Raw genomic sequence first — 56101 nt, 5'->3', positions numbered from 1 at the left:
GGACGGGGGAGCCCGGTTCACCGTACGGCTGCCGGTGCGCGGGGAGGTGGACGCATGAGCACGCCCGAGGTGCGGGTCCTCGTCGTCGAGGACGATCCCGTGGCCGCCGACGCGCACGCGCTGTACGTCGGGCGCGTGCCGGGCTTCACCGCCGTCGCGGTCGAACACTCCCTCGCCGGGGCCACCCGCGTCCTGGAGCGGACCCGGATCGACCTGCTGCTGCTCGACCTGACCCTGCCCGACGGCCACGGGCTGCGGTTCGCCCGCGGCCTGCGGGCGGCCGGCCACCCCGCCGACGTGATCGTGGTGACCTCGGCCCGGGACCTGGGGGTCGTCCGCGAGAGCGTCTCGCTCGGGGTGGTGCAGTACGTACTGAAGCCCTTCGCCTTCCCCACCCTGCGCGAACGGCTCCTGCGCTACGCCGAGTTCCGCGCGACGGCGGCGGGCGAGGCGGCCGGCCAGGACGACGTGGACCGTGCCATGGCGGCCCTGCGCTCACCCCGGCCGGCCGAACTCCCCAAGGGGATCGGCGGCCCGACCCTGGACCGGGTCGCCGCGCTGCTGCGGGCCGCCCCCGACGGGCTGACCGCGGGCGGGACGGCCGAGGCGGCCGGGATCTCCCGGATCACCGCCCGCCGGTACCTGGAGCACCTGGTGGACACGGGCCGCGCGGACCGCACCCCCCGGTACGGCCAGGTCGGCCGCCCCGAACTGCACTACCGCTGGCTGGCGGCGGCCCCGGCCGGTGCCGGTGCCGGCTCGGTGTCGAAGGTGTAGAACTTCCGGTGGTCCAGCATGTCGGCCGGGGTCACGTCGTTCCACGGCCGCATCGTGTCGTTCAGGTCCACGACGTTGGGCGTGCCGGCGGCGGGCAGGTACGGCGACTGCGGGTGCAGCGCCTGCCAGTCGGCCCACAGCTTGTCGATGAAGGCGTGGTGCATCCAGAACACCGGGTCGTTGGGGGAGACTCCGGTGGCCATCTGGCCGCCCACCCACACGTGCACCCGGTTGTGCAGGTTGGCCCCGCGCCAGCCCTCCAGGTTGTTGCGGAAACCGCCGGAGGAGCTGTTCCAGGGCGCCGCGTCGTAGACCGGCATCGCGAGGACGGAGTCGACCTCGGCCCTGGTGGGCAGCTGGGCCACGCCGGTGCCGAGCGCGCGCCGCAGGTAGGAGCGCCCGTCCACCCGTACGGCTATCTCCCACTTGCCCGTCGCGTACGCGAACGGTCCGTCGAGCACCTGCCCGTCCCGGGCCCGTCCGGTGCCGCCGAGGAAGTCGGCGGCCCAGAGCGAGGAGCGTGCGGTCCGGTCGGCCGTCCAGTCCCAGTACGGAAGGGCCACTGCCGGATCAACCGCCTGCAGCGCCGCCTCGAACTCCAGCAGAAACCGGCGGTGCCAGGGGAGGAAGGAGGGGGAGCGGTGGCCGACGCGGTCGCCCGAGTCGGTGTCGCTCATGATGAAGCCGTTGTGGGTGGTGACGAAGCGGTCGTAGCGGCCGGTGCGCTTCAGTTCGAGGAGCGCCGCGACGAAGGCGCGCTTCTCCTCGGAGGTGAGCGAGGCCTGGTTCTTGCGGATGGTCATCGCATGCCGCCCATCGGGACGAGGGAGGCGCCCTGGAGTTCGCGCACGGCGGCGCGGGCGAGCGGGAGCGGTCCGGAGAAGGTCTCGTAGTGGTTGACGACGCTGATCCAGCTGCCGTCGGCGTTGCGCATCACGTGCAGTTCGCGGCCGTCTATGAGGACGGTCGGCTGACCGGGGGACTGGTGGCCGCCGTGGTGGCCGCCGTGGTCGTCTCCGCCGCCGGAGGCGGGGACTATGCGGATGCGGCGGCCCTGGTAGACCTCGTCGACGGTGCCCGCGGGGGTGGCGGGTGCGGCGGGGGTGGCCGGGGTGGCGGGCCGGGACCGGGTGACGGCCGCGTGCGCGGTGGCGCCGGCGAGGCCGAGGACGCTGAGTGCGCCGGCAGTGGTGCCTAAGGCCTGACGGCGGGTGATCTTGTTCATGGCCCGAGAGGTATCAGGGCGCGGAGAACAGGAGGCCGCTATCCGGACATGCGCGGATAAGTTGCCCGTCGAACCACTTGGATGATCTTCCCGTCCGGACCGGCTCCAGCGGCCCGGACGGGAAGACCTGCGCGAAAAAGCTTAACCGACGGGAAATCCTACGGTCGCATGAAGGGCGTATGGAAGGGATCACACCGCAGAGTAGGCCGGAAGCCGCAGCTGGAACCGGCCCTTCTTGCCCCCTCCCTGAAGCAACCTGAAGGCCGGTTCAGGGCGATCTGTCAGGTTCCGTCCCGTTATAGTCCCGATATGGCTCTCCACGAGACGAAGGACCTGCGTGCCCGCGACGCCGAGACGGACGTGTTCGCGTCCGCCCTCAGCGGCGAGATCCTCCCCAAGTACCGGATGCCCGAAGACCACTCGCCCTCCGAGGTGGTCTACGAGCTCCTCCACAACGAGCTGCTCCTCGACGGCAACGCCGCCCAGAACCTGGCCACCTTCTGCACCACCTGGTCGGACGACGGGGTCCACCGGCTGATGAACGAGTGCCTCGACAAGAACATGATCGACAAGGACGAGTACCCGCAGACGGCCGAGATCGAGGCCCGCTGCGTCAACATCCTGGCCGATCTGTGGAACGCCCCCGCAGGCACCACCGGCACCGGCTGCTCCACCACCGGATCCAGCGAGGCGGCCATGCTCGGCGGCCTCGCCCTCAAGTGGCGCTGGCGCGAGCGCCGCCGCGCCGCCGGACTGCCCACCGACAGGCCGAACCTGGTGTGCGGGCCGGTGCAGGTCTGCTGGGAGAAGTTCGCCCGGTACTTCGACGTCGAGCTCCGCCAGGTCCCGCTGGAGCCCGGTGCCACCGGCCTGCGCCCCGGGCAGCTCGCCGCCCACGTCGACGAGAACACCATCGGCGTCGTCGCCATCCTCGGCGTCACCTACACCTGCGTCTACGAGCCCGTCGCCGAGATCGCCGCCGAACTCGACCGGATCCAGGCCGAGCACGGCTGGGACGTGCCGATCCACGTGGACGCCGCCAGCGGCGGCTTCGTGGCCCCCTTCCTCCACCCCGACGTGGTCTGGGACTTCCGGCTGCCGCGCGTGGCCTCCGTCAACACCTCCGGCCACAAGTACGGCCTCGCCCCCCTCGGCGTCGGCTGGATCGTCTGGCGCACCGCCGATCTGCTCCCGGCCGACCTCGTCTTCTCCGTGGACTACCTCGGCGGGGACATGCCCACCTTCGCCCTCAACTTCTCCCGGCCGGGCGGCGAGATCATCGCCCAGTACTACCTGTTCCTGCGCCTGGGACGGGGCGGCTACCGCCGGGTCCAGCAGGCCTGCGCCGACACCGCCCAGTACCTGGCCCGCGAGATCGAGACCGTCGGCCCCTTCACCCTGCTCTACGACGGCCAGGGCGCGCTGCCCGCCGTCTCCTACCGGCTCACCGATCCGCAGGGCGCCGGCTTCACCCTCTACGACCTCTCCGACCGGCTGCGGATGCGCGGCTGGCAGGTGCCCTCGTACCCGCTGCCCGCCGAGCGCGACGACACCGTCATCCAACGGGTCCTGATCCGGCACGGGGTGACCCGTGACCAGATCGCGCTGCTCGTCTCCGACCTGCGCAGCGCCGTGGAACACCTGATCGCGCACCCCCAGCCCGTGCCCGCGGCCCCGCCCCGGTCCGGCTTCCACCACTGACCGCGCGGCCGGGCCCGCACCGCCCAGGGGCGGGCCCGGCGCTCAGGACGCCGGCCAGCGCATCCCCAGCTCCGTCAGCGCGGCCGTCCGCTCGGGGGTGAGGGACGCGGCGCGGGAGCGCTGGTTGGCGATCCAGGAACCGAGGCGCACGTCCCGGTCGCCGACCCGCTCCACGTGCGTACGGGGCACCCGCAGGTGCCGCTCGCGGTCGTGGAACCGCCGGGCCGCCTCCAAGTGCGCCGCCCACGCGTCCGCGTGGGCGACCCGGGGCCTCGGCCGGTCCGCTCCCTCGGCCGGGGTCACCCCGAGGGTGTGCTCCAGCAGCCAGCGCTGGGCCCACGCGAGGCGCTCCCACGAGGCGCGCTGGCCGCGCAGCCACACACCGAGGTCCTCGCCCTGGACGACGGCCTCCCCGGGGCGGGCCGGGAGCCGGCCGCCCGCGTCCAGATGGACCCTGGTCAGGTGGAAGGCCCGCTGCCAGGAGATGTCCCAGGCCGGACACCAGGACGCGTCGACGGCCTCCAGGGCCTCCCGGCGCTCCTCGGACAGGGCTCCGGGACCCTCCCGGCGGGCCGCCGCCCGCTGGTTCTTGACCCAGACCCCGACCGGAGCGCCGCGCCAGGTGGCATCCACCGGAGGCAGCAGGTGGCCGTGCTCGGCCGCCCAGCCGCTCGCCGCCGCGAGCCCCTCCTCGAAGGCCACGTCGAAGTGGCTCCACACCATGCCCAGTTCGTCGAGCTGCGCCACCCGCAGGCGGCCGAGCGCCCCGCGCCGGTACGTGCGCCGGGCATCCGCGATCCACTGGCCGAGCGGGAACCGGGCCAGCCCCGGCGGCCACGCGGCCCCGGAGTCGAGGGCCGCACCGGCCGCACCCGCCTCGGGGGCGCCACCGGCCCCGGGGGCGCCACCGGCCCCGCCGTTCCCGGGGACCTTGAACGCGAACGGCACCTTGAGGTCCCCGGCGAGCCCGGCGTAGATCCGGGCCGCCTCCACCCCGCGCCGCCAGTGCTCGTGCTCCGGGTGCAGGACGCGCAGCCGGACGAAGGCAGCCAGCAGCGCCGGGTCGCGGGGGGTGGAGAAGCTCAGCAGGGACTCGGCGCCACCGCGCAGCCCGGAGCCGCTCACGGACTCCGCGCCGCCCGCGCCCCGCGCTCCGCTCCGGCTCGGCGCCTGCGGCTGCGCCAGGGACTCCACGAGCCGGGTGTCGTGGGCCCGTAGCGCCTCCAGCAGCCGCGCGAGGTCCCCGTACGCCCGTGAGGTCAGCATCGTCTCGGGGGACTCGCCGGGGCCCAGCAGCACCGGCACCACGAGGGAGGCGACCTTGCCCTCCCCGGGCCGGATGCGCAGCGCCCGGCCGACGGCCTGCACCAGGTCGGGCATGGAACCCCGTACGTCGGCCCAGAAGACCGAGTCGCACTCCTTGGTGTCGACGCCCTCGCCCAGCACGCGCACACTGCCCAGGAAGGCCTTGTCCGCGACCCGGTCGTCCGCGAAGGCGCCCAGCACCCGCCGCCGGTGCGCGACCGTGTGCTGTCCGCACAGCCAGTCCGCCCAGACGGTACGGGGGTACACCGGCCGGGGGGCCCAGCTCGTGGCGCGCAGCCGGGCGGCCACCGCGGGCAGCCCGGCCGCGAAGGCCTCGGCCTCCCTGGTCAGGTGGTGGAAGACGAGGGTGCGCCGGAACCCCTGCCGCACGGCGGCCGTCACCAGCGCCGTCTGGAGCGCCGCGAGCCGTACGCCGCGCACGGCGTCGGAGCGCCCGTCCGGCCCGAGCAGCACGGCCGCCTGGAACTCCGGATCGCTGACGTCCACGCAGACCACCCGGTAGGGCGCGCAGATGCCCCGGTCGACGGCCTCGGAGAGGGTGAGGGTGTAGCAGCGCGCGCCGAACGGGCCGTCCGGATCGTCCTCCATGGAGGCCACCAGGTCGCTCCGGCCGCGCACCCCCTCCGGCCGGCCGGACCCCTCGGCGGATCCCTCGGCCGGTTCCTCGCCCTCGGTGGACGCGGACCCCTCGGCGGACTGCCAGACCCGGGGCGTGGCCGTCATGTACAAGCGGCGGACCGAGGGGATCCGCAGGTTGTCGTGCACCACCGCCCAGGGCTTGCCGATGCGCCCCGAGGTCCGGTGCGCCTCGTCGACCACGATCAGGTCCCAGCCCGGCAGCCCCTCGCGGTGCGCGCTTTCGATGGTGCCCAGACCGAGCGAGGCGTACGTGGCGTACACCGTGACCCGGTCGACGGGCGGGCCCGCCCAGTCGGCCAGTTCGGCCGGGTCGGTGGTGGTGGGCATCCCCGCGTCTTCGCCGCGCAGCGAGCACACCGCGAAGGCGCGGCCGGTCCGGCCGCCGTCCCGCCAGGACGCCGCGGTCTGCACGAGGAGGTCCAGGGAGGGGACGAGCACCAGGACCCGGCCGGCCCGCAGTTCCTCGGCCGCGTGCACGGCGACCAGCGACTTGCCGGAGCCCGTTGCCATGATCACCTGCGTACGGAGCCCGGTCCGTGGGACCCTGCGCCCTGCGGGCAGTTCCAGCGCCCGCACGGCGGCGTCCACGGCCTCGCGCTGGTGCGGGCGGAGTTTCTGCCTGCTGATGCGTCCCACCTCCACCGTGATCTGCCCGTTTGCTTCCAGCTCCTATCTTGCCCCCATTTTGAATCATTGCGGGGAGATCGCAGGGACGGGGTGCGGCAAGAGCCGGCAGGGGGAGCGCAGGGCCGGGCCGCGGCGGGGCGCCGGGCCGGGAGGGTCACATCCGGGCACCGAAGTTCTGCGTCCACCACGGGCCGCCGGAGCCCTGGTGGATGCCCACGCCGATGTCCTTGAACGAGCAGTTGAGGATGTTCTCGCGGTGGCCCTGGCTCTTCATCCAGGAATCCATGACCTGAGCGGCGGTCCGCTGTCCCTTCGCGATGTTCTCCCCGTACGTGGACCAGCGGTACCCGGCGGCGGTGGTCCGCTCGCCCGGGTCCGCGCCGTCCGGGTTGGTGTGCGAGAAGAAGTCCCGCCGCGCCATGTCGTCGGAGTGGCCCTGGGCGGCCGTACGCAGCTGCGCGTTGTCCTTGAGCGGCCCGCAGCCGGCCTTCGAGCGCTCGGAGTTGACCAGAGCTATCACCTGGGCGGCGGTGCTGCCGCCCGGCGGGGCGGGAGCGGGGCTCTTCGGCGGCGTGGACTTGGGGCTCGGCTTCGGGGTGGGCGTGGGGGTCCGCGTGGGAGTGGCGCTGGGGCTCGGGCTGGGGCTCGGCGAGGCACTCGCGGAGACGGACACCGAGGGGCTCGGGGTGGGGGAGGCCGGCTCCGGGGCCGACGCGGTCCCCGAATCCGGAGCCACGAGCGCGGCCGCGGGCGCCTCGGGGGAGGCGGTGCCGGGCCGCGTGCCGAGGTAGGTCAGCCCGCCTCCCACGACACAGGCGGCGAGCACCGCGCCGCCGATCACCCGGCGCCGGCCGCGAGTGCGCCGCTGCTTGCGCAGCGAGGCACGCCCGTCGCCCGGGCCGGCCACCGCGGCGAGATGCTCCTCGCTGCCGCTGCCGCTGCCGCTGCCGCTGCCGCTGCCGCTGCCGCTGCCGGCGGCGGGGCCGGCGCCCGGGGTGGAGAGCCCCTCCGGGGCGTACGCCGAAGCGGTGGTGGACAGGCCCGCGGACGTGAAGGCGGACGGGAAGCCGGAGGCCGCGGCGGCCCGTACGCCCGCGAGCAGCGCCGCCGAGACCGGCACCAGCGCCAGCCCGGCCAGCAGTCCTTCGGCCGGGAGCAGGCCGTTCCACAGTCCGCCGCACCGCATGCACGCGCGGGCGTGCCGGGCTATTCGCTTGCGCCACAGTGCCGAGGGCAGGCCGTCCCAGCTCGCCACCACCGCCCGCAGGTCCTCGCAGGGCGGCTGGGCATCCAGTGCCCGCTCCACCACCCGGGCCGCCTCCAGCTGGGCCTTCATCCGCTGGACCCGTACCGCCGTGTGCTGCGCGGACAGCTCCAGCGCCTGCGCCATCTCGGTGCGCGTCAGCTCCCCGGCGCACTCGAGCCACCACAGGGACAGCAGGGCACGGTCGTCGGGCTCCAGCCAGCGCGTGGCACGGGCCGTCTCGCGGCGCTGGCCCTCCAGCTGGAGCCGTACGACGGTCAGGTCCGCGAAGTCGGCGCCGGGATCGGCGAGATCCCAGGCCGCCTCCAGGCCGCTCTCGCCGGGGGCGCTCCGGCGGGCCTGCCAGTGGGCGCGTACCCGGTTCATGGCGATCGCCACCAGCCAGGACCGGAAGCTGTGGTCGTCGCGCAGGCCGCCCAGCCCGTCGAGTGCCCGCAGCATCGTGTCCTGGACCACGTCGTCCACGTCGACGGATCCGTTCAGGGCCCGTCCGACGATGTTGTAGACCAGCGGCAGATAGGCGCTGACCAGGTCGTCCTGTGCGCGGGGATCGCCCGCGCGGGCCGCGGCGACCAGCGCTGCCGTGTGCGATGTGCTCATAGAAAAGTCCCTGTCCGTACCGGCGCTCGATGATGCCCAATACATGGGAGACCGTCGAGGGGGACTTTGATAACGCTTATCCGCCGAACGGTTTCGCCGATGCGGAATCCGGAGCGCCGGGCCCCGGTTCCGGCCTTGTTTCCGACCTGGTTTCCGGTTCTGCTTCCGGTTCTGCTTCCGGCCCCGTTTCCCGGGCCGGGGCGAGCCGGGCGGCCAGGGCATCGAGATCGGGCAGGAACCAGATGTGGCGACCCTCGTTCGATTCCCGTACGAGATCGCGCAGGGCCGAACTCGCCTCCAGGTGGTGCGAGAGGTCGCCCAGGACCACCAGGCGGACCCGGTAGTTCACGAACTTCTGCATGATCGCCCCGGCGAGTCCGCTGCGCAGGTCGAAGAAGCCGGCGTCCAGGCGTTCCACCGGGACGGCGACGATGTCGGTCCGGTAGAAGGCGCCGCCGATCAGCTGGTCGAGCGCGTCCTGCTCGGTGGCGACCGGTGGACCGTCGGCGGCGCAGACCAGGACCGGTACGCCGTGGTGTTCCATCAGGAGGTCAGCCACGGTGCACCTGCCCGGCGTCGTGGTCCAGGTCGTTCTCCATGCCGTTGCCCGGTCCGAGCACCCCGTCGACCAGCTGCAGCAGATCGGCGGTGGTGGCGGCGTCGCCGAGGACCACGATCTTCATGCGGGCCCGCTCCTTGTCGTAGACCGTCTGGACGCGCAGCGCGGCCGGGGTGGCCCGGGGGGACTGCGCGCTCGCCGTGACGAGGTTCGCGAGCCGGTTCGCCGCGTCGGGGCCGATCGCGTCGATCTGCACGATGCTCGACACCTCCAGGTGCCGCCGCGGTGCCTCCGAGGCGGCGGGAGGATCCCCGGCGGCCGGGACGGGGAGGCTGGTCAGGGCCTCGAAGTCCGCCCGGCTGATCCGGTACTGCTTGCCGATCCGGACGGCTTTCAGCCGGCCGTCGCGCACGTAGTTCCGGACGGTGCGCACGTGCAGCCCGAGCAGCTCGGCGACCTCGCCGACCGAATAGAGCTCGCGTCCTTCATCACTCATGCTTCCGCATCCTACCCTAGGAGGGACTAATGCAGCCTGATAGGGAAGGTTTGGGAAGACTGAGGTCCGAAAACCCCTTCGGTGGCGGCCGGGTCCGCTCCTAAGATCACCGGATGACGGATCCTCGCTACCCCGCCAAGCCCCGCCCCGGAGACCGCGTCGCGGTGCTCTCCCCTTCGGCCGGTCTGCCCGCGCTCTTCCCGCAGCCCTACGAATTGGGGCTGCGCCGGCTCCGGGAGGATTTCGGGCTGGTACCGGTGGAGTATCCGACCACCCGGAAGATGGGCGCGACCCCGCAGGAGCGGGCCGCCGACCTCCACGCGGCCTTCGCCGACCCCGGGATCAAGGCGGTGATCGCCAGCATCGGCGGCGACGACCAGATCACGGTGCTCCCGCACCTCGACTCCGATCTCCTGCGCGCCCACCCCAAGCCCTTCTTCGGCTACAGCGACAACACCAACCTGCTCCTGCACCTGAGGGACCTGGGGCTGGTCGGCTATCACGGGAGCTCGGTGATGGTCGAGCTCGGACGGCCCGGCGCCATGCATCCGCTGACGGCCGGGTCCCTGCGGGCGGCGCTGTTCACGTCCGGCGAGTACGAGTTGACCGCCGCCGACGCCAGCGGGGACGTCAACGGCCCCTGGGACGACCCCCGCACCTTCGACGCCGAACCGGAACTGGACCCGGCCGAGGGCTGGACCTGGCACAACGCCGACCGGGTGGTCGAGGGCACCGGCTGGGGCGGCAACCTGGAGATCATCTCCTGGCTGCTGATGGCCGACCGCGCCGTGCGGCCCGCGGAGGAGTACGCCGGCGGGGTGCTCTTCCTGGAGACCTCGGAGGACATGCCGCGCGCCCAGGAGGTCTACTGGATCCTGCGCGGCATGGGGGAGCGCGGACTGCTGCGGCAGTTCCCCGCCCTCCTGATGGGCCGGGCGAAGAGCTGGTCCTTCGAGAAGCGCCTCGACGCCCAGGAGCGGGAGCGCTACCGCCACGAGCAGCGCCAGGCGGTCCTGCGGGCCCTCGGCGAGTACGCCCCCGACACCATGGCCGTCTTCGACGTGGACCTCGGACACACCGACCCGCAGATCGTGATCCCCGTCGGGGGCCGCATCAGGGTGGACGGGCCGGCCCGCCGCCTCTTCGTGACGTACTGACGGTCGACATCCCTTGCACGTGCGCCCGTTGGGGTTCCCCCGGCCGGGTCCGGGGTGACAATGGGGCTCCCACGGGACGTGTTGGGGGCGGCATGTCGACGTTGCTCTTCAGGGGATCCGGCCGGGCACGGGGCTGGGCCGGATACCTCGGTTCGGTAGGGCTCGGAGCAGGTGCGGTGGCGTTGGCGACGGTGTGGACCTCGGGGCCCTGGGCCGCCGGGATCGGCGCGGCCGTCACCACGCTGTCCGGACTGGCCGCCGAGCGGATGCGGCCTCCCGGGGAGGCCGCCGACCCCCGGGCCGCCGGGGAGCTCCTGCGTACGGCGGCGGGCCGGATCCCGCTGCTGCGCCAGGTGGACCGCCCCGAACTGGCCGGAGCCCACCCGGCCGAGGCCCCCGCGGCCCCGCCCGCTTACATCCGGCGCGACGCCGAACCGGGGCTGTGCGCCGCCCTGGAGCGGACCCGCTTCGTCCTCGTGGTGGGGGAGTCCACGGCGGGCAAGACCCGGCTCGCCTACGAAGTGGCCCGCACCCGGTACCCCCGGCACGCCTTCGTCCGCCCGCTCTCCCGCGCCGCACTGCCCGAGGCGCTGCGCATCGCCGGGCGGCGGCGCCGCGCCGTGCTCTGGCTGGACGACCTGGAGGACTACCTGGGCGCGGGCGGCCTCGGCGCCGGCCAACTGGCCTCCCTGGACAGGGCCGTGGTCATCGCGACGATGCGGGTGCAGGAATACCGGCGCTACGACGCCCGCGAGGAGAGCCGGCTCACCGGCTCCGACCGGGACGCCTGGCGGGCCCAGCGCGACCTGCTCCACCGGGCGGCCGTCATCAGGCTGCCCCGGCACTGGTCCAGGGCGGAGCGCGGCCGGGCCGCCGCCCACCAGGGCGATCCGCGCATCGGGGCCGCGCTGCGCGCGGGCGAGCGGTTCGGGGTGGCCGAGGTGCTGGCGGCAGGTCCGGAGCTCCTGGCGGCCTGGGAGAACGCCTGGGCCCCGGGCGCCAATCCGCGCGGCGCCGCCGTGGTCGCGGCGGCGGTGGACTGCCGCCGGGCCGGACTGCGCCGCCCGGTGGGCCGGGCCTGGCTGCGCGAGCTGCACGCCCCCTACCTGGCGGCCCGGGGCGGCGGAGACCTCCAGCCCGAACCGTTCGCGGAGGCGATGGACTGGGCCTGCGCCGCCGCCTACGCCACGAGCGGGCTGCTCATCGGCAACTTCGGGGCCGGATTCACAGCATTCGACTACCTGTTGAACGCGCCGGGCAACGGTCCGGTGCCCGACCACCTGTGGCGCGGACTGCTGCCCCTGGTGGAGCCCGCCGACGCCTACGACATGGGACTCGTCGCCCATCAGGAAGGCCGTCTCGCGCGGGCCGTCGAAGCCCTCGCACTCGCCTCCCGCGGCGGCGTTCCCGGCGCCGAACTGCCACTGGCCATCGCCATCGGGGACTCCGGGAAACCGCGCCGGGCCGCCGCCGATCTCGCCGGGATCGCCCACAGGCGCGCCGGCCGGCTCGGGCCCAGGCACCCCGACACCCTGGCGGCGCGGCATCAACTGGCCTTCTTCGTAGGAGAGTCCGGGAACCCCCTGGCCGCCGCATCCCAGTTCGCGGAGCTGCTCGCGGAGGTGGCGGAGATACTGGGGCCCGACCACCCCGACACCCTGGCGGCCCGCCACCAGCTGGCCTACTTCACTGGAGAGGGCGGTGATCCCCGCTCGGCGGCACACCAGTTGGAAGTGCTGCTGGCCGACCGCTTACGGGTCCACGGCGCCGGCCATCCGCAGGTGCTGGCGACCCGGCGCAGCCTGATCTGGTTTCGGCCGGGTGAACCAGCCCATGCAGAAACCGAGTTGGGGCTGCTGCTGGCCGAAGCGGAAGCCTCCGGGGGGATCGGGCCCGACGATCCGCACACGCTCGCCATCCGGGGAAGCAGGGCCGCGCTGGCTGCCCGAGCCGGGCGCACCGCCGAGGCGGCCGAGGCCTGGGCGGAGCTCACCGCCGACCGGACCCGGGTGCTCGGCGAAGACCACCCGCACGTGTTCTACTCCCGCCTGGAATGGGCCCGCGCGCTGCTCGCCGGGGATCGGGCCTCCGAGGCTGCCGCGGTGCTGACCGGCGCCCTGGCGCGGGCCGAAACCGTCCTGGAACCGGGCCACCGCCACCTGCGGACGGCCCGGGAACTGCTGGCCCGCACCGCTGGCCGGGACCCTGCTCCCGGCCTGGACCCTGATGGCGGGCGGGACCCTCTCGCCGGCCGGGACCCCGCCGCAGGCTCGTCTTCGCCGGGCGGCCGGCCCGAGGGTTCGCGAGGCGCTTCCGGCCCCGGGTGACCGGCTCGCACCCCTCCCGGCCGTCGGGCTACAGCAGCGGCGCCAGTGCCCGGGTGGCTTCGAGCAGGGCGGGCGCGTAGGTCTCGATCTCCGTGCGGGAGACCAGGAAGGTCACGGTGGTGATGCTGACACCGCCGATCGGGCGGCCGCGGGGATCGAGGATCGCGGCGCCGATACAGCGGATCGTCGCTTCGTTCTCCTCGTCGTCCAGGGCGAACCCCCGCGCCCGCACGACCTCCAGCTCCGACTCCAGGGCCTGCGGCGTCGTGAGCGTGTTCGGCGTGCGGCGCGGCAGGCCGGCCGCCGCGACCAGCTCGCGGGCCTCGCCCCCGGGCAGCCGGGCCAGGATGCTCTTGCCGATCGCGGTCGTGTGCAGCGGCATCCGCATGCCGACCCGCGAGGCGGTCCGGAAGGGCTGATCGCTCTCCAGCTTCCGGATGTAGGTGATCGTCTCCCCGCTGTGCAGGGCCAGATGGACGGCCTGCCCGGTGGCCTCCTGCAGTTCCCGCAGGATCCGCTCGATGCTGGCCGGCTCCCCGCCGCTGACCAGGGCGGACAGTGCGCGCAGCCGAGCACCGACGCCGTACCGGCTCTCGCCCTCGGAGCGTACGAAGCCCTGCTCGATCAGCGAGGCCAGGATGCGGAAGGTGCTCGACTTCGGCACGGCCGCCGCGGCCATGACATCGGTGAGCCGGTGCGGGCCGCCGGGCGCGGCCACGGCCTCCAGGATCCGCATCGACTTCTCGAGCGCCGAACCCGCGGCGGAGGTCCGGCCGCCGCGCGCAGCGCTTCCGGCCTCCGTATCGGCCTCCACTTCGGCCTCCTCCGCGTTCTCGGGCCGTCCGTCCATGGACAAAGGATCTCCACACGTGGGTATGGTCTGCTGCATCAGAAGTTCCGTTACATGATACCAAGTTCCATTACGTGGAACAAATGGAGGGTCTTTTGTCCTGTCATCCGTACGCGGTCATCACCGCGCAGCGACTGCTGCCGGTCCTGCGCAACGCCGACGCCGACGAGGCCGTCCGCCACACCACCGCCCTGCTCGCGGCCGGCTGCCGCGCCGTCGAACTGACCACCTCCACCCCCGGCTGGGCCGAGGCGGTGGCCCGCACCGTGCCGCTCACCGACGCGCGGGGGCGGACCGCCCTCATCGGAGTCGGCACCGTCACCACGGCCCCGGCCGCGCGGACCGCACTCGACGCGGGCGCCGCCTTCCTCATCTCCCCGTACCCGGCCCCCGAGGTCCGCGAGGTCGCCCGGGAGCGCGGGGCCGCCTTCATCGAGGGCGGCTTCACCCCCGGCGAGATCGCGTCCGCCGTCCGGTCCGGCGGCGCGGCGAAGGTGTTCCCCGCCCATGTCGGCGGCCCGCAGTTCATCCGCTCGCTCAAGGCGGTCCTCCCCGACGCCCTGATCGTCCCGACCGGCGGGATCAAGCCCGGCGAGGTCGGCGACTGGCTCGCCGCCGGTGCCTCCGCCGTCGGGATAGGCGGCGGCCTGCCCGCGGACCCGGGCGAACTGGCCGCCGTGTTCGCAGACCTCGCCCGGCCCTGCTGCGGCGACTGCGCCGGCGCGGAGCGGCGGCCGTGACCGGGGCCGGGAACGCGAGCGGGAGCGCCTCCACGACGGCGACCGGGTCCGGGGGCACGTCCGTCCCCCGGGGGCACGACGTGCCTCAGGGGCGCGACGTCCCTCAGGGGTGCAACATCCCCCAGGGGTACGACGTCCTCGTCCTCGGCGAGGTCCTCGTCGAGATCCACGCCGAGACCGCCCTGCGGGACGCCGCAGACGGCACCCCCGCCCGCGTCTCCTTCTCCGGGGACGCTCTCAACGCCGCGGCCGCCGCCGTCGCCGCCGGAGCCCGTACCGCCCTCCTCGCCGTCGTCGGCGAGGACGAGCTGAGCGTCCCGCTGCTGGCCCGCGCCGCCGAACTCGGTGTGGACGTCTCCCACGTACGCCGCTCCCCGCGCCCGAACGGCGCCTACCTGCTCTGCGCCGACACCGAGGGAGACCGCGAGTTCGTGTACTGGCGCACCGGCAGCGCCGGTTCCACCCTCTCGGTGGAACACGTCGAGTCCTGGCGGGAGTTGCTGACCGACTCCACGGCCCTCATCACCAGCGGCATCGCCGGCGCCCTGTCGCCGAGCAGCCGCGAAGCCGTACTGCTCGCCGCCCGGACCGTGCACGAAGCCGGCGGACACCTCTCCTACGATCCCAACTTCCGCTCCCGGCTCACCAGTCGAGGTGAGGCGCGGACGCTCCTGGCCCGCATCGCCCCGCTGACCGGGCTGCTGAAGACCTCCTGCCCGGCCGACGCGCTGGCCATGGTCGACACCGACGACCCGGCCGAGGCCGCCGCCCGGTACCGGGCCCTGGGCGCCCGTACCGTCGCGGTCACCGCGGGCGCCGACCGGCTGCTGCTCGACGACGGCACGGCAGCGGCGTACCTCCCCGTCCCGGTGAACCCGGACCCGGTCGACGCGACCGGCGCCGGAGACTGCTTCACCGGCACCGCCACCGCCCGCCTCGCACTCGGCGACACCCTCGCGACCGCCGTCGCCTACGCGACGGCAGCCGCCTCCCTCTCCGTGTCCGGCCGCGGAGGCACCGGCCGCATCCCCGGCTTCACCGAGACGGCCGCCCTGACGGCCGCCCACCGCGAACACATCCACAGGACCGGACAGGGGACGACGTGATGCCGCACCATGAAGTGGCGGCCTGCCAAACGGGGTTGGCAGCGCCGAGACGGAGGGGAGCGGCATGTCGCAGGGGTGGAAGGTAACGCTCATCGTGCTGGCGGTGGCCGGGGTCGTCTCGACACCGTTGATCTGGCTGCTGGACAGCCCCGATGCCGGGCAGCTGACCGGTGCCTCGATCCAGGCCGCCGCCGGTATCGCGGCCCTGGTCTGGGCGTTGTTGCAGAGCCCGGGCAACCGTGCGGACGACACGGCCGTGCGGACGGGGCAGGCGCGCGCGAGCCATGGCGGATCGGCGCTGACGGGCGTCAAACGCCCCAAGGGCCGGGGCAGCGGCTCGGCGAGGGCCGAAAGGACCGGGAACGCCACCGCCACCGGCGAGGGCAGCAACGCCTCCAGCGGCGTCGACTACACCTGAACCGTGCCCTGCCCGGGGGTCGGTCAGAACACGGAAAGCGGGGGAACGATCGCGTGCCCAGGGGGGACAAGCGCCGACGGCAGCCCGAGGACGCCGCCGGCGCCGACGTCGCGGCGACCGAGACGGGGAACGCCGCGGCCGCGTCCGGAGCCACAGCCGTGACCGGCTACCGTGGACCGGCACCGGGATCAGGCGGCGCCCCCGCCGCCGCGGTGCGGATATCCGGGACCGGGGCCGCCACCGGATCCGAGGGCGCCCTCGTCAGCACCGGCTACATCCACCAGGTGAGTGTGGAAACCCTGACCATGGTGCAGCATCCAGCACTCCGGGAGCCGGCCCCGTGGCCACACCAGGTGGGGGTCCTCCCTTCCCGGGCGCGGTCCTTCCAGGACCGCACCGAGGCGGAACGGCTGCGGGCGAAGGTCGCCGGCGGTGGCACCGCGGTGCTGGGCCAGGTTCTGACCGGCATGGGCGGGGTGGGAAAGACGCAGCTGGCCGCCGACTACGCCCGCACCGCATGGCAGGACGGCAGCCCGACCGGCGGCCTGGACGTACTGGTCTGGCTCACGGCGAGCACCCGTGAGGCCGTCGTCAGCGGATACGCCCAGGCCGGAGTCGAGTTGTGCCGGGCGGATCCCGGCGATCCGGAGAAGGCCGCCGAGGCCTTCCTGGCCTGGCTCACCCCCAAGACCGGAGCCAGGCCGTGCCGGTGGCTGATCGTCCTGGACGATGTCGCCGACCCGGCGGACCTGCACCGCCTGTGGCCTCCCGCGAGCCCCCACGGGCGCTCCCTGATCACCACCCGCCGGCGCGACGCCGCCCTGGCCGCAGACGGCCGCCACACGGTCGAGGTCGGCCTGTTCGCCGCGGACGAAGCCCTCACCTACCTGAGCACATCCCTGGCCGCACACGGCCGGAGCGAACCCCCGGACCGGCTCACCGCTCTGGCCGCCGACCTAGGGCATTTGCCCCTGGCCCTCGCCCAGGCAGTCGCCTACCTCATCGATTCCGGCGACGACATCGCCACGTACCGCCGACTACTGGCCGACCGCACCACCACACTCGCCGACACCACTCCCGACCGCCTGCCCGACGACCAGGCCCTCCCGCTGGCGGCCGCCTGGTCGCTGTCGATCGACCGCGCCGACACCCTGCGCCCTGCCGGCCTGGCCCGCCCCATGCTCCAACTCGCCTCGATGCTCGACGCCAACGGCATCCCCCAAGCCGTGCTGACCAGCCCTCCCGCCCTCACCCACCTGGCCGCGCACCGCACGCGGACCGGACCGGACACCCCCACGGAACCGACCTCGGCCTCTCCCCGAGACGCGCTGCTCGCCCTGCGGGCCCTGCACCGGCTGAGCCTGATCGACCACACCCCCGAAACGCCCCACCACGCCGTCCGCGTCCACCAGCTCATCCAACGCGCCGTCCGAGAGCGCCTTTTGGCCGAGCAGTACGGCGAACTCGCCCGCACCGCCGCCGACGCGCTGCTGGATCCCTGGCCCGATAACCCACTCGACCTCGACCTCGACCTCGCCCAGGCGCTGCGCGCCAACGCCGCATCTCTTGCAGGCCACGCTCAAGAGGCACTGTGGGGAAGCGGAGCGCACCCGGTGCTCCTGCGCACCGGCAGAAGTCTCGGCGAGAGCGGACACTTCTCAGCCGCCCTCGACCACCTCCGAAGTCTCGCGATCACCACACACGGACGTTTGGGCCCGGACCACCCCGACACCCTGACGGTCAGAAGGGACCTCGCCGGCTGTCGGGGGCATGCGGGAGACGCGGCGGGCGCGGTCGCCGCTTTTGCCGAGCTGCTTCCCGACGTGGAGCGGGTCTTGGGCCCCGACCACCCCGACACCCTGACCGTGCGGAGAAGCTTCGCCAGCTGGCGGGGATCCACGGGAGACGCGGCGGGCGCGGCCGCTGCCCTCGCCGAGCTGCTTCCCGACGTGGAGCGAGTACAAGGCCCCGACCACGACGACACCCTGAGCACGCGGAGCCGTCTGGCCGACTGGCGGGGGAGGACGGGGGATCCCGCGGGTGCAGCCGCCGCGATCGAACAGCTGCTGGCCGACATCAAAGTCCCGGACCACCCCCTCATCCTGAGTCTTCGGATGGACCTTGCCCGATGGCGGGGGACGATGGGAGATTCAGCGGGTGCGGCGGACTCACTCGCCCAACTGGTCCCTGACCTGGAGCGCCTGAAAGGGCCGGACCACCCCCTCGTCTTGACCCACCGGTGCAACCTTGCCTTCTGGCTGGGGAGAGCGGGGGATCCAGCAGGTGCGGCAGCCGCCTTCACTCAACTGGTGCACGACCTGGAACGAGTCAATGGTCCGGACCACCCGTCAACCCTCAGTGGCCGGAGAAATCTCGCCGACTTGCTGGGGTCCGCAGGGGACCCGGTGGGTGCGGCCGCCGCGCTCGCCGAATTGCTGCCCGACCTCGATCGGATTCAGGGTGCCGAGCACCCCGGCACGCTGAGCGCTCGGGTCGACCTTGCCAAGTGGCGGGGGGCTGCGGGGGATCCGGTGGGTGCGGCCGTCGCGCTCGCCGAACTGGTGCCGGTCATGGAGCGGGTGCTGGGACCGCTCCATCCAGACACCCTGGCCGTCCGGGCGAACCACGCCTACTTCCGTGGCGTGGCGGGGGAGCCGGAGTTCGAGGCCGCCGCGCTCGCCGAACTGCTCCCGGACGTGGTGCGGGTCTTGGGCCCCGACCATCCCAGCACACTGACCACCCGCGAGAACCTCGCCGCCTCGCGGGGCGAGATGGGTGATGCCGCCGGCGCCGAGGCCGGGTATGCCGAACTGGTGCCGCACAGAGAGCGCGTGCTGGGGCCGGAACACCCCGACACCCTGACCGCCCGGGCCAACCTGGCCTTTTGGCGGGGCGCGGCCGGGGACGAGGCCGGTGCGGCTTCGGCGCTGCGCGGACTGCTGGACGACATGGTGCGGGTGCTGGGACCGGACCACCCCGGCACGGTCACCGTTCGGGAGAACCTGCACATCCTGCGGTGGAGCGAACGGCTATCGCGTGCCCTTCGCGACTACCTGCGGGTACGAAACGAAAGGGATCGCTCGTGACGCGAAGACCGACATGAGGCTCCCGCAGGCCCCGCGCGACGCTCCCCGCTACGCGGCCCCGAGCAGCGCCGTCTCCTCCGGCGGTAGCCGCAGCGCGCCGGCGGCGACGTTTTCCGTCAGGTGCTCCGGGTTCCCGGTGCCAGGGATGGCGAGTACGTGCTGGCCCCGGCTCAGGGTCCACGCCAGGCGGAGCTGGGCCGGGGACACCCCGTGGGCCCGCGCGAGATCGCGTACCGCCGGGCCCTCTTCGGTGACCCCTCCGGCCTCCTTGCCCGCGCCCGCGATCGCGAAGAAGGGGACGAAGGCGATGCCCTGCTCGCCGCACGCGTCGAGGAAGGCGTGCTCCTCGGCCGGCGAACCGATGCCGTACGCGTTCTGCACGCAGACCACGGGTGCGATGGCCAGCGCCTCGGCGAGGTGGTCCGGCCGTACGTTGGACACGCCCAGGTGCCGGATCAGCCCGGCGGTCCGCAGCTCGGCGAGGGCGCCGAAGTGCTCGGCGATCGAACCGCTCTCCGCCTGGCGCGGGACGCGCAGGTTGACCACGTCCAGGTGGTCGCGGCCGAGCTGGCGCAGGTTCTCCTCGACCTGCCCGCGCAGTTGCCCGGGTGTGGCCCACCACCAGTCGCCGGCGGCGTCACGGCCCGGTCCGACCTTGGTGGTGATGACCAGCTCGTCGGCGTACGGGGCGAGGGCCCGGTTGATGAGCTCGTTGGCGGAGCGGGTCGGGGAGAAGTAGAAGGCGGCCGTGTCGATGTGGTTGACCCCCAGCTCGACGGCCTGCCTCAGCACCCCGGTCACCCGGTCCCGGTCGCTGGGGGAGCCGTCGGCCAGGTGCGTGAGCCGCATCGCGCCGAAGCCGATGCGGCGGACCGGGAGGTCACCGAGGAGCCAGGTACCGGAATCGACCGCGGTGATCTTGTCGGAAGTCATCAGGCGAGGGTATCGGGGTCCGTGACCCAGCCCGCAAACAGCACGAGGCCGGACTCCCGGTCGACGGCGAGGAAGCCGAAGGGCCGGTCCACCTCGAACTCGGCCTGCCGGACCCGGTGCGAGGGCGTCCTCGCGGCCCCGCGGAACATGCCGACGGCGGTGACGGCCGCGGCCTCGAACCCCTCCGCGTGGAAGCGGGCCACGGCGGACTGGCGGGCCGAGCCGACGGCCAGCGGGACGGCGGAGATGCCGGGGAAATGGCCGGGGCGGGCGGCTGCGGAGGTGAGCCCGAACAGTTCGCAGTGGAGCAGCAGATCGTGCTCGGCGCGGATGTCGAAGGCCACCGTGGCGATCCGGACCACGGGATCGGGACCGGTCGAATCCACGGTGCGCAGCGACAGCCCGGGACCCGCGGCGCCGTCGGGAAGCTCACTCGCGGTCGAGGAGGCCAGCGCGCCCGTGACCTCGGCGATCCCGGTGGCCAGGACCTCCCCAGGCGCCGCCCCGGGCTCTCCGAGCAGCAGGTGGACGTCCGCGCCGTGGGCGCCGGGCGCGCCGGGTACGGAGAGCAGGGTGACCGGGCCGCAGGCACCCCGAGCCACCCGGATCCGCTCGGGGAAGGCGTGGGTGACGGCCAGTCCGCGCAGGTGGCGCCCGTTCCACGGGCCGTGGGGCGGCCGGACCTGCCGCTCGGAGAAGGGCTTCTCCCAGGTCAGGTGCAGCGCGAGCGCGGAGGCGAGGACCAGGTCGACGTGCGGGCCGACCTCCACCGGCATCTGCTCGACCAGGCCGCCGGTGCGTTCGGCGGCCCAGGCGTCCAGGGCCTTGCGGTCGGCGTCCTCGTCACCGGTCAGGGCCGACCGGGTCCCGGCCGGGAGCCGGTCCGCCCACGCCGCCTCCAGCGGCAGGTCCCGCCGCGCCCACACGCCGGTGGCCGCGCGCAGGCCCCGTACGCCGTCCAGGGCGGTCAGCAGCTCGCGGGCGGCTTCGGCCGCCGCGTCGGCGGGTATGCCGAGGGCCTGCTCCAGTTCGCTACGGGCCGGGCCGTCGGCGCCGTCCGCGAGCAGGGCGAGGAGCGGCCAGAGTCCGGCCGCCGTGAACACCGTGCCTTCGGCCGTGCCCGCGGACTGCGCCGACCCTCGTGCCGCCCACCGTGCCGTCAGGCGGTTGACCGCCTCCACCGTCGAGTTGTCCATGGAACGGAGCCTACGGGCAAGGGCCGGACGGAGCGGGAAACGGCTCAACCCCGTTCCTCGGCATCCAGCTTGGCCCAGGCCTCCGCCTCCTCCGCCTCGTGGTCCGTCTCCTCGTAGGGGAGGGGGTCCGCCACCCAGCCCGCGGCGAGCACCAGGCGGGAGGTCCGGTGGACGGCGAGGAAGCCGAAGGGGCGGTGGAAGGCCACGTTGGCGTGTCGGACGCGGTACCTCAGCCGGGGCATCGCGCCGGCGCCGACAGCCCCGATCGCCGTCACGGCGGCGGCTTCGAAGCCCTCCGAGTGGAAGCGCGCCACCGCCGACTGCCGGGCGGAGCCGACGGCCAGCGGTTCGCCGCTGATGCCCGGGAAGTGGCCGCTGCGGGCGTCGCGGGCGCTCTCCAGGCCGAACAGCCCGGCGGAGTCGAGCAGATCGTGGTCCGCCTCCACCTCGAAGGCCACCGTGTCGATGCCGAGCCGGTGTTCGCGGCGATCCGAGAGGACGCCGGCGATGCGCAGGCCCGGCCCCGGGTTCCCTTCGGGCAGCAGGCTCGCGCCCGTCGACGGGATCGCCCGCGTGACGGCCGCGATACCGGCCTGGAGGGTCCGGCCAGGCGGGGCCTGCGGCTCGCCCAGGACGAGGTGGACGTCGACTCCGCCGTCGCCCACCACCTCCAGCAGGGTGACCGGGCCGCCGGGTGCCCGGGCCACGCGGACCCGGTCGAGGAGGGGCGTACTGCGGCTCAGGCCCTGCACGGTCCGCCCGGCCCAGGGGCCTTCGTCGACCTCGGTGGTCCAGGCGTGGAAGGGCTGGATCCACCGCGTGCGCAGCGTGAGCGCGGAGGCGAGCACGAAGCGCGCCTCCTCGCCGACGGTGACCGGCATGTGCCCGATGAGGCCGTCGGTGCGTTCGGCGGCCCAGGCGTCGAGGGCCTTGCGGTCGGTGTCTTCGTCGCCGGTCAGAGTGCCCCGGGTTCCGGCGGGGAGGCGGTCCGACCAGGCAGGCTCCAAGGCGAGGTCCCGCCGCGCCCACAGGCCGGAGGCGGAGCGCAGGCCCCGTACGCCGTCCAGGGCGGTCAGCAGCTCGCGGGCGGCTTCGGCCGCCGCGTCGGCGGGTATGCCGAGGGCTTCTTCCAGTTCGTTGCGGGCGGGTCCGGCGGCGCCGTCGGCGAGCAGGGCCAGCAGCGGCCAGACCCCGGCGGCCGTGAACACCGTGCCCGTGCCGTCCGCCGTGGCGTGCCCGGCCCACCGGGAGGCGAGCGCGTTGACCGCCCGTACCGTCTTCGTCTTCATGCGGGGGAGCGTAAGGGTTGGGGCGCCGCCGGGCCGCGTCGTTTTCCACGGCCCGGCGGCGCTGTTCAGGGGCGGGACCGTCAGTGGCCGCGAAGGCCCTCGTCGACCGCGGTCATCAGTTCACCGTCGGCCGTGTCCGCGTCCAGTGACCAGAACATCGCGCCGCCGAGGCCCTCTTCGCGGATGTACCGGGTCTTGGTGCGCAGCACCTGCGGGTCGTCGTAGGTCCACAGGGTGGTGCCGTCGAAGAGCCAGGCGCTGCCGTTGCGGCGGTCCCAGTGGAGCTTGTAAGTACCGGACGCCGCAAGCTGCTTGAGCTCCTTGTAGTCCGCGTACCCGTTGGCCCAGGCGGCCGGGGCCGGGCCCGTCGCGGGCTGGCCCATGCCGTCCCCGCCGCCACTGACGCCGGTCCAGCCCTGCCCGTAGAACGGCATGCCCATCACGAGCTTGTGCGCGGGCGCGCCGCGCCGCTCCCAGGCGTCCACGGTGCCGTCGACGCTGAAGTCGTTCCTCGCGTACAGCGCGGACTGCTGGGCGGTGGTCGCCTCGCCGGAGACGTGGAAGTCGTAGCCCTGGAGGGTCACGAAGTCGAGGTCGCGCATGATCCGGCGGACGTCGAAGCCCGCGTCGATCTTGGCGGGGGCGGTCGGGACGAAGGCGGACAGCTCGTACTTCGCCTTCCGCTTCTGGCTGCGGGCGTAGTCGTCGAGCTGGGTGCGGAACTCGCTCACCAGCGCCGTGAAGTTCTTCTTGTCCTCGGGGCGGTAGGTGGTGTCGGTGTCGCCCGAGGAGCCGGGCCACTCCCAGTCGAGGTCGATCCCGTCGAAAAGACCCGCCGCCGAACCCGCGCCGCCGCGGCTGCCGTCCTGGGGGAGGTTGCCCTTGATGTAGAGGTCGATGCAGGAGGATACGAGGGCCTTGCGCGAGGCCGGGGTGAGCGCGGCGTCCGAGAAGTGCGTGGACCAGCTCCAACCGCCCAGGGAGATGAGGACCTTGAGGCCGGGGTGCTTGGCTTTGAGCTCGCGGAGCTGGTTGAAGTTGCCGGCGAGCGGCTGCACCCAGTCGTCGGCGACGCCGTCCACGGAGTTCTCGGCGTCCAGCGGGCGAACGTAGTCGGCCCACGCGTCGGCCTCACCGGGGATGTTTCCGGTGAAGCACTTGCCGTCCGCGCTGATGTTGCCGAAGGCGTAGTTGATGTGCGTGAGCTTGCTCGCGCTGCCGTTCTTCTCCAGGTCCTGGACCTGGAAGTCCCGTCCGTAGACGCCCCATTGGGTGAAGTAGCCGACCTTCTTGTACGAGCGGCCGTGCCCGGAGTCGCCGTGGCCGGCGCCGTCGTGGGCGGGGGCGAAGGCGGTCAGCAGGGAGAGGGAGCAGGCGGCAATGGCCAGCCTGCCGAGCATGCTGCGGCGCATGGGCTTCCTTTGCGGATGCGGTGAGTGGTGCCGGGGCGCGTGCGCTGTGCATGCGGAAACTATTGGTCTGGACCAGTGTGGGTCAAGGGGGCGGGGCGAAACGCGGTGGGCAAACGCGGATGGGCCCCGCCGGCGGCGGAGCCCATCCGTGTCGTCACGGTCGCGTCACGTCAGGCCGGACGGACCGGCGCGGTCACCTCAGGGCACGAGCCGGTAGGCGTTCGTGATCGTCTCGCGCACGGTGTTGCCGGCCTTGTCCCTCAAGTCCACCCGGAAGGAAACGGACTTGGCCGTCTCCGGGTGCCGTACGGTCACCGAGCGGGCCCCTTTCGCGTCGGTCGTCACCGCGAGGAGCTGCCAGGTCTTCCCCTCGTCGAAGGAGACCCGGACGGTCAGTGCGGCGACCTGCCCGGCCCCCGCCGCCGGCCCTCCCAGGTGCAGCGGAACCTTCAGGTCGGCGCCCACCCGGGCCGTCCCGCGCAGGCTCAGCGCCGGGGAGAGCCGCACCGTGGACAGCGGCAGCCTGACCGGCTCGTCCGTGGGGGGACGGGCCGAGGTGAACGTCCAGGACGCGGCCACCTTCGTACTGGTCGAGGTGTCCAGGGGGGAGCGGCTCGACTCCGCGCTCAGGCGGTACGCCGCCGAGCCGGCCGGAACGTCTCCGTGGACCTGGCCGCTGTCCGACCCCTCGGCGATGACCTTGCCGCCGGACTCCAGGCGGGTGAAACCCCCGGTGACGTACGAGCCGCCCACATGGCCGCTGCCATCGTTGAAGAGCCGCAGGTCGGCGTAGACGTAGTCGCCGGTCCGGTGGGCGCCCGCCTCCGGGTCCCCGTCCTCCATGCTGGGGCCGACCACGCCGAAGTTGTACTTCACGGCCTGGCTGCTGCCCGGCTTGTAGGTGGTGAGGCCGGTGTCGTAGCCCAGGCGCGAGTCACCCCTGGCGTCGAGCTGGTACACGTTCCAGGTCCAGCGGACCCCGATGGCGCTGACGTACTGGACGCCGGACATCGGCAGGTCCTGCTCGATGGGGTCGCGCATGCCGAAGGCGGACGTGCCGGTCACGTCGTAGGGCGTCATCCAGATCAGGCCCTTCGCCCCGGTGACGGACGCCGCGAAGCCGAGCTTCAACTCGGCGACCTCGGCCCGCGTGACGGTCTTGGTGAGGCCCGTGAACAAGCTGCCCGTGCGGTTGAAGGCGAGCCGGTAGTCGACCTTCTTGCCGGCCGCACCGGGGTTCTTCCACAACCCGTTGAACTGCGCCTGCATACCGGTGCTCGCCGTGCCGAGCGCGGCGGTGCGGACCTGTGTCTGCCCGTCGAAGGTCCAGGACCCGGCCACCCGCGCCTTCGGATCGGAGTACCCGAGGGTGCCGCCGACCAGCCGTGCCGCCGGGTCCGGGGCGGTGACGGCCAACGGCTTGGCCTTGCGGGCGTCGAGCGCGATCGTGGTCTTCGCGGTCACCTTCACGACGGGCTGGACGAAGACGGCCATCCGGCCGCCCGCGCCGAGGACGACGCTCTCCAGCTGGTAGTCGCCCTTGGGTATCCGCTTCACGACGGTCCCGCCCGGCACGACCGGGAACTCGATGCGCCCCGGCACCTCCCGGTCGATCTTGGTCAGCATGCTGGAGTAGCCCGGCGGAGCCGCGCCGTCGACATCGGTGTGCCGCAGGACGACGTCGTACGACTCCACCTCGCGGACGGCCACCATGCCGGTGCGCACCGACTGGCCGCCGCCGTCGGCCCGTACGCTGCCGCCGAACGTGCCGTCGGCCCCGCCCTTGCGGGTGTCGACGGTGACGGTGGTGGTCGCGGTGCCACCGGCGGGGACGGTGAGCTGGGCGTCCTTGACGGTGAACATCCCCGCCGGGGCCGGGCCGCCCCCCGGGCCTGTGGCGGTGGTGCTCAGCTTGAGGGTGACGGGCTTGGTGCCGTGATTGCGGTAGGTGAGGGACTTGCCGACCGGCTTGTCGTCGGTGTGCGGCCAGAGCCGCGTGCCGAAGTTGAGCGAGCCGGGCTCGGAGACGACGACGGCCGTGACGGCCCGTGCCAGGTCGACCCGGCCGGAGCCCTGTTCGGAGGCGTTGAGCACAGGGTCGGGCCGGGCGGATCCGGTGAGCAGCGCCTTGAGCCGGGCTCCGCTCCACGTGGGGTGCTGCTGGAGCACCAGGGCGGCGGCGCCGGCGACGTGCGGGGCGGCCATCGACGTGCCCGACATGGTGGTGTAGCTCTCGCCGTCGGGGTTCCAGCTGTGCGTGCTCAGGGCGGCGGTGATGTCGACGCCCGGAGCGGTGATGTCCGGCTTGGACACTCCGTCGGCCGTCGGGCCACGGCTGGAGAAGTCCGCGATCCGGTCCTGCTTGTCGACCGCGCCGACCGTCAGCGCCGCGGGGGAGCTGCCGGGCGAGCCGATGGTTCCGGGCCGGTCGCCGCTGTTCCCCGCACTGATCACGAAGAGGGCCTTGGCGGAGAGGCGGGCGACCGCCGCCTCCTTCGGGTCCACGCCCGGATCGTCCTGGCCGCCGAGGCTCATGTTGACGATCTTCGCGCCCTGGTCGACGGCCCACTGCATGCCGCTGATGATGCCGGACTCGGATCCCCAGCCGTCGTCGTTGATGACCTTGCCGTCCAGGAGCCGCACCCCGGGCGCCACGCCCTTGTACCGGCCGCCCGACCGCGCGCCGGTCCCGGCGACGGTGGAGGCCACGTGGGTGCCGTGCCCGTGCCGGTCGAGGGAGTCGGGGGAGTCGCTGAAGTTCTTCTCGGCGATCTCGACGCCCTTGAGGTCGGGGTGGTCCTGGTCGACGCCCGTGTCCAGGACCGCCACCTTGACGCCCTTGCCGGTGTAGCCCGCCTTCCACATGACGGGAGCGCCGATCTGCGGCACGCTCGTGTCGAGGGAGGTGCGGACCTTGCCGTCCAGCCACACGTGGGCGATGGGAGCAGTGGGAGCGGCTCCCCGCGCAGGGGCGTCCGTGCTGCCGGTGACCGCCGACCACAGGGCCGCGGTCTCGGTCTTGGGCACGTCAAAGGCCTCGCCGTCCACGGAGGGCAGCGGACGGCGCTCGCGCGCGACCCGGGCGAGCGGGTCTCCGGTCGCGAAGGCGCCCACCGGGGCGCCCTCCTTCCGATAGCCGACGATCAGGGGTGTGGCGCCGCGGTGAGCGTCGTCGTACCCGTCCTTGGCCAACCGGGCGACGTCGAACAGCCGCCGGTCCAGGACGCCGTCGCCGATCAGGCGCAGGGCGTCCATCGGAATGACGTACGTGTGCCCGCCCTCGCGCCGAACCGAGAAGGTGGTCTTCTCGCGGCCCGCACCCCGCGTGATCCGGACGACGGCGCCGTCGGCGCCGACGAGCACGCGGTCACCGGTGATCAGCGTCACCGTCGCGTCCGCCGGCGGCCTCGCGCCGGCGGGACTCCCTTTCGTGTCCTCGTGCAGGGTCTGCTGCGTGTCCTGGTGCGTGCCCTGTGCGGTGGAGTTCGCGGCCAGTGCCGGCTGGATGCCGGCCGCGGCCGTCCCCATGATCAGCATTCCGGCCACAGCGGCTGTGAGTGCCGCCGTTCCCGCCCTTGTCCTGGATGCCACCCGTTTCCCCCAATTCGGCGTGCGCGCTGGCGTGTTCGCCGGTAGCACGCAGCCGGGACGGGACTCGGTTCTCCGCGGGGGCAAGAAGGAGGGCGCGTCCCGGAGAAATACACCCCAGGGTGTAGCCGGGCGCCTCCCCTGGTGGGAGGAACCGGTGCTTCCGGGGGCGGAGGAAGCCATCGGCACCTTCCCGGGGTGTCGCGGAGGTCAACTGTCCACGGCGCAATAGTCGTTGTCTCAAGGAGTGGATGCGGGCCGGGGCGGGCCGCGGCGGCCTGACCCTCCTCGGTGTCGCCCTGACCAGCGAAGACGGGCCGTGCGGTCGACCGGCTCGGATCCGCCGGAGTCCGGACCCGTGACGAAATTCCTCGCGGTTGATCACCGAATTGAGTGGATCTTCGGCGTGCGACATGACATGGTTGGTCTCACCGAAGGGGTGTAGCTCAGTTGGTAGAGCACCGGTCTCCAAAACCGGTTGTCGTAGGTTCGAGCCCTGCCACCCCTGCCACGTTCGGCCAAGTCCTTCTCGGCCGGATCATTCATGGAAAAGGGACCCCCGGAGAACACTCCGGGGGTCCCTTTTCTCTTGCCCTGGGGGCGTACCCTTCCCCGGGTGACGAAGATCGTGACCCATGTCGAGATGACCGACCCGAGTCAGCTCGTTCCCGGCGCTCCGGTCCCCGGACTGGCACTCGTCGCCGTCGGCGACGACCTCTCGAAGGTTCCCGACCTGATGGCCAGGATCGGCGCGCCGTACCAGTGGCGCAGCGCCCGTCGCGGACCACGGGAATGGCAGGCGTGGTTCGCCGAGCATCCGGACCGGACGTGCCGGCTGCTGACCTTGCAGGGCGAGTCCGCCGGTGTGGTCTGTTACGACCTCCACCCGGGCGCCGACGTCGAGATCAGGACCTTCGGGCTCTTGCCGGAGTTCACCGGGAAGGGGCTCGGCGGCCATGCGCTGACGCTCGCGATCCGGCAGGGCTGGAATCTGGTGCCGGGCGTGCGCCGGGTATGGCTGCACACGTCCTCGGCCGACCATGCGAACGCGCTGCCCAACTACCACCGCCGCGGGTTCCGGACCTTCAAGACCGAAGAAGAAGCGTTGGATTCGGGCATGCCTTAATCAATGGCGGGCCGGCCCGGCGCGCGGACATGATCGCGCCATGACCTCACAGACGATCACAGCGGCGGCATCCGGCACGTGGACGCTCGGGGACCTCACGGTCAACCGGATGGGCTTCGGCACGATGCGCCTGACGCAGCACGGTGAGGCATTCGCGCCCGAGGCCGTCCCACGGGACCGCGACCAGGCGATCGCCGTACTGCGCCGCGCGGTCGAGCTCGGTGTGAACCACATCGACACCGCCGCGTTCTACTTCTCCTCGTCGCGCTCGGCCAACGAGCTGGTCAACCGGGCGCTGGCCCCTTACCCGCACGAGCTGGTCATCACCACCAAGGTCGGACCGGGCCGCGATCCCTCCGGCCAGTGGCTGCCGCACGCCACCCCGGAGCAGTTGCGCGGCCAGGTCGAAGAGAACCTGCGCCAGCTCGGCCGCGACCACCTCGACGTGGTGAACCTGCGCATCGTCGGCAGCGACTCGATCGCCGAACGCTTTGGCGCACTGGCCGATCTGCGTGCGGCCGGGCTCATCCGGCACCTGGGCCTGTCCAACGTCCGCGGCCACCACCTCGCCGAGGCCCGGAGCATCGCGCCGGTGGTCTGCGTCCAGAACATGTACGGCATCGGCGCGGCCCCCGAGCAGAAGGAGCTCCTGGACATCTGCGGTGAGCAGGGCATCGCGTTCGTGCCGTTCTACTCGATCGCCGGTACCGGTCGCACCGCCGGCGCCACCGACGGCCACAGCGCTGAAGTCCGCTCCGTCGCCCGCTCCCACGGCGTGAGCGCGGCCCAGATCCGGCTGGCCTGGACCCTGCACCAGGGCTCCCACGTACTGGCCATCCCCGGCACCGGCGATCTCGGGCACCTCGCCGAGAACGTCGCCGCGGGCGGCCTGCGCCTGTCCGAGGGTGAACTCCTCGGTCTGGCCGCGGCGAGCGACGAGACGGCATGAGGCGGTGGCCGGGCTGCCGGGGCCCCGCCCCCGCCTTCGCCCTCGGAGGGACTCAGTAGGTCGGGCAGAGGTTGGCCTGGACGGCCGCGACGATCAGGGCGGACTTGACGGGGCCGAAGCCGGCGGGGTGGTGGGGGCCGATGAAGCGCTGGTTCGCCCCGGCCACTCGCTTGGCCGGATCCTTCTCGCCCTTCATGGACTGGCACTGGTCCAGGCCTCGCGAGACGGCCTTGTCGTCCTTGCCGTTGACGATCTCGGGGTCGATCGTGTTCAGCGCGGCCAGGTAGGCGGCGCGCTGCGCGGGCGCGGGGCTCGGCGGGAGGCCGCTGTCGGGGCGGACCGCGCTCGGATCGGCGCTGGGCCTGCCGCTCTGGGCAGGGCTCGGCACGGTCGAGGCCGGGGCGGAGGTCTTGCCGGGGGCCGGCGCGTCGGAGTCGCTGCCGCACCCGGTGAGGGCGAGCAGTCCGGCGCCGGTGAGGGCGATGATCACGTGGTGTCTGCGCATCGGGCCATGGTCGCCCCGGCCCGGTGCTCGCGGGGCCGCTGTGACCGGGCTGTGACACGGCACCCCGAACAGCCGGTCGGCGCGGGCCGGGCAGGATCCGAACGAGACGGCCTAGCCTGGGGGAATGACCGCCACCGCCGGGCGCGAGCCCCAGTCCGACCTGCGGGACTTCCTGCGTTCCCGCCGTGCCCGGATCGGCCCCGAGGCAGTGGGCGCCGCCGCACATCCGGGAAGGCGTCGCGTGCCCGGGCTGCGGCGCGAGGAGGTCGCGCAGCTCGCGGGGGTCAGCGTGGACTACTACACCCGGCTGGAGCAGGGCCGCACCCGGCACGTGTCCGACGAGGTCCTCGACGCCGTGGCCCGGGCGCTGCGGCTCGATGCCACCGAGCGGTCCCACCTCTTCCACCTTCCCGGACGACCCCGACCAGACCCTCTACCTCTACACGGCAGAGCCGGGATCACGCTCCGAGGAGGCGCTGCGGGCCCTCGCCTCCCTGACGGCGCGGACGGTGCGGGGGGCCCACGGGGTGCGCCCGGAGCGCTGACCCCCCGGCCTTCTGGCACACTGGGCCGGGTTATCCAGGCGGTGCAGGACAGGAAACCGGTGCGAATCCGGTGCGGTCCCGCCACTGTGACCGGTACACCCCCGTGCGGGGACCCGGGAGTCAGACACTGACGCACCGCCTCTTTCGGTTCGACCAGGGGACGCGGATCCCCCGGAGAGGCTTCGCCATGTCCTCGTACGCCCGTGCGCTGCTGCGCGCGTTCCTGCCCGTCCCCCTCCTGATACCGCTGGCCGCGTGCGGGGGATCCCCCGCGGCACAGGATGCGAAGGCGGGAGCGGGCGCCGCGCCCGGCTTCCCGTACACGGTCACCAACTGCGGTGTCACCAGCACCTATCAGGCGCCGCCGCAGCGAGCCGTCGCCATGAACCAGCACGCCACCGAGATCCTCCTGGCCCTCGGGCTGGAGGAGAAGACGGTCGGGACGGCCTACCTGGACGACTCCGTACTGCCCGCCTACCGGCCCGCGTACGACAAGATCAAGGTGCTGGCGAAGGAATACCCCGCCAAGGAGATCCTCCTCGGAGCCAACCCCGACTTCGTGTACGGGGGCTACTCCAGCGCGTTCGACAAGGCGCAGGGCCGCGATCGCGAGGGACTCGCGAAGTCCGGCATCAACTCCCGCCTCAGCGTGGAGTACTGCACCCAGGGCAAGGTCGGCCTCGATCAGCTCAGGACCGAAATAACCGAGGTGGCACGGACCTTCGGCGTGCCCGAGCGCGGCGAGCGGCTCATCGCGGAGGAACAGCGCCGCATCGAAGCCGTCAGCGCACGCGTGAAGGACAAGGCCAAGCCCGCGGTCTTCGTCTACGACTCGGGCGAGGCCTCCGCCTTCACCTCCGGCGGCAACGGCATCGGCAACGAGATCGTCTCGCTGGCAGGCGGGACGAACGTGTTCGCCGACCTCGCCGACACCTTCGGCGACGTGTCGTGGGAGAAGGTCATCGAGCGGAAGCCCGAGGTCGTCCTCATCTACGACTACGGCGGCACCACCGTCGAAGCCAAGAAGCAGCGCCTGTTGAACGACCCGGCACTGGCCCAGGTCCCGGCGATCAAGAACCGGCGGTTCGTCGTGCTGCCGCTGTCCTCCGCCGTGCTCGGCGTACGCGTCGCCGACGCCGTCGAATCGCTGGGCGGTCAGCTCCACCCCGACGCCGCGTGAGGCTCCGGGCCGCCCGTGCGTTCACCCGTACGCCGGTCGTACTGGCCCTGCTCGCCGCCGCGCTGGCCGCGTCGGCCCTGGCGGGGCTGGCCCTGGGACCGGTACGGATCCCTGCGGAACGGGTGCTCGACATCGTGCTCGGCGGACCGGGACCCGGTGGCGGAGCGGGCGCCTTCGGCGCGATCGTATGGGACGTCCGGATGCCACGCGTCCTGCTCGGCGCCGTCGTCGGCGCGGGACTCGCCGTCGCGGGAACCGTGCTCCAGGCCCTCGTGCGCAATCCGCTCGCCGACCCGTTCCTGCTCGGCGCCTCCTCCGGGGCCTCGGCCGGAGCCGTGCTGGTGATCGTCTTCGGCGCCGGGTTCCTCGCCTTCGCGGGCGGCGCCGCCCTACCGCTCGCGGCGTTCGCCGGGTCGATGGGCGCGCTCGTCGCCGTCTACGCGATGGCCCGGCGCGGCGGCGCCATGAGCACCGGCCGGCTGATCCTCGCCGGGGTCGCCGTGCAGTACGTCCTGTCCGCCCTGACCAGCCTGATCCTGGTGCTGGCCGCCCATCCCGACCAGATCCGCAGCGTGCTGTTCTGGACCCTCGGCGGGCTCGGCGGGGCACGCTGGGGCGAACTGGCCCTGCCCGCCGGAGCCCTGCTCCTGGGCACCGGGCTGCTCATCGCGCTGGCCCGGCCGCTCGACCTGCTGCTCGCGGGGGAGGAGGGCGCCCAGACGCTCGGGCTGGACACGAACCGGTTCCGGGCCGCGGTGTTCGTCCTCACCTCGCTCGTCATCGGCGTGCTGGTGGCCTACAGCGGAGCGATCGGCTTCGTGGGGCTGATGGTGCCGCACGCCGCCCGGATGGTCGTCGGCGCCGGGCACCGGGCGCTGCTGCCCGTGGCCGCGCTGGGCGGGGCCGTGTTCCTGACCCTGGCCGATCTGATCGCCCGTACCGCCGCCGCGCCGGAGGAGATTCCGGTCGGCGTGGTCACGGCGCTCGTCGGCGGGCCGTTCTTCCTGTGGATGCTGCGCAGGTCCACCCGTACCGAAGGGGTCGTGGGATGACGGCGGGACGTCCGGCAGGGCCGGCGACCGAGTTGGCGGCAGCGCCGGTGTCAGGGCCGATGTCCGGGCCGGGGGCGGCGGAACTCGCCGTCGAGGCCGTGCGTTACGAGATCGACGGGCAGCCGCTGCTGCACGGGATCGACCTCACCGCCCGCCCCGGCGAAACGGTCGGAGTCGTCGGCCCCAACGGCAGCGGCAAGACGACACTGCTGCGCTGCGTCTACGGCACCCTGCGCCCGACCGGCGGGCGCGTGCTGCTGGACGGTGTGGACGCGGCCTCGCTGGGCGTCAAGGACCGCGCCCGGCGGGTGGCGGTGGTGCCCCAGGACGCGGCCGGAACCTTCGGGCTGACCGTGCGCGAGGTGGTGGCCATGGGGCGCAGCCCGCACAAACGCTTCTGGGAGCAGGACGGACCCGACGACGTACGCCGCGTCGCTCGGGCCCTGGACACCGTAGGAGCGGCTGCCCTGGCGGGCCGCCGCTTCGACGGGCTCTCGGGCGGCGAGCGCCAACGTGCCCTGGTGGCCCGCGCCCTCGTCCAGGACCCCGGCCTGCTCGCCCTGGACGAACCGACGAACCACCTGGACATCCGCTACCAGCTGGAGATCCTCGGGCTGGTCCGTGCCCTGTCCGCCACCGCCCTGCTGGTCCTGCACGACCTCAACCTGGCGGCGATGTACTGCGACCGCCTGTACGTCCTGGCGGGCGGCCGCGTGGCCGCCTCGGGCACCCCGGCGGAGGTGCTGACGGAGCCCCTGCTGGCCGAGGTCTACGGGGTCCGCACCCGCGTCGCAACCCACCCGACGACGGGAGCGGTCAACATCGTCTACCTTCCGGAGAACGGGGTCCGGGCGGGTTCCTGAGCCCGGCGGCGGCGGGTGAGCCCCCGCCGCCGTGCCCGTCCTACTGCGTGAAGCCGCCGTACGGGACGGTGATCAGTTCCATGCCGTGGCCCGAGGGGTCCTGGAAGTAGACGCCGCGGCCGCCGTCGTTGTGGTTGATCTCGCCAGGGCGCTGCCCGTGCGGATCGGCGAAGTAGGTGATCCTCGCCCGCTTGATCTTCTCGAAGGCCTCGTCGAACTCGGCCTCGGAGACGAGGAACGCGTAGTGCTGTGCGGTGATGGACTCGGCGGGGATGGTCGCGAAGTCCAGGGTGACGCCGTTGGCGGTCTCGACGGGAATGAAGGGGCCCCAGGGGGCTCCGACCTCCAGGCCGAGAAAGTACGCCAGGAATTCGGCCGACTCCCGGTGGTCACGGGAGTGGATGATCGTGTGGTTGAGCTGAACCGTCATGAGTGGATGCCTCCGAAAGGCACGTCCCGGCACCTCCATGCCTCACCCAGCCGGTGACCGACACGCGATGCCGCGACATGATCCTAAACACCCCTTACGGGTGGAGTCCAGTGCGTTTGGGGCGGGGCCTATCCTCCGTACACCGCCTTCACGTTGTCCTGTGCCGGATGCGTCCGTCCCGCCGGGCCGGCCGCGAAGGCGCGCAGCAGGTTCTCCGTCACCCGGGTGGTCAGGGCGCCCGAGCGTGCGTCCAGGCCGTGGTTGGCTCCGCTGCGGCCGTCGCCCTTCGCGTCGAGGGCCTCCACCCACCGCATCGTCCCCGTCGCGAACACGGCGGCGCCGCTCGGCGTCGTGTAGTACGCCGTGTCCTGGTGGCTCGGGCGGCCCTCGCAGACCACGGGGGAGTGCGCCAGGATCTCGATCGGGCGCGGGGTCGTGAAACCGGTGTTGACCTTGTCGTACTCCACGCCGACCAGGTGCGGGAACCTGTCGCCGGCCTTCGCTCCGGTGCCCTCGAAGAGCCAGTGGCCCGGGTGCGTCACCACGTACGGGGCGTCCACCGGGTAGCCGTCGTAGATCACGCCGAGCAGTGTGCTCTCCGGGTCGGCGGCGGGCGGGGAACGGAAGTCGACGGTGGCCGGGTGGCCGCGCTTGAAGCCGGGATCCTGCTCGTACGAGGACTTGTAGCAGACCACCGTACGGTCCGGTCCGAGTTCGGAGGGCTCCAGCCGGATCCGGCGGTAGCAGCAGTTCGCGCCCAGGATCGCGATGTTGGTGCCCGCGTCCCGGGCGGCCGTGACGTGCGCGCGCTGCTCGGGCGACCAGTACTCGTCATGGCCGAGGGAGAGGACTGCCGAAGCGCCCTCCAGCAGCCGCTTCTCCCGGGCCACGTCGGTGGTCGTCGTGTACGCCAGGGGGATGCCGAGCCGCTCGGCGAGTGCGAGCAGCGGAGCCTCGTACACGAGGAAGAGGCCCGCGCCGTCGTCGTACGCGTAGGGCCGGTCGAAGGTCACGGCGAGCGAGCGCGAGGCGTATCCGCCACTGGGGCCGTCGTAACTGCCGTAGCCGCCCCAGCGGTTATACGCCTGCCAGGTCGCCACCGCGTTGACCACGACGGTACGTCCGGCCGTGGCGGCGGACCGCACGGTGATGGGGACGAACCGCTGGCCCTCGCCGCCCTGCGCGTCGAGGCGCAGCAGGTAGCAGCCCTCGGGCCAGTCCTTGGTCTCGACCGTGGTGCTACGGGACCACCGGGTGCGGACCATACGGGTCGAGGCCTCCACCGTGTGGTCGGGCTGGCGCACCCCGGGCAGGGCCTCGGAGCGCCAGACCAGGCGGGCCCGGGCGCCGCCGTACCAGCCCATGCGGTAGGCGGAGACGGTGAACCGGGCTGCGGTGGTGGAGACGTGCAGGGCGAAGGACTCGCCGGGCAGCACGCTGACCCGGTCGGCGAAGCCCTCGATGGCGCGGGCCGGGCCGGCCTGGGTGACCCGCCAGTCGGCGTTCCCCGGGCGGGCGTTCTCCGCCCGGACGTCGAACTCGCGCGGCCCTCCCTGTTGCTCCGGGGGGCCGGACGGGTCCCGGCTCTCGCCGGGTCCCGCCCCGTCCGCCTCCCCGGCGTCCCCTTTCGCGCAGCCGGCCACGGCGCCGAGCCCGGCGGCGGTGGCCGCCGCCCCCGTCGCCAGGGCGAGGAACCGCCGCCTGCCCGCGCCTTCGCCGTCCCCGGATATGTGCTCCTGATCCATGAGGGTCACGCTATGTCACGCTGTGGGCTTTGCTTTTATCGCCCCGCGGGCCGTCCGGAGATCGCCCGGGGGCCGACCGGGGATTGTCCGGGGATCGCCCGGGGCCGACCGGAGATCACCCCAGCTTCACCTTCACCACCTGGCTCGCCCCCTCCAGAGCCGTGAGGCTGCCGAAGTCGAGCCGGAGCGTGCTCCCGGTGCCCGCCGAGACCAGGCTCGCCGGCTGGGACAGCACCTGGGTGACGGTCCGGTTCCACACGAGGGTCAGTCCCGACAGGGTGCGGGCCGGGTCCGAGACGCAGACCACGGCCGTGCCGTCACCGGGCTCCCGCACCGTGACCGAACACGGCGCGCTCGCCTGCAGGGCGCCGATCGTCGCGGGCTGCCAGAAGTTGACCCCGGTGAAGCCGAGCGATCCCACCGCCACCCCCTGGGCGGTCGGGGTGTTGGCGAGCACCGTGAGCCAACCGGTGGCGGCCGAACGTGCCGAGGTCTGGGCGGCCGAGGCGCCCGGCAACAGCTGGTAGACGTAGCTGCCGGCGGCCGGGTTCGTCCCGTGGTCGTACCAGAGCGTCAGGTAGCGCCGGGTGAGGACCGTGGTGGAAGCGCTCCGGTTGATATCGCTCCACCGGCCGGAGCGGGCCTCCCGCAGCGCCCGGAAGGTGCCCGAACCCGACATCACATAGCCACCGAAGCCCGCCAGGTGCGCCCAGCCGGGGCCGGGGAAGGAGGCGGTCCAGCCCAGCGTGGCCGGCTGGACCGCGCCTCCCACGGTCAGGGCGTGGGCGCCGGTCGCGCCCAGGTTCCGGTTGTCGATGACCGTGTCGACGGCGGCGCTGTCGGTGGAGCTGATCCCGGCTCCCAGGCAGACCACCGTGTCGTCGAGGAAGAACCAGGACTTGCGGGCCGTGAGGGTGCTGCCCAGCCCCTTCAGGTGCTGGCCCACCGAGGCGAACTCCCCGTCGGTCGAGCCGCCCACCCAGGTGACGTCCGGCCGGGAAGCACCCCAGTCACCCCCGGCTCCGTCGGCCAGCACTTTGCGGGAGGCGGTGGTCCCGGGCAGCCGGTACGGATTGACCGTGGGCCAGAACGCGTCCGAGTACTGGCCGTTGCCGAAGGCGGAGCCCCACCAGGAGAGCATCCCGCTGCCCGTGTGCCAGCCGCGCAGGTTCTCGCCGTTGCCCGTCTCGTAGTGGGTGATCCGCTTCGAGGCCATGGACAGGGAGGCCGCCCAGGCCGGTCTGCGGTGCGTGGCCCGGTCCATCGAGGGGAACAGCCGGTGCGCCACCGGCTCGGGCACGGCCGTGACCGCGGCGTCCGCCGAGACCTCGGAGAGGCGGGCCAGGGCCGACAGGCTCTGGGTGGCGTCCGCCAGCGGGGGGCTGTAGTAGTCCCGCGCCGTCCACCCCTTCACCAGGCCGCGCCAGCGCGTCCGTTCGGCGGTGCTCGCGCCCTCGGCGAGGAGCAGGATCGCGGCGAGGACGGAATGCCCGCGGGTGTGGTCGTCCAGTTGCGCCTGGAGGGGATCGGCGACCTGGACCCCCCGGCTGGGAGCCCGGCCCGATACGGCGTCCATCATCAGCCCGTTGTAGAGGAACGGCGCCCACGCGTGCTCCACCGCGTCGAAGACGATCCGGGATCCGGGGTCGGTGACCTCCCACACCGTCCCCTTCAACAGGCCGAACAGCATGCCCAGTCCGCCGAGCATGACCGAACCGTACGAGCCGGTGTACGCGACGTAGGTGTGCTGGATGAAGGAGCCGTCCCGGTAGAGCCCGTCACCGGAGGTGACGTACGGGAACACCGGCGTGAGCGCGTCCCGGGCCAGGGCGATCTTCGCGTCGTCACCGCCGACCACTCCGCGCAGCGCGAGCACCCGGCACAGGTCCACCCGGTTCGCCCCGGTGCTGGTCCCGGTGTACGAGCCGACCGAAGAATCCGGCACGAAGTGGTCCACGGCGGCGCAGTATCCGGCGAGCTGCGCCGCCGACAAGTGGCCGTACATCAGGACGACGGTGTCGAGCAGCGCCTGGGGGGCGCCGATCTGCCAGCACCACCAGTTTCCGTACCGCGTCTGGCCGGCGTTGTAGACCTGGGCCTGGAGATGGTCCAGCCCGGTCAGCACGGCCGTGCGCAGCGCGGCGTCGCCGGTGAGCCCCGTCCCCGGCCTGACGTAGGCCTCCGCCATGGTCCGCAGCCGGTAGTAGCTCTGCGCCATCCATTCGGGGTCGGTGGTGAAGACCTGGTCGGGCCAGAGGGAACCGGTCGCCGGGGCCATCGAGGAGCGCCACTGGCCGGCCTGTGCGCCCAGTGCGGTGAGCCGGGTGCGGAACGGCTCCGCGGTGGGGGAGGACACGTTCCCCAGGACGAGGCCCTGCCACACCGCGCGCATGGCGGCGTGCACGGCGGTCACCGTCCCGGCGGTGGCCGGGAACGCGGGGGTACCGAGCAGCACCACGCTGCCACCGACCGCCGTGAGGAAGGCACGGCGGCTCCACACATCTGTCATCGCAGTCTCCTTTGACTGAAACGCTGCTTCGCCTGAAACGCTGCGGCCCCCGTGTGTTCGGTTCACCTCCCCCCCCGTCACCTCATGCGACGTGCTCGCGGTAGCGGTCGATCACCTCCCGCAGCACCTCTTCGCCGTCGCGGGCCCACAGCCCGGGATGGAAGATCTCCACCTCGACCGGCCCCAGGTACCCCGCGGAGTCGGTCAGTTCCCGGAAGGCCCGCAGGTCGATCGAGCCGTCGCCCAGCTGTCCCCGGCCCAGCAGCACGCCCTCCGGGAGCGGTGTCACCCAGTCCGCGACCTGGACGGACACGATCCGCCCGGCCTCACCGGCCCGCCGCACTTCGGAGGGCAGCCGCTCGTCCCACCACAGGTGGTAGGAGTCGACGACCACCCCCACCCGCGACGCCGGGAACTCCTCGGCGATGTCCAGGGCCTGACCGAGCGTGGAGACCACGCAGCGGTCCGCCGCGTACATCGGGTGCAGCGGCTCGATCCCCAGGCGGACCCCGTGCCCGGCGGCGTACGGGACCAGGTCGCCCAGGACGTCGACGATCCGCCGCCGGGCTCCGGCCAGGTCACGGTCTCCGTCCGGCAGGCCGCCGGAGACCAGGACCAGGGTGTCGGCTCCCAGTTCGGCGGCCTCCTCCACGGCGCGGCGGTTATCCGCGAGGGCGCTCGCGCGCCCCACCGGATCGGCCGCGGTGAAGAAGCCGCCCCGGCACAGCGAGCTGACCCGGAGTCCGGCATCGGCGACCAGCTTGGCGGCCTCCCGCACCCCGAACCGCTGCACGGGATCGCGCCACAGCCCGACCGCGCCGACCCCGGCGGCGGTGCACCCGGCCACCAGCTCGGGGAGCGACCACTGGCGGATCGTCTCCTGGTTCAGGCTGAACCGGGCCGGCGCCGGCGTCGTTTCCGGGCTCATGACGCCACCCCGTGCAGGGCGAGCAGCTGTCGCATCCGGGCCTCGGCGAGATCCGGGTCCGGGAACAGGCCCAGGTTGTCGGCCAGTTCGTACGCGGTGGCCAGATGGGGGAGCGAACGGGCCGAGTGCAGCCCGCCCACCATCGCGAAATGCTCCTGGTGTCCCGCCAGCCAGGCCAGCAGCACGACACCCGTCTTGTAGTAGCGGGTGGGCGGCGCGAACAGGTGCCGGGACAGCGCCACCGTCGGGTCCAGCAGCTCCCGGAATCCGGCCGTGTCGTCCTGGTCGAGGGCGATCGCCGCCCGCGCCGCGAGCGGGGCGATCGGATCGAAGATGCCCAGCAGGGCGTCACTGGCCAGCTCGCCGTCACCGGCGATCAGGTCCGGATAGTGGTAGTCGTCGCCCGTGTAGCAGCGCACACCCGCCGGCAGCCGCCGCCGGATGTCCACCTCGCGTCCCGCGTCGAGCAGTGAGACCTTGATGCCGTCGACCTTCTCCGGATACTCGGAAATGATCTTCAGGAAGACGTCCGTGGCCTCGTCCAGGTCCGCGTGACCCCAGTACCCCTCCAGCGCCGGGTCGAACATCGGACCCAGCCAGTGCAGGACCACCGGCCGGGAGCTCTGCCGCAGCAGTCTCCCGTACACCTCCGGATAGTCCTCCGGGCCGCGCGCCGCCGAGGCCAGCGCCCGCGAGGCCATCAGCACGGCCGTCGCCCCGCACTCCTCGACCAGCGCCAGCTGCTCCTCGTACGCCGCGGTGACGGCGGCCACCGAGTGCGTGGTGTCCGGAGCCAGCTGGTCGGTGCCCGCCCCGCAGACGATCCGGCCGCCCACCGACCGGGCCTCGGCGGTCGAACGGCGGATCAGCTCCGCCGCGCCCGGCCAGTCCAGGCCCATCCCGCGCTGCGCCGTGTCCATGGCCTCGGCGACACCGAGGCCCTGCGCCCACAGCGTGTGCCGGAAGGCCAGCGTGCTCTCCCAGTCGATCACCGGGCCGGATTCGGCCGAGGCGGCGAGCGGGTCGGCCACCACGTGCGCGGCCGAGTAGAAGGTCCGGCTGCGGGCGGGGCCGCAGGCGAGGGGAGCCAGCGGAGCGGTGACCGGGGTGTGGAGGCGCAGCCCGCCGTCCGCCGAGGGGAGCCGGATGCTCACAGCGCCACCTCCGGGACCACGAGCCGCCGGCCCTCCGCCGAGGAGCGCAGCCCCAGGTCGGCGAGCTGTACCCCGCGGGCCCCGGCGAGCAGGTCCCACTGCCAGGGCTCGTCCCGGACGACATGGCGCAGGAACAGCTCCCACTGGGCTTTGAAGCCGTTGTCGGCGGGGTCGTTGTCCGGGACCTCCTGCCACTGGTCGCGGAACGTCTCGGTCAGGGGCAGGTCCGGGTTCCACACCGGCTTCGGCGTCGCCGCGCGGTGCTGGATCCGGCAGCCGCGCAGCCCGGCGACGGCCGAGCCGTGCGTCCCGTCGACCTGGAACTCGACGAGCTCGTCGCGGTTGACCCGTACCGCCCAGGAGGAGTTGATCTGCGCGACGGCGCCTCCCTCCAGCTCGAAGATCCCGTACGCCGCGTCGTCCGCGGTGGCCTCGTACGGCTTGCCGTCCTCGTCCCAGCGGCGGCCGATGTGGGTGCGCGTCAGGGCCTGCACCGTGCGGACCCGGCCGAACAGCTCGTGCAGGAGGTACTCCCAGTGCGGGAACATGTCGGCGACGATCCCGCCGCCGTCCTGGGACCGGTAGTTCCACGACGGGCGCTGGGCGGACTGCCAGTCGCCTTCGAAGACCCAGTAGCCGAACTCCCCGCGGACGGACAGGATCTCGCCGAAGAACCCGCCGTCGATGAGCCGCTTGAGCTTCAGCAGACCCGGCAGAAACAGCTTGTCCTGCACCACCCCGTGTTTGACGCCGGCGGCGTCGGCGAGGCGCGCGATCTCCAGCGAGGACTCGAAGGTGAGGGCGGTGGGCTTCTCGCAGTACACGTGCTTGCCGGCTGCCACGGCCTGTCGCAGGGCCGCCTCGCGGGCACTGGTGACCTGGGCGTCGAAGTAGATCTCCACCTCGGGATCGGCCAGCACCGCCGCCAGGTCCGTGCTCACGTGCTCCAGGCCGTGCCGCTCCGCGATGGCCCGCAGGGCCTCCTCGCGGCGCCCGACCAGCACCGGCTCCGGCCACAGCACCGTGCCGTCGCCGAGGTCGAGCCCACCCTGCTCGCGCAGTGCGAGCAGGGAGCGGACCAGGTGCTGGCGATATCCCATCCGCCCGGTGACGCCGTTCATGGCGATCTTGATCGTCTTGCGCTGCACGGTGTCCCCCTCCTTCGTCTTGTTGCGTGTTCCTTGTGCCGAGGTACTGGGAAAGCTGTGTAGAAAGCGCTTTCTCTCCGAGAAGGCTAGGGCCGGGAACGGGCGGGATGCAAGACTCTTACGGGTGATAGAAAGCGCTTTCTTCATCGGCGAGTATGGAGATCCACGCACCGGGTGAGACGATGACCCGGGACGGATCGGAAGGAGGGGATCATGGCGGTCACACTCGCCGAAGTGGCGGCGCACGCGGGCGTTTCGCCCGCCACGGTCTCGCGCGTACTGAACGGCGGGTATCCGGTGGCGGGCGGCACCAGGACCCGCGTGGAGCGGGCGGTCGAGGACCTCGGCTACATCGCGAACGGCCCCGCGCGGGCGCTCGCCGCCGCGACCTCGGACCTCATCGGCGTCCTCGTGCACGACGTCGCGGACAGCTTCTTCGGGATCCTCGCCGGATCCCTGCAGGGGGCCCTGGCCCCCGGCGGACGGGGCGGCGCGCGCCGGCTCGCCGTCGTGTGCAACACCGAGGGCTCCCCGGCAGCCGAGCTGGACTACCTCGCCCTCCTGGAGGGCCAGCGGGCCGGCGGGGTCGTCCTGACCGGCGGCGCCGTGGAGGAGCCGGAGCACACCCGGGCCCTCGCCGCCCGCCTCACGCGCATCGCGGCCACCGGCGCCCCGGTGGTGCTGTGCGGGCGGCCCCCGCTGCCGATGCCCGCGGGACTCCCCGTCGCCACCGTCATGTTCGACGACCGGGGCGGCGCCTTCCGGCTCACCGAGCACCTGCTGACGCTCGGCCACCGGAACATCGCCTACGTGGCCGGTCCGCCCGGACTGAGCACCACCCGGGAGCGCCTCGCCGGACACCAGGACGCCCTGCGCGATCACGACCCCGCACTGCCCGCGCACTGCGCCGGCCTCACCGTGCACGCCGGGTTCGAGCGATCCGCCGGCTACGACGCCACCCGCGAACTGCTGCGCCGCGGAGCGCCCTTCACCGCCGTGGCCGCCGCCAATGACACCGTCGCCACCGGAGTCGCCGCGGCCCTGCGCGAGGCCGGCCTGCGGATACCCGAGGACGTCTCCGTCGCCGGCTTCGACGACCTGCCCGTCTGCGTCGACACCTCCCCCGCCCTCACCACCGTCCGGGTGCCGCTGCGCGAGGCCGGGGTCCTCGCGGCCCAGCTCGTCACGGGCCGCAGAGCACTGCCCCCCGGCGGTATCACCACGCTCCCCGCCGAGCTGACGGTCCGCGCCTCCACCGCGCCGCCGCCCTCCACCGCGCCGCCGCCCGCCGCCGGGCCGTCGGCAGCCACGGAAAGGGGCCGTCCGTGAAGTACGCCTTCTCCACCCTCGGCCTGCCCGGTACCCCGCTGGAGCGCAGCGCGGAGCTCGCAGCCACGCACGGCTACGAGGGCCTCGAGCTACGGGCCCACCCCGATGAGCCCCTGCATCCCGACAGCCCCGCGGGCGACCGCGCGGCAGGCCTGCGCACCCTGACCTCCGCCGGCGTGACGGCCCTCGGAATCGCCGGATACGCCCGGGTGGCCGCGCCCGGGCCCGACGAGCCGGTCCTCACCGAGATCCAGGCCCTGGTCCGGCTCGCCGCCGACCTCGAGGCACCCTACGTACGGGTCTTCCCCGGCGGCGGTGAACTGCCTCCGGACGAAGCAGACGAACACGCGGTCCGCAGGCTCCGGGCCGCCGCTCCCTTCGCCGAGCGGCACGGGGTGCGGATCCTGTTGGAGACCCACGACTCGCACCGCACCGCGACCGCCACGGCCCGGGTCCTCGACCGGGTCGCGCATCCGGGCGCGGGCGCGCTGTGGGACGTACTGCACACCTGGCTCGGGGGCGAGTCGCCGGCCGAGTCGAGCCGGACCCTCGCCCGGCACCTGGGCTACACGCAGGTGAAGGACGTGGCGTCCGCTCACGAGCTGACCCCGCTCGGGCTCGGCGGAGGAGCGCTGCCCCTCGCCGAGGCGGTGGCCCTCGTGCCGCCGCGGGGATGGATCTGCTGGGAGTACGAGAAGCGCTGGTACCCCGGCGCCGGCGAGCTGCCCGAGCGGCTCGGGCCGGGCCGGGCGTACTTGGAGCGGCTGGTCCGCGAGGCGGCGCGTCAGGCGGAGTAGCCGAGCCGGTCCCGGTCGACGGCGTGGCGGAAGCCGAGGCCCGAGGCGTAGCGCTCCAGTTCCTCGACGGCCGCGGCCGCCAGCCGGTCCAGCTCCCCGCCCAGGGAGCCGGCCACGTGCGGGGTGAGCAGCACGTTGGGCAGGTCGTACAGCGGGGAATCCGCGGGCAGCACCTCCGGCTCAGTGTGGTCGAGCACCGCGTGCAGCCGCCCCGAGACCAGCTCCCCGGTCAGGGCCGCGGTGTCGACGAGCGAGCCGCGCGCGGTGTTCACGAGGGTGGCCCCGTCCCGCATCAGGGCCAGCCGGGCCGCGTCCAGCAGTCGGCGGGTCTGCGGCAGCTCGGGAGCGTGCAGGCTCACCACGTCGCTGCGGGAGAGCAGTTCGTCCAGGGTGACGGCCTCGGCGCCGAGGGCGGCGAGCTCGGCCGGATCGGCGTACGGATCGTGCACCAGCACCAGCAGGTCGAAGGGGCGCAGCAGCTCCAGTACGCGGCGGCCGATGAGCGAGGCGCCGACCAGGCCGACGGTACGGCGGTAGTTGCCGACGGCGGGATAGTGCCGCAGCGGGTCGACGTGGCCGCGGGCGGCCCGGTAGGCGTGCGCGGAGTCCAGTACCCGCTTGTTGGCGAACAGGATCGCGGCGAGCGTGTACTCAGCGACCGGCAGGGCGTTCACGGCGGCTGAGCTGGAGACCAGCAGTCCCCGCTCCCAACAGTCCGGTGTCACATGGTGCTTGACACTGCCGGCAGCGTGCACGACCGCCCGGAGCTCCGGCATCAGCTCCAGCGCCCGCGCGTCCAGCGGAGGGCAGCCCCACCCGGTGAACAGGACCTCGGCCACGGCCAGCCGCTGTCGCACGGCGTCCTCGGACCGGGCGGCGCCGAAGTCGGTGACGAGCAGCCCGGGGTCCACATCGGCCACCCGGACCAGCTCCGGAAGGATCCGGTCACCGAGGACGGCGTCCCGGGTTCCGGAGCTCATGGCGAGCACGGTGACCGGCCTGCGGGGCGCGGTGAGGGGGGAGGGGGCGGAGTCGGAGGCGGGGTGGGTCACTTGACGGCTCCTGCGGTGAGATCCGAAGTCCCGATGGTCACAAACCCCGGCCGCGGCGCCGGGAACGACACGGGGCGGGAACAGTACGGGGTCGGCGGCGAGCCGATCCCCACGGCATTTGGGCCCCGGGGCCGCCGCTCCCCAAAGAGGCGGCCCCGGAGCTGTTCGCAAGCCTCATCCTTTTGCGCGGACGATCATGCGGTCAAGAGCGTCCCGGGCCACCACGACACCCCGCGCGGCCCGCGGCGCAGCCTGCGTCGACCGGCGAGCGGGCTCACGGAAATCTGCTGCGGTCAGGTCCGTCGCGCCACGACCGCTGCCCCGATCTCCCTCACCGTCACCCCCGACGGAGTCCGCGGCCTCACTCCCGCGACCGCTGCGCTCACGCCGGCCCCGGCCACCGGCGCCGACATCCGCGAAGTCTTTTGCGATCGTGTGAACTTCTACGGGCCCCCGAACCGGCCGCGGCGGCCGCGGCGGCCGATCCCGGCCTCGCGGTCTGCTCCGTGGACGAGGGCCGAGCCATCGGAAAGCGGCTCGCCGACCTCTTCCGAGGGGGCGGCCCGGCGCGTTCCGGAGGAGGTCCGGGCCGCCCCCGCCCCGTTCCGGGGAGCCGCGGCGCTCTACACTGCCGTCTTGTCGATCATGTGCCGGACGAGTGCGGAGGAACGAAAACCATGCGCCATCTCCCCCTGGGCAGTTCAGGTCTCCAGGTCTCGGCGATCGGGCTCGGCTGCAACAACTTCGGCGGCCGCCTCGACGCCCGGGCCACCCGCACCGTCGTCGACGCCGCCCTCGACGCGGGCATCACCCTCCTCGACACCGCCGACATCTACGGGGGCGCCGGGGGCTCCGAAAGCCACCTCGGCGAGGCCCTCAAGGGCCGCCGGGACCAGGTCGTCCTCGCCACCAAGTTCGGCTACGACGGCGTGGACATGGGTTACGGGCCCGCCGCCGGCTCCCGCGCCGGCCGCGCCTACATCCGCCGCGCCGTCGAAGCGTCCCTGACCCGCCTGCAGACCGACCACATCGACCTCTACCAACTCCACAGCCCCGACCCGGCCGTTCCCGTGGCAGAGACCCTCGCCGCGCTCACCGAACTCGTCACCGAGGGCAAGATCCGCTACATCGGGCACTCAAACTTCAGCGGCTGGCAGCTCGCCGAAGCCGCCCACGTGGCCCGCGAGACCGGCGCGGCACCCTTCGTATCGGCCCAGAACGAATGGTCGCTGCTCCAGCGGTCGGCGGAGCGCGAGCTGGTCCCGGCCGCCCGGCACTACGGAGTCGGCGTCCTGCCGTACTTCCCGCTGGCCAACGGGCTGCTGACCGGAAAGATCCGCCGGGGCGCCCCCGTCCCCGCGGGCTCCCGCCTCGAAGGGCGCGACGCCTACCTCACCGACGAGCGCCTCGACGTCGTGGAAGCCCTGGCGGCGCTCGCCGACAAGCACGGGCGCACGGTCCTGGAACTCGCCGTCGGCTGGCTGTCCGCCCAGCCCGGCTGCGCCTCCGTCATCGCGGGTGCCACCTCCGCCGAGCAGGTACGGGCCAACGCGGCCGTCGCCGACCGGCCGCTCGACGCCGAACTCCTGGCGGAGGTCGACGCCGTCGCGGCGGTCGTCGGCTGACCGGGTCCGGCCCTCAGGAGGCGTCGGGCGACGGGCCGACGGAAGCGGACTCCGACGGGGATGCGGACGCCGACGGGCTCGGAGAGGCGCTCCCGGAGGCACTGGCCGACGGGCTGGCCGACGTACTGGCCGACGGGCTGGCCGACGGGCCGGCGGAAGCACTGCCCGTTGGCGCCCCCGTCAGCACCTCCACCTGACCGGTGTCCAGCGAGTAGTAGGCGCCGACCACGGCCAGTGAACCCTTCGCGACCAGGGGCGCCAGATCCGCGTTTGCCCTCAGCTCGTCCGCCGTCACCTTGATCTGATTGCGGATCATCGTGTCGACCGGGTCGGAGCCCGGGTCCTTGACCGTCAGCTCGTACGCCGGCACCAGCGCCTTCTCGATCGCCCGCAGGTTGCCGGGCAGCGGGTTTCCGTCCCGCAACGCCTTGTACGAAGCGTCGATGGCCCCGCAGCGCTGGTGCCCGAGGACCAGGATCAGCGGAGTGCCCGCCGTCATCGGCCCGAACTCCACCGACCCGGTCACCACCGGGCCGACCGCCTGCCCGCCCGTGCGCAGCACGAACAGATCGCCGAGCCCGGTGTCGAAGAGCAGCTCCGGCGGCACCCGGGAGTCGATGCACGCCAGGATCACGCCGTACGGGTCCTGAGCCTGCGCCACCAGCTCACGGCGGTCCGGATCCCGGTCGGGGTGGTTGAGACTGCCGCTCACCCAGCGCTTGTTGCCCTCCAGCAGGCGGCTGTACGCGCCCTCGGGGGTGCTCGGCCGGGGCTCCGGCGCGGCCGTCGTCCGCTTCGGTGCGCTCTTCGCCGAGCACCCCGAGAGCAGGGCCGCGGCAGCCGTGAGGCCCCCCGTCAGCACGAACCTGCGGGGCGGAGGTCCTGCTCTGTCCATCGGTCGTACCCCTCGGTGCGTTCGGACGCGTCCGTACGTCCTGACCGAGGCGATTCTTGGGGGGTGCCTGCTGCCGGGGCGGCAGGCACGAGCGGGTCCGCCCGGGTCGGCCCCCGACGGCCGAACCTCAGGACACGATGTCCTTGCGCGCGAACCCGCGGAACGCGAGCGCGAACAGCACCACCGCGTACGACACCGACACCACCGTTCCCTTGATCATCCCGCCCCACTCGAGCTGCGGCTGCAAGGCGTCGGCCCAGGCGAACTGCCAGTGCGCCGGCAGGAACTCCCGCCAGGACCCCAGCGCCGTCACCGCGTCCAGCACGTTGCCGACGATCGTCAGCCCGACCGCCCCGCCCACCGCGCCCAGCGGCGCGTCCGTCCGCGTCGACAGCCAGAACGCCAGACCGGCCGTGACCAGCTGCGACACGAAGACGAACGCCACGGCGATGGCGAGCCGCCCGATCGTGTCCCCGGCCGGCAGCGAGCCGCCCGCGGGGAGTTCCAGCGGCCCCCACCCGTAGGCGGCGGTACCCGCCGCGAGCGCCACCAGCGGCAGCAGGACCATCGCTGCCAGGCTGAACCCGAGCGCCACCACCAGCTTGCTCCACAGCAGGCGGGCCCGGGGCACGGGCGAGGCCAGCAGGTAGCGCAGCGAGGACCAGCTGGCCTCCGAAGCCACCGTGTCCCCGCAGAACAGCGCCACCGGCACCACCAGCAGGAACCCGGCCGACACGAACAGGCAGGTGGCCGCGAAGTTCGCGCCCGAGGCCGTCGCCGTGTCGATGAGGGTGATCCGGCCGTCGTCGCCGCCGCGGCTGCCGGGTCCGCCGCCGACCGCGAAGGCGATCATCAGGATGAAGGGCAGCGCGGCCAGGATCCCGCCCATCACCAGCGTCCGCCGCCGGCGCCACTGCCGCAGCGCCTCCACGCGCAGCGGCAGCGTCCGGTTCGCCCGGTAGCCGTGGGCCACCTCGCGGCCGATGCCGTCCGGGGTCACGTCGCCATTCGCGAGCGAGTCCGCGTCCGCGTTCGCGTCCACATGCGTCACGGTGTTCATGCCGCGCCTCCGATCAGGGTGAGGAACGCGTCTTCCAGCCGCCGGTGCGGTCCCACTCCCGACACCGGCACCTCCAGCCGTACGAGTTCGGCGATCAGCTCGGCGGCGCTCGCGCCGTCCAGCCGTACGAGCAGACCGTCCTCGGCGCTCGCCACGGACTCCACTCCCTCCAGCGCGGCGATCTTCCCGACCACCGCCTCGTCCACCGGCTGCGCCAGCGACACCAGCAGGACGTCCCCGCCACCGGTGATCTCGGCGACCTCGCCCGCCTGGACCAGCCGGCCGCGGTCCATGACCACCAGGTGCGTGCAGGACTGCTCGACCTCCGACAGCAGGTGGCTGGAGACGATGACCGTCCGCCCTCCCGCCGCGTACCGGATCATCACGTCGCGCATCTCGCGGATCTGCGGCGGGTCCAGACCGTTGGTCGGCTCGTCGAGGATCAGCAGGTCCGGCATGCCGAGCATGGCCTGGGCGATCGCGAGGCGCTGGCGCATGCCCTGCGAGTACGTGCGCACCGCCCGCTCCAGCGCGTCGCCGAGCCCGGCGATCTCCAGGGCCTCCTCCATGCGGGAGTCCCCGGCGGGGCGGCCCGTGGCCTGCCAGTACAGCTCCAGGTTGGCGCGCCCCGTCAGGTGCGGCAGGAAGCCGGCCCCCTCCACGAACGCCCCGACCCGCGAGAGCACGGGCGCGCCGGCCCGGACCTGGTGCCCGAAGACCCTGATTTCCCCGGCATCGGGAGTGATCAGGCCCATCAGCATCCGCAGGGTCGTGGTCTTGCCCGCGCCGTTGGGCCCGAGCAGGCCGAGCACCTGGCCCTTCTCCACCCGGAAGGACAGGTTCCGTACGGCGTAGCGGTCCTGCGACTTGGCATACCGCTTGGTCAGCCCCGTGATCTCCAGCGGTACGGCGGCCAGCGCCGGGTCGGGCTGCGCGGCGCCCGCCCGGCCCCCGCCGGCCCCCCGGCCGGTCCTGCGGAGCCCCACCAGCGCGGCGGCCAGCAGCGCGGCCCCGAGCGGCATCCACCAGGTCCAGGCGGGCAGCCCGGAGGACGCCGTGCGCACCCCGCCCGCGACGGGCACGGCCAGCGGGCCCTGCGCCGAGACGGTGTAGGACGCCGGCGCGGCCGGGGAGGCGTAGCCGAGGTCGGTGGCGGCGACGACGAGCCGCAGCCGGTGCCCGGCCTCGACCGCGTGGTCGATCGCGGGCAGCCTCAGCTCGACGGTCTTGTCCTGCTGCGCGTCCTCCACCCGGACCGGAGCCACCAGCTGGCTGGGCAGCACCTGCTGTCGCCCGTCGGGGCCGACGTCGTACACCTTGCCGAACAGGACGGCCGAACCGTCCTCAGCCGTAGACCTCACCTTTAGGGTGATGGTCGGGGTCCCGGTGATCCGGGTTTCCCCGGTCAGCGGTTCCGAGTCGAACCGGGCGTTCTGCCCGGGGAAGTCCAGCGAAAGGCCGCCTCCGAGGGCGGCGAGCTGCCCGCCGATGCCCGGCAGGGCGGACAGCGCCGGCGGTGCTCCGCCCGCCGGGTTGGCGAAGGTCTGCTCCCGGCCGGTCAGGGCGAACTCGCGCGGGCCGGACAGCAGCCCGGGATACGTGGAGCCGCTCGCTCCGCGCAGCGTGACCCGGCCGTCGGTGGAGTCGATGCCGCCGGAGCGCGAGACGCGGAAGGCGGGGCCGGTGTCCACGGCCGTGTCGTCCTTGAGGTAGCGGTCGAACCAGGTCTTCACCCGGTCCTCGACCCGGTCCGCCTCGCGCATGCCCCCGTCGTGACCGCCGGCCGCCCAGTCCACGGAGACGGGCGCGCCGTTGGCGGCGATCGCCCGGGCCATGGCATCGGCCTGGTCCAGCGGGAAGAGGGAGTCGTCCTGGCCCTGCGTGATCAGGGTCGGCACCTTGATGGCGCCGCCGACCGCCGAGGGACTGCGCCGCTCCAGCAGCGCGCGGGCCTCGGGGTCGGGCTTGCCGGCCACCGCGACCCGTTCGTACATGGCGCACAGCTCCGGCTGGAATCGTCCGCAGCCGGGAGCGGCGGGGGCCGCCTGCGGAGCGGCGCCCTGGGCGGAGGCGCCCGGCTGCAGGCCGCCCGCGGAACCGGTGGTGAAGAAGAGGCCGGCCCACAGCTTCTTGAAGACGCCGCCGGGGAACAGGGAGTCCGCGAGGTTCCAGTAGGTGATCGAGGGGGCGATGGCGTCCACGCGCGGATCGTTGCCCGCCGCGAGCAGCGAGATCGCGCCGCCGTAGGAGCCGCCCGCGACGCCGACGCGCGGATCTCCCTTCGCGTCGAGGCGCACTCCGGGCCGGGCGGCGATCCAGTCGATCAGCCGGGAGACGTCCTTGACCTCGTACGCGGGGTCGTTCAGCCCGATCTTCCCGCCGGAGCGGCCGAAGCCGCGCGCCGACCACGTCAGCACGGCGTAGCCGTGGCGGGCGAGGCGCTCGGCCTGCGGGCGCACGTCCTCCTTGCTGCCGCCGAAACCGTGGGCGAGGAGCACGGCGGGACGTTTCGCCCCACCGTCCCCTCCTGCTTCCCCGTCGGTGAAGTACGAGATGTCGATGCCGGCGCCGGGCATGTCGAGGACCGCGTCCTCGCGGTGCACGGCCGGGGTGTCGCCGGCCGCGGCGGTGGCCGTGAGGGTGCCCGCCCCCGCGACGAGGGCGAGCGCGGCCGCGCCCGCGAGCAGGCGGCTTCGGCGGCGCCGGGGCAGTCGGAGCTTCATACGGGAACCCTAAGCGCCAGGCCGCCGGTGGCTGCGCTCCCGCAGGCTGAACTGCGGACGTCCTCAAGGACTACGTGCCCTGCCGCGTGTACCGCGTCTGCGGTACGCGGCGGCGGGCCGGGGCCGGGAGTCCGGACCGGGAGTCGGAAAGCCCGGCGGGGTCGGGCTGGGGATGATTTTCCCCACCCCACCCCACCCCACCCCACCCCGCCCCGCCCCGCCCCGCCCCTTCCCGAAACTGGGGCTCCGCCCCAGACCCCGCCCCCAAATGCCGGCGAGGCCGGATGTGCCGCCGGGCTGCGCTCCCGCCGGCCTGTGCTCCCGCGGGGCTGCCCCGTCGAGCTGCGGCGGCCGCTGCCCCGCGGGAGGATGGCCGCATGCTGCTGGCCGAGGTCGCGCGTGTGTCCCGGGAGGTCGCCGAGACCTCCGCCAGGTCGGGGAAGACCGCCCTGCTCGCGGAGCTGTTCGCCGCCGCGCCCCGCGAGGAAGCGGCGCTGGTCGTCTCCTATCTCGCCGGGCGCCTTCCGCAAGGCCGCCCGGGGATCGGCTGGCGCGCCCTTTCCGGGGAGACCGAACCGGCCGGTGAACCCACCCTGACCGTGACCGCCGTCGACGAGGCCGTGACCCGGCTCGCCGCCGTGGCCGGGGCCGGTGCCCAGGCCGAACGCCGCCGGATCCTGGACGGTCTGCTCGGCGCCGCCACCACGGCCGAGCAGGGGTTCCTGCGCAGCCTGCTGGGTGGGGAGGTGCGCCAGGGCGCGCTCGACGCCGTGGCCCTGGAAGGGGTGGCCGCCGCGGCCGGGGTCCCCGCGGCCGACCTGCGCCGCGCGGCCATGCTCGACGGGTCCCTGCCCCGGGTGGCGGCGGCCGTGCTCGCCGACGGGGTGGCGGCCCTGCGCGACGTCACCCTGCGGGTGGGACAGCCGGTACAGCCGATGCTGGCGAACACCGCCAAGTCGGTGGCGGAGGCACTGGCCGTGCTCGGGCCGAGTGCGGTGGAGGAGAAGCTGGACGGGATCCGGGTGCAGGTCCACCGCGAGGGGGACGACGTACGGGTGTACACGCGTTCCCTCGACGAGATCACCGACCGGCTGCCGGAGGTCGCCGAGCTGGCGCGGTCCTTTCCTGGGGACCGGTTCATCCTCGACGGGGAGGTCATCGGACGCTCCGCGAGGGACGGCCGGCCGGTGCCGTTCCAGGAGGTGGCGAGCCGGGTCGGCTCCCGCGCCGACGTCGAGGCCGCCCGGCGGACCCTCCCGGTCGTCCCCTACTTCTTCGACGTGCTGGCGGCGGGCGACCGGGTCCTCCTCGACCTGCCGGTGCGCGAACGGTACGCGGCGCTCACCGCCCTGGTGCCCGAGGAGTTCCGGGTCGGCCGGCTCGTGGTCGAGGACCCGGCGGGGCAGTCGGCCGAGGCGGAGGAGTTCTGGGCGCGGACCCTGCGCCGGGGGCACGAGGGCGTGATGCTCAAGGCCCTCGACTCCACCTACGCGGCGGGCCGGCGCGGCAAACACTGGCTCAAGGTGAAGCCGGTGCACACCCTGGACCTGGTGGTGCTCGCCGTGGAGCGGGGCCACGGCCGGCGCACCGGCCTCCTGTCCAATCTGCACCTGGGCGCCCGGACCGCCGACGGCGGCTACGCGATGCTCGGCAAGACCTTCAAGGGGCTCACCGACGAGATGCTGCGCTGGCAGACCGAGCGGCTCGGCGAGCTCGCGGTCGAGGACGACGGCCACACGGTCCGGGTGCGCCCCGAACTGGTCGTGGAGATCGCCTACGACGGCCTGCAGCGCTCCCCGCGCTACCCGGCCGGGGTCGCCTTGCGCTTCGCGCGCGTCCTGCGCCACCGTCCCGACAAGCGGGCGCAGGACGCGGATACGGTGGAGACGGTGCTCGGCGGCCCGCCCGGACCGGGCGACGCCGCGTAAGAGCGCTTTTGCCTCAGAGGCAACGCGGATTGCCAGGGAGGTAAGGATCTGGCTCAATCGGGGCATGACAACCGGTCCTGCCCCCGGCGACACCGCCCCGGAAGCCGAGCTGCCCACCGTGGCCCCGCAGCTGCGCGATCTGCGCCGCCGGGCCGGGCTCACCCTGGAAGCCGCCGCCGCCCGGGCCCGGCTCTCGCCGGCGCACCTGTCGCGGCTGGAGACCGGCCGCCGCCAGCCCTCGCTGCCACTGCTGCTCGGGCTCGCCCGCACGTACGGCACGACGGTCTCGGAGCTGCTCGGGGAGACCCCGGCCGTCGCCGATCCCATCGTACGGGCCGGCGGCCCCGGCGCCCGCGAGGCGGACGGCTGGACGTACTGGCAGGCCGGCGGCTCCGGCCGCGGGATGCAGGCGCTGCGCGTGCACGTCCCCCACGGCCGCAGCCAGGGCGAGCTGGTCCGCGTACATCCCGGGGAGGAGTGGCTGTACGTGCTGCAGGGACGGCTGCGGCTGCACCTGGGGGAGACCGAGTACTTGCTGGAGCCGGGGGACAGCGCCCACTTCGACTCGCTCACCGCGCACCGGATCGGCGCGGCCTCGGCCGCCGGGACGGAGCTGCTGTTCGTCCACACGCTGCTGCAGAGCAGCCTCGCCGGCCTGTGCCTCGGCGGCGGCACCGGCACGACCACACACCACCGATAGGCGAGGAGCCGTACGCCATGTCCGATGCGCAGAACACGCCCACGCACACGCCCACGCAGCAGCTACAGCAGTCGAAGTTTCCGCGCGGTCTCATCATCCGGCTCATCGCCTACCTGTTTGTAGGCCATTTGTTCGCGTTCTTCGTTTACTTGCTCTTTGTCCTGGGTGCGCAAAACCAGTGACAGCGGGCCGGAATTTCCGTACACGGCTCTAGGAACCTACAGGTCCTGAAGCTACCCTCCGCGCATGATTTCCACGGTTGTCTGGGGTACCGGCAACGTCGGCCGTTTGGCCATCCGTGCCGTAGAGGCCCATCCGGCGCTGAAGTTGGCCGCCGTCATCGTCCACAATCCAGAAAAGGTCGGCCGCGACGCCGGTGAACTCGGCGAACTCGACTACGAGACGGGCGTCCCGGCCACCGACGACATCGAGGCGGTCCTCGCCGCCCGTCCGCAGGCGGTGGTCTACGCGGCGTCCGGCGACATCCGCCCCGACGACGCGCTCGCCGACATCACCCGGGCGATCCGCTCCGGGGCAGTCGTCGTGAGCCCCGCCCTCTATCCGCTCTACGACTACCGCAGCGCACCAGCGGAGTTCCTCGACCCGGTGACCGCCGCGGTCGCGGAGGGCGGCGGCTCGCTCTTCGCCTCCGGCGTCGACCCCGGCTGGGGCAACGACGTACTCCCGCTGCTGCTCAGCGGGCTCGGCACCCGGATCGACGTCATCCGCTGCCAGGAGATCTTCGACTACTCCACGTACGACCAGCCGGACTCCGTCCGCTACCTCATCGGCATGGGCCAGCCCATGGACTACGAGCCGATGATGCTCATGCCGTCCATCCCGACCATGGTGTGGGGCGGGCAGATCCGGATGATGGCCCGGGCGCTCGGTGTCGAACTCGACGACATCCGCGAGACAGTGGAGCGCCGCGCCCTCGACGCCACCGTCACCACGCGCACGATGGGGGAGTTCGAGGGAGGCACCCAGGGCGCGGTCCGGTTCGAGGTGCAGGGGATCGTCGAGGGCGAACCCCGCATCGTCATCGAGCACGTCACCCGCATCCACGCCTCCTGCGCCCCCGACTGGCCGACCCCGCCCGACGGCGGCGACGGTGCCCACCGGGTGATCATCGAGGGCCGCCCGCACATCGAGGTCACCATCGAGGCCACCGACGAGGGCGAGAACCGCTCCGCCGGCGGCAACGCCACCGCGGTCGGACGCCTCGTAGGAGCCATCGACTGGCTGGTGGCGGCCGAACCGGGGCTCTACGACGCCCTGGACGTCCCCCTGCGCCCCGCCGTCGGCAAACTCGGAAGGAAACTGTCATGAGGATCGACATACCCGAAGGCCAGCACCCCATCGAGTACGTGTGGGGCGATCTGGTGCCCGGCATCGGAATGGCCGCCGCCAACTTCTCGCTGTCGGTGTACGCCCACACCACCCTGGGGCTGCGGGAGTTCGAAGCGGCACGGCTGCGCGTCGCGCAGATCAACGGCTGCATCTTCTGCCTGGACTGGCGCACCGACCGGGACGGGGAAAAGGTCGAGGACGAGTTCCCCGAGGCCGTCACCGACTGGCGCACCACGGACCGGTTCGACGAGCGCACCCGGCTCGCGGCGGAGTACGCCGAGCGGTACTGCCTGGACCACCACGGCCTGGACGAGGAGTTCTGGGAGCGGATGACGGCCCGCTACAGCCAGGTGGAGATCGTGGAGCTGACGATGAGCATCGGCTCCTGGCTGGCCTTCGGCCGGCTCAACCACGTGCTCGGCCTCGACAGCGTCTGCGTGCTGCCGGGCCACTGAGCGCGCGGCGCGTGTGGTGCGCACACGGGTCCGGGGCCGTCGGAGAATCCGACGGCCCCGGTCTTCGTGCTGTCCGCCGCCCTTACATGTCGGTGGCGATGATCTTCTCGATGTTGCGCTCGGCGAGCGCCGTGATGGTGACGAACGGGTTGACGCTGGTGTTGCCGGGGATCAGCGCGCCGTCGATGACGTACAGGCCGGTGTAGCCGTGCAGACGGCCGTAGTTGTCGGTGGCCTTGTCGAGGACCGCCCCGCCGAGCGGGTGGTAGGTGAGGTGGTCGCCCCAGATCTTGTTGGTGCCGAAGAGGTCGGTCCGGTAGATCGTCCCCTCCTTCGAGTTGATCTTGTCGAAGATGGTCTTCGCCATGGCGATGGACGGCGCCTTCCACGCCGTCTGCCAGTTCAGCTCGACCCCGCCCGTCGAGGCGTTGTACGTGAACTCCGCGCGGTTCGGGTTCTTCGTGATCGACAGGTAGAACGAGGCGTACGTCTCGATGCCGGTCGGCAGCGGCGCCACCTCGGCGAACGCGCCGCCCGCGTCCCAGTTGTCGATGCCGCCGCAGGGGATGGAGGCCTGCACCTTGCCGGTCGCGTCCCACATGTGGTTGGCGCGGCCGCACATGACGTTGCCGTTGTCGCCCCAGCCCTTGCCGATCTCGTTGTTCAGGTTGGGCAGGGCGCCGGTGGCCTTCAGCCGGACGAGCAGCTTGCTGGTGCCGACGCTGCCGGCCGCGAAG

General features: G+C 73.1%; 47 protein-coding genes, 1 tRNA gene, 1 pseudogene and 1 riboswitch (2 of these 50 only partly in view). Of the genes and pseudogenes, 25 read left to right on the top strand and 24 right to left on the bottom strand.

What is annotated here, in order from left to right; translation table 11 throughout:
- Together ACFYM0_RS11740 and ACFYM0_RS11735 are read left to right on the top strand one after the other, a co-directional pair.
- A protein-coding gene (locus ACFYM0_RS11740; RefSeq protein ID WP_388499596.1) for an ATP-binding protein crosses the window boundary here: on the top strand, positions 1-58 show its 3' end. Its footprint begins 1631 nt before the window's first position; the window shows 58 of its 1689 coding nt (coding positions 1632-1689); its start codon lies beyond the left edge, outside the window; it ends in the stop codon at positions 56-58.
- A complete protein-coding gene (locus tag ACFYM0_RS11735) occupies positions 55-777 on the top strand; it encodes a response regulator (RefSeq protein ID WP_388499594.1) in 723 nt (240 codons plus the stop codon). The genes ACFYM0_RS11740 and ACFYM0_RS11735 overlap by 4 nt, the downstream gene beginning before the upstream one ends.
- Here ACFYM0_RS11735 and ACFYM0_RS11730 read toward each other — a convergent pair.
- Positions 717-1580, bottom strand: a complete 864-nt coding sequence (locus ACFYM0_RS11730) for a tyrosinase family protein (protein WP_388499591.1) — start codon at positions 1578-1580, stop codon at positions 717-719. The two genes, ACFYM0_RS11735 and ACFYM0_RS11730, sit on opposite strands and share 61 nt — an antisense overlap.
- Positions 1577-2002, bottom strand: coding sequence for a tyrosinase cofactor (locus ACFYM0_RS11725; protein ID WP_388499589.1), 426 nt, complete (start codon positions 2000-2002; stop codon positions 1577-1579). Before ACFYM0_RS11725 ends, ACFYM0_RS11730 begins: the two co-directional genes overlap by 4 nt.
- A 309-nt stretch (positions 2003-2311) precedes the next feature.
- On the opposite strand from ACFYM0_RS11725, the gene ACFYM0_RS11720 reads away from it, so the two are divergent.
- The gene (locus ACFYM0_RS11720; RefSeq protein ID WP_388499587.1) at positions 2312-3703 is read left to right on the top strand and encodes a glutamate decarboxylase; all 1392 of its coding nucleotides are present in this window, start codon (positions 2312-2314) and stop codon (positions 3701-3703) included.
- A 42-nt stretch (positions 3704-3745) separates the two neighbouring features.
- On the opposite strand, the gene ACFYM0_RS11715 is transcribed toward ACFYM0_RS11720, so the two are convergent.
- The 4 genes from ACFYM0_RS11715 to ACFYM0_RS11700 all read right to left on the bottom strand — a co-directional run bounded on the left by ACFYM0_RS11715 (position 3746) and on the right by ACFYM0_RS11700 (position 9214).
- Positions 3746-6304: a Helicase associated domain protein gene (locus ACFYM0_RS11715; protein ID WP_388499584.1), complete on the bottom strand. Its 2559-nt coding sequence runs from the start codon at positions 6302-6304 to the stop codon at positions 3746-3748.
- Between the two features lie 145 nt (positions 6305-6449).
- A complete protein-coding gene (locus tag ACFYM0_RS11710; RefSeq protein ID WP_388499581.1) occupies positions 6450-8159 on the bottom strand; it encodes a sigma-70 family RNA polymerase sigma factor in 1710 nt (569 codons plus the stop codon).
- Between the two features lie 76 nt (positions 8160-8235).
- Positions 8236-8703, bottom strand: coding sequence for a DUF4180 domain-containing protein (locus ACFYM0_RS11705; RefSeq protein WP_388500207.1), 468 nt, complete (start codon positions 8701-8703; stop codon positions 8236-8238).
- Between the two features lie 7 nt (positions 8704-8710).
- Positions 8711-9214: a helix-turn-helix domain-containing protein gene (locus tag ACFYM0_RS11700; RefSeq protein ID WP_388499578.1), complete on the bottom strand. Its 504-nt coding sequence runs from the start codon at positions 9212-9214 to the stop codon at positions 8711-8713.
- Positions 9215-9327: 113 nt separating this feature from the next.
- Here ACFYM0_RS11700 and ACFYM0_RS11695 point away from each other — a divergent pair, with 113 nt between their 5' ends.
- Entirely contained in the window at positions 9328-10371 is a 1044-nt protein-coding gene (locus ACFYM0_RS11695; RefSeq protein WP_388499575.1) for a S66 peptidase family protein, read from the top strand.
- A 176-nt stretch (positions 10372-10547) separates the two neighbouring features.
- Positions 10548-12698: a tetratricopeptide repeat protein gene (locus tag ACFYM0_RS11690; protein ID WP_388499572.1), complete on the top strand. Its 2151-nt coding sequence runs from the start codon at positions 10548-10550 to the stop codon at positions 12696-12698.
- Between the two features lie 28 nt (positions 12699-12726).
- On the opposite strand, the gene ACFYM0_RS11685 is transcribed toward ACFYM0_RS11690, so the two are convergent.
- Complete coding sequence (locus tag ACFYM0_RS11685; RefSeq protein WP_388499569.1) at positions 12727-13548, bottom strand: IclR family transcriptional regulator; 822 nt, start codon at positions 13546-13548, stop codon at positions 12727-12729.
- Between the two features lie 95 nt (positions 13549-13643).
- On the opposite strand from ACFYM0_RS11685, the gene ACFYM0_RS11680 reads away from it, so the two are divergent.
- The 4 genes from ACFYM0_RS11680 to ACFYM0_RS11665 all read left to right on the top strand — a co-directional run bounded on the left by ACFYM0_RS11680 (position 13644) and on the right by ACFYM0_RS11665 (position 18898).
- The gene (locus ACFYM0_RS11680) at positions 13644-14288 is read left to right on the top strand and encodes a bifunctional 4-hydroxy-2-oxoglutarate aldolase/2-dehydro-3-deoxy-phosphogluconate aldolase (protein ID WP_388499566.1); all 645 of its coding nucleotides are present in this window, start codon (positions 13644-13646) and stop codon (positions 14286-14288) included.
- Between the two features lie 80 nt (positions 14289-14368).
- Positions 14369-15394, top strand: a complete 1026-nt coding sequence (locus tag ACFYM0_RS11675) for a PfkB family carbohydrate kinase (protein ID WP_388499564.1) — start codon at positions 14369-14371, stop codon at positions 15392-15394.
- A 64-nt stretch (positions 15395-15458) separates the two neighbouring features.
- Complete coding sequence (locus tag ACFYM0_RS11670; RefSeq protein WP_388499561.1) at positions 15459-15812, top strand: hypothetical protein; 354 nt, start codon at positions 15459-15461, stop codon at positions 15810-15812.
- A gap of 53 nt (positions 15813-15865) precedes the next feature.
- Positions 15866-18898, top strand: a complete 3033-nt coding sequence (locus ACFYM0_RS11665; RefSeq protein ID WP_388499558.1) for a tetratricopeptide repeat protein — start codon at positions 15866-15868, stop codon at positions 18896-18898.
- A 48-nt stretch (positions 18899-18946) separates the two neighbouring features.
- Here ACFYM0_RS11665 and ACFYM0_RS11660 read toward each other — a convergent pair whose 3' ends face one another.
- From ACFYM0_RS11660 to ACFYM0_RS11640, 5 genes are all read right to left on the bottom strand, one after another.
- Positions 18947-19831 (bottom strand): aldo/keto reductase, encoded by an 885-nt coding sequence (locus tag ACFYM0_RS11660; protein WP_388499555.1) that lies wholly within the window; start codon positions 19829-19831, stop codon positions 18947-18949.
- Positions 19831-21027: a serpin family protein gene (locus tag ACFYM0_RS11655; RefSeq protein WP_388499552.1), complete on the bottom strand. Its 1197-nt coding sequence runs from the start codon at positions 21025-21027 to the stop codon at positions 19831-19833. Before ACFYM0_RS11655 ends, ACFYM0_RS11660 begins: the two co-directional genes overlap by 1 nt.
- A gap of 44 nt (positions 21028-21071) precedes the next feature.
- Positions 21072-22316, bottom strand: coding sequence for a serpin family protein (locus tag ACFYM0_RS11650; protein WP_388499550.1), 1245 nt, complete (start codon positions 22314-22316; stop codon positions 21072-21074).
- 80 nt (positions 22317-22396) lie between these two features.
- Positions 22397-23728 (bottom strand): glycoside hydrolase family 18 protein, encoded by a 1332-nt coding sequence (locus ACFYM0_RS11645; RefSeq protein WP_388499547.1) that lies wholly within the window; start codon positions 23726-23728, stop codon positions 22397-22399.
- Positions 23729-23926: 198 nt separating this feature from the next.
- On the bottom strand, positions 23927-27256 hold the full coding sequence (locus ACFYM0_RS11640; protein WP_388499545.1) for a S8 family serine peptidase: 3330 nt from the start codon (positions 27254-27256) through the stop codon (positions 23927-23929).
- Positions 27257-27751: 495 nt separating this feature from the next.
- On the opposite strand from ACFYM0_RS11640, the gene ACFYM0_RS11635 reads away from it, so the two are divergent.
- The 3 genes from ACFYM0_RS11635 (at position 27752) to ACFYM0_RS11625 (ending at position 29391) form a co-directional block, all read left to right on the top strand.
- Positions 27752-27827 (top strand) — tRNA-Trp (locus ACFYM0_RS11635).
- A gap of 105 nt (positions 27828-27932) precedes the next feature.
- Positions 27933-28442 carry a GNAT family N-acetyltransferase gene (locus ACFYM0_RS11630; RefSeq protein ID WP_388499543.1) on the top strand — a complete coding sequence of 170 codons (510 nt, stop codon included), beginning with the start codon at positions 27933-27935 and terminating at the stop codon, positions 28440-28442.
- A gap of 40 nt (positions 28443-28482) precedes the next feature.
- On the top strand, positions 28483-29391 hold the full coding sequence (locus ACFYM0_RS11625; RefSeq protein ID WP_388499540.1) for an aldo/keto reductase: 909 nt from the start codon (positions 28483-28485) through the stop codon (positions 29389-29391).
- Positions 29392-29443: 52 nt separating this feature from the next.
- Here the strand turns inward: ACFYM0_RS11625 and ACFYM0_RS11620 are convergent, their stop codons facing one another.
- Positions 29444-29896, bottom strand: coding sequence for a hypothetical protein (locus ACFYM0_RS11620; RefSeq protein WP_388499538.1), 453 nt, complete (start codon positions 29894-29896; stop codon positions 29444-29446).
- Positions 29897-30020: 124 nt separating this feature from the next.
- Here ACFYM0_RS11620 and ACFYM0_RS11615 point away from each other — a divergent pair.
- From ACFYM0_RS11615 to ACFYM0_RS11595, 5 genes and pseudogenes are all read left to right on the top strand, one after another.
- Positions 30021-30320, top strand: a pseudogene (locus ACFYM0_RS11615) (helix-turn-helix domain-containing protein); the annotation flags it as partial.
- The gene (locus tag ACFYM0_RS11610; RefSeq protein WP_388499535.1) at positions 30274-30441 is read left to right on the top strand and encodes a hypothetical protein; all 168 of its coding nucleotides are present in this window, start codon (positions 30274-30276) and stop codon (positions 30439-30441) included. The pseudogene ACFYM0_RS11615 and the gene ACFYM0_RS11610, both read left to right, overlap by 47 nt.
- A gap of 11 nt (positions 30442-30452) precedes the next feature.
- A riboswitch (cobalamin riboswitch) is annotated at positions 30453-30591 on the top strand.
- Between the two features lie 37 nt (positions 30592-30628).
- Complete coding sequence (locus ACFYM0_RS11605; RefSeq protein ID WP_388499532.1) at positions 30629-31621, top strand: ABC transporter substrate-binding protein; 993 nt, start codon at positions 30629-30631, stop codon at positions 31619-31621.
- Complete coding sequence (locus ACFYM0_RS11600; RefSeq protein WP_388499529.1) at positions 31618-32673, top strand: FecCD family ABC transporter permease; 1056 nt, start codon at positions 31618-31620, stop codon at positions 32671-32673. Before ACFYM0_RS11605 ends, ACFYM0_RS11600 begins: the two co-directional genes overlap by 4 nt.
- A gap of 59 nt (positions 32674-32732) precedes the next feature.
- Complete coding sequence (locus tag ACFYM0_RS11595; RefSeq protein ID WP_388499526.1) at positions 32733-33536, top strand: ABC transporter ATP-binding protein; 804 nt, start codon at positions 32733-32735, stop codon at positions 33534-33536.
- A gap of 40 nt (positions 33537-33576) precedes the next feature.
- Here the strand turns inward: ACFYM0_RS11595 and ACFYM0_RS11590 are convergent, their stop codons facing one another.
- The 6 genes from ACFYM0_RS11590 to ACFYM0_RS11565 form a co-directional block, all read right to left on the bottom strand.
- A complete protein-coding gene (locus tag ACFYM0_RS11590) occupies positions 33577-33966 on the bottom strand; it encodes a VOC family protein (protein WP_388499523.1) in 390 nt (129 codons plus the stop codon).
- Between the two features lie 128 nt (positions 33967-34094).
- Positions 34095-35711, bottom strand: a complete 1617-nt coding sequence (locus ACFYM0_RS11585) for a N,N-dimethylformamidase beta subunit family domain-containing protein (RefSeq protein ID WP_388499521.1) — start codon at positions 35709-35711, stop codon at positions 34095-34097.
- Positions 35712-35826: 115 nt separating this feature from the next.
- Positions 35827-38220, bottom strand: coding sequence for a polysaccharide lyase 8 family protein (locus ACFYM0_RS11580; RefSeq protein WP_388499518.1), 2394 nt, complete (start codon positions 38218-38220; stop codon positions 35827-35829).
- 82 nt (positions 38221-38302) lie between these two features.
- Complete coding sequence (locus ACFYM0_RS11575; RefSeq protein ID WP_388499515.1) at positions 38303-39148, bottom strand: sugar phosphate isomerase/epimerase family protein; 846 nt, start codon at positions 39146-39148, stop codon at positions 38303-38305.
- Positions 39145-40302: a dihydrodipicolinate synthase family protein gene (locus ACFYM0_RS11570; protein ID WP_388499512.1), complete on the bottom strand. Its 1158-nt coding sequence runs from the start codon at positions 40300-40302 to the stop codon at positions 39145-39147. The genes ACFYM0_RS11575 and ACFYM0_RS11570 overlap by 4 nt, the downstream gene beginning before the upstream one ends.
- Positions 40299-41450 (bottom strand): Gfo/Idh/MocA family protein, encoded by a 1152-nt coding sequence (locus ACFYM0_RS11565; RefSeq protein WP_388499509.1) that lies wholly within the window; start codon positions 41448-41450, stop codon positions 40299-40301. The genes ACFYM0_RS11570 and ACFYM0_RS11565 overlap by 4 nt, the downstream gene beginning before the upstream one ends.
- 213 nt (positions 41451-41663) lie before the next feature.
- On the opposite strand from ACFYM0_RS11565, the gene ACFYM0_RS11560 reads away from it, so the two are divergent.
- Positions 41664-42779 (top strand): LacI family DNA-binding transcriptional regulator, encoded by a 1116-nt coding sequence (locus ACFYM0_RS11560; RefSeq protein WP_388499506.1) that lies wholly within the window; start codon positions 41664-41666, stop codon positions 42777-42779.
- Complete coding sequence (locus ACFYM0_RS11555; RefSeq protein ID WP_388499503.1) at positions 42776-43576, top strand: sugar phosphate isomerase/epimerase family protein; 801 nt, start codon at positions 42776-42778, stop codon at positions 43574-43576. Before ACFYM0_RS11560 ends, ACFYM0_RS11555 begins: the two co-directional genes overlap by 4 nt.
- Here ACFYM0_RS11555 and ACFYM0_RS11550 read toward each other — a convergent pair.
- Complete coding sequence (locus ACFYM0_RS11550; protein ID WP_388500205.1) at positions 43564-44556, bottom strand: hydroxyacid dehydrogenase; 993 nt, start codon at positions 44554-44556, stop codon at positions 43564-43566. The two genes, ACFYM0_RS11555 and ACFYM0_RS11550, sit on opposite strands and share 13 nt — an antisense overlap.
- Positions 44557-45305: 749 nt before the next feature.
- Here ACFYM0_RS11550 and ACFYM0_RS11545 point away from each other — a divergent pair.
- The gene (locus ACFYM0_RS11545) at positions 45306-46253 is read left to right on the top strand and encodes an aldo/keto reductase (protein ID WP_388499502.1); all 948 of its coding nucleotides are present in this window, start codon (positions 45306-45308) and stop codon (positions 46251-46253) included.
- Positions 46254-46266: 13 nt separating this feature from the next.
- Here ACFYM0_RS11545 and ACFYM0_RS11540 read toward each other — a convergent pair whose 3' ends face one another.
- The 3 genes from ACFYM0_RS11540 to ACFYM0_RS11530 form a co-directional block, all read right to left on the bottom strand.
- Positions 46267-47148 carry a carbonic anhydrase gene (locus ACFYM0_RS11540; protein WP_388499500.1) on the bottom strand — a complete coding sequence of 294 codons (882 nt, stop codon included), beginning with the start codon at positions 47146-47148 and terminating at the stop codon, positions 46267-46269.
- 127 nt (positions 47149-47275) lie between these two features.
- Positions 47276-48208, bottom strand: coding sequence for an ABC transporter permease (locus ACFYM0_RS11535; RefSeq protein WP_388499497.1), 933 nt, complete (start codon positions 48206-48208; stop codon positions 47276-47278).
- A complete protein-coding gene (locus tag ACFYM0_RS11530; RefSeq protein WP_388499494.1) occupies positions 48205-50931 on the bottom strand; it encodes an alpha/beta fold hydrolase in 2727 nt (908 codons plus the stop codon). Before ACFYM0_RS11530 ends, ACFYM0_RS11535 begins: the two co-directional genes overlap by 4 nt.
- 377 nt (positions 50932-51308) lie before the next feature.
- On the opposite strand from ACFYM0_RS11530, the gene ACFYM0_RS11525 reads away from it, so the two are divergent.
- The 5 genes from ACFYM0_RS11525 to ACFYM0_RS11505 all read left to right on the top strand — a co-directional run bounded on the left by ACFYM0_RS11525 (position 51309) and on the right by ACFYM0_RS11505 (position 55364).
- Positions 51309-52859 (top strand): ATP-dependent DNA ligase, encoded by a 1551-nt coding sequence (locus tag ACFYM0_RS11525; RefSeq protein WP_388499491.1) that lies wholly within the window; start codon positions 51309-51311, stop codon positions 52857-52859.
- A gap of 64 nt (positions 52860-52923) precedes the next feature.
- Entirely contained in the window at positions 52924-53559 is a 636-nt protein-coding gene (locus ACFYM0_RS11520; protein ID WP_388499488.1) for a helix-turn-helix domain-containing protein, read from the top strand.
- Positions 53560-53576: 17 nt separating this feature from the next.
- On the top strand, positions 53577-53741 hold the full coding sequence (locus ACFYM0_RS11515) for a DUF6126 family protein (protein WP_388499485.1): 165 nt from the start codon (positions 53577-53579) through the stop codon (positions 53739-53741).
- A 64-nt stretch (positions 53742-53805) separates the two neighbouring features.
- Positions 53806-54888, top strand: coding sequence for a dihydrodipicolinate reductase (locus tag ACFYM0_RS11510; RefSeq protein WP_388499482.1), 1083 nt, complete (start codon positions 53806-53808; stop codon positions 54886-54888).
- The gene (locus tag ACFYM0_RS11505; protein WP_388499479.1) at positions 54885-55364 is read left to right on the top strand and encodes a carboxymuconolactone decarboxylase family protein; all 480 of its coding nucleotides are present in this window, start codon (positions 54885-54887) and stop codon (positions 55362-55364) included. The genes ACFYM0_RS11510 and ACFYM0_RS11505 overlap by 4 nt, the downstream gene beginning before the upstream one ends.
- A gap of 82 nt (positions 55365-55446) precedes the next feature.
- On the opposite strand, the gene ACFYM0_RS11500 is transcribed toward ACFYM0_RS11505, so the two are convergent.
- Positions 55447-56101, bottom strand: the 3' end of a protein-coding gene (locus ACFYM0_RS11500) for a GMC oxidoreductase (protein ID WP_388499476.1). Its footprint extends 1001 nt past the window's final position; only the last 655 of its 1656 coding nucleotides appear in the window; its start codon lies off the right edge, out of view — the gene reads right to left on this strand; the stop codon is at positions 55447-55449.

It is taken from the genome of Streptomyces sp. NPDC006487 (genome assembly GCF_042870555.1).
GTDB lineage: Bacteria > Actinomycetota > Actinomycetes > Streptomycetales > Streptomycetaceae > Streptomyces.
Note: the sequence above shows the minus strand (reverse complement) of the source record. Positions and strands in the feature narration are given on the sequence as shown.

Excerpts from the sequence above, each read along its gene's own strand:
- ACFYM0_RS11540 (WP_388499500.1), bottom strand. The coding sequence starts at position 47,148 with ATGGACAGAGCAGGACCTCCGCCCCGCAGGTTCGTGCTGACGGGGGGC.
- ACFYM0_RS11560 (WP_388499506.1), top strand. The coding sequence starts at position 41,664 with ATGGCGGTCACACTCGCCGAAGTGGCGGCGCACGCGGGCGTTTCGCCC.
- ACFYM0_RS11625 (WP_388499540.1), top strand. The coding sequence starts at position 28,483 with ATGACCTCACAGACGATCACAGCGGCGGCATCCGGCACGTGGACGCTC.
- ACFYM0_RS11730 (WP_388499591.1), bottom strand. The coding sequence starts at position 1,580 with ATGACCATCCGCAAGAACCAGGCCTCGCTCACCTCCGAGGAGAAGCGC.
- ACFYM0_RS11610 (WP_388499535.1), top strand. The coding sequence starts at position 30,274 with ATGCCACCGAGCGGTCCCACCTCTTCCACCTTCCCGGACGACCCCGAC.
- ACFYM0_RS11655 (WP_388499552.1), bottom strand. The coding sequence starts at position 21,027 with ATGGACAACTCGACGGTGGAGGCGGTCAACCGCCTGACGGCACGGTGG.
- ACFYM0_RS11620 (WP_388499538.1), bottom strand. The coding sequence starts at position 29,896 with ATGCGCAGACACCACGTGATCATCGCCCTCACCGGCGCCGGACTGCTC.
- ACFYM0_RS11735 (WP_388499594.1), top strand. The coding sequence starts at position 55 with ATGAGCACGCCCGAGGTGCGGGTCCTCGTCGTCGAGGACGATCCCGTG.
- ACFYM0_RS11535 (WP_388499497.1), bottom strand. The coding sequence starts at position 48,208 with ATGAACACCGTGACGCATGTGGACGCGAACGCGGACGCGGACTCGCTC.
- ACFYM0_RS11720 (WP_388499587.1), top strand. The coding sequence starts at position 2,312 with ATGGCTCTCCACGAGACGAAGGACCTGCGTGCCCGCGACGCCGAGACG.
- ACFYM0_RS11645 (WP_388499547.1), bottom strand. The coding sequence starts at position 23,728 with ATGCGCCGCAGCATGCTCGGCAGGCTGGCCATTGCCGCCTGCTCCCTC.
- ACFYM0_RS11700 (WP_388499578.1), bottom strand. The coding sequence starts at position 9,214 with ATGAGTGATGAAGGACGCGAGCTCTATTCGGTCGGCGAGGTCGCCGAG.
- ACFYM0_RS11725 (WP_388499589.1), bottom strand. The coding sequence starts at position 2,002 with ATGAACAAGATCACCCGCCGTCAGGCCTTAGGCACCACTGCCGGCGCA.
- ACFYM0_RS11510 (WP_388499482.1), top strand. The coding sequence starts at position 53,806 with ATGATTTCCACGGTTGTCTGGGGTACCGGCAACGTCGGCCGTTTGGCC.
- ACFYM0_RS11520 (WP_388499488.1), top strand. The coding sequence starts at position 52,924 with ATGACAACCGGTCCTGCCCCCGGCGACACCGCCCCGGAAGCCGAGCTG.
- ACFYM0_RS11710 (WP_388499581.1), bottom strand. The coding sequence starts at position 8,159 with ATGAGCACATCGCACACGGCAGCGCTGGTCGCCGCGGCCCGCGCGGGC.
- ACFYM0_RS11585 (WP_388499521.1), bottom strand. The coding sequence starts at position 35,711 with ATGGATCAGGAGCACATATCCGGGGACGGCGAAGGCGCGGGCAGGCGG.
- ACFYM0_RS11595 (WP_388499526.1), top strand. The coding sequence starts at position 32,733 with ATGTCCGGGCCGGGGGCGGCGGAACTCGCCGTCGAGGCCGTGCGTTAC.
- ACFYM0_RS11545 (WP_388499502.1), top strand. The coding sequence starts at position 45,306 with ATGCGCCATCTCCCCCTGGGCAGTTCAGGTCTCCAGGTCTCGGCGATC.
- ACFYM0_RS11580 (WP_388499518.1), bottom strand. The coding sequence starts at position 38,220 with ATGACAGATGTGTGGAGCCGCCGTGCCTTCCTCACGGCGGTCGGTGGC.
- ACFYM0_RS11575 (WP_388499515.1), bottom strand. The coding sequence starts at position 39,148 with ATGAGCCCGGAAACGACGCCGGCGCCGGCCCGGTTCAGCCTGAACCAG.
- ACFYM0_RS11550 (WP_388500205.1), bottom strand. The coding sequence starts at position 44,556 with ATGAGCTCCGGAACCCGGGACGCCGTCCTCGGTGACCGGATCCTTCCG.
- ACFYM0_RS11640 (WP_388499545.1), bottom strand. The coding sequence starts at position 27,256 with ATGGGGACGGCCGCGGCCGGCATCCAGCCGGCACTGGCCGCGAACTCC.
- ACFYM0_RS11705 (WP_388500207.1), bottom strand. The coding sequence starts at position 8,703 with ATGGAACACCACGGCGTACCGGTCCTGGTCTGCGCCGCCGACGGTCCA.
- ACFYM0_RS11695 (WP_388499575.1), top strand. The coding sequence starts at position 9,328 with ATGACGGATCCTCGCTACCCCGCCAAGCCCCGCCCCGGAGACCGCGTC.
- ACFYM0_RS11670 (WP_388499561.1), top strand. The coding sequence starts at position 15,459 with ATGTCGCAGGGGTGGAAGGTAACGCTCATCGTGCTGGCGGTGGCCGGG.
- ACFYM0_RS11515 (WP_388499485.1), top strand. The coding sequence starts at position 53,577 with ATGTCCGATGCGCAGAACACGCCCACGCACACGCCCACGCAGCAGCTA.
- ACFYM0_RS11525 (WP_388499491.1), top strand. The coding sequence starts at position 51,309 with ATGCTGCTGGCCGAGGTCGCGCGTGTGTCCCGGGAGGTCGCCGAGACC.
- ACFYM0_RS11530 (WP_388499494.1), bottom strand. The coding sequence starts at position 50,931 with ATGAAGCTCCGACTGCCCCGGCGCCGCCGAAGCCGCCTGCTCGCGGGC.
- ACFYM0_RS11650 (WP_388499550.1), bottom strand. The coding sequence starts at position 22,316 with ATGAAGACGAAGACGGTACGGGCGGTCAACGCGCTCGCCTCCCGGTGG.
- ACFYM0_RS11605 (WP_388499532.1), top strand. The coding sequence starts at position 30,629 with ATGTCCTCGTACGCCCGTGCGCTGCTGCGCGCGTTCCTGCCCGTCCCC.
- ACFYM0_RS11660 (WP_388499555.1), bottom strand. The coding sequence starts at position 19,831 with ATGACTTCCGACAAGATCACCGCGGTCGATTCCGGTACCTGGCTCCTC.
- ACFYM0_RS11685 (WP_388499569.1), bottom strand. The coding sequence starts at position 13,548 with ATGGACGGACGGCCCGAGAACGCGGAGGAGGCCGAAGTGGAGGCCGAT.
- ACFYM0_RS11590 (WP_388499523.1), bottom strand. The coding sequence starts at position 33,966 with ATGACGGTTCAGCTCAACCACACGATCATCCACTCCCGTGACCACCGG.
- ACFYM0_RS11505 (WP_388499479.1), top strand. The coding sequence starts at position 54,885 with ATGAGGATCGACATACCCGAAGGCCAGCACCCCATCGAGTACGTGTGG.